The sequence below is a fragment of the Sphingobium sp. CFD-2 genome (assembly GCF_024611135.1).
In the GTDB taxonomy this organism is placed as follows: domain Bacteria; phylum Pseudomonadota; class Alphaproteobacteria; order Sphingomonadales; family Sphingomonadaceae; genus Sphingobium; species Sphingobium fuliginis.
This window is the reverse complement of sequence record NZ_CP084408.1, coordinates 55,307-111,405: the sequence shown is the minus strand read 5'-3', so window position 1 is coordinate 111,405 and position 56,099 is coordinate 55,307. Positions and strand designations below refer to the sequence as shown.

General features: G+C 64.8%; 55 protein-coding genes and 1 pseudogene (2 of these 56 running past the window's edge). 18 read left to right on the top strand and 38 right to left on the bottom strand.

Annotation, left to right across the window (positions count from 1 at the left end; genetic code table 11):
- The 5 genes from LDB29_RS27715 to LDB29_RS27695 form a co-directional block, all read right to left on the bottom strand.
- Positions 1-587: the 5' portion of a copper resistance protein B gene (locus LDB29_RS27715; RefSeq protein ID WP_257558580.1), read on the bottom strand. The gene continues 400 nt to the left of window position 1, outside the view; only the first 587 of its 987 coding nucleotides appear in the window; it begins with the start codon at positions 585-587; its stop codon lies beyond the left edge, outside the window.
- Positions 584-2,290, bottom strand: a complete 1,707-nt coding sequence (locus LDB29_RS27710) for a copper resistance system multicopper oxidase (RefSeq protein ID WP_007683343.1) — start codon at positions 2,288-2,290, stop codon at positions 584-586. The genes LDB29_RS27715 and LDB29_RS27710 overlap by 4 nt, the downstream gene beginning before the upstream one ends.
- Positions 2,291-2,315: 25 nt before the next feature.
- Positions 2,316-3,341, bottom strand: a complete 1,026-nt coding sequence (adhP, locus tag LDB29_RS27705) for an alcohol dehydrogenase AdhP (RefSeq protein WP_007683342.1) — start codon at positions 3,339-3,341, stop codon at positions 2,316-2,318.
- Between the two features lie 26 nt (positions 3,342-3,367).
- A complete protein-coding gene (locus LDB29_RS27700) occupies positions 3,368-4,888 on the bottom strand; it encodes an aldehyde dehydrogenase family protein (protein ID WP_007683341.1) in 1,521 nt (506 codons plus the stop codon).
- Between the two features lie 442 nt (positions 4,889-5,330).
- Positions 5,331-5,561: a hypothetical protein gene (locus LDB29_RS27695; RefSeq protein WP_242003391.1), complete on the bottom strand. Its 231-nt coding sequence runs from the start codon at positions 5,559-5,561 to the stop codon at positions 5,331-5,333.
- A 12-nt stretch (positions 5,562-5,573) separates the two neighbouring features.
- On the opposite strand from LDB29_RS27695, the gene LDB29_RS27690 reads away from it, so the two are divergent.
- Positions 5,574-5,714: a hypothetical protein gene (locus LDB29_RS27690; protein WP_242003392.1), complete on the top strand. Its 141-nt coding sequence runs from the start codon at positions 5,574-5,576 to the stop codon at positions 5,712-5,714.
- A gap of 351 nt (positions 5,715-6,065) precedes the next feature.
- Here LDB29_RS27690 and LDB29_RS27685 read toward each other — a convergent pair whose 3' ends face one another.
- The 10 genes from LDB29_RS27685 to LDB29_RS27640 form a co-directional block, all read right to left on the bottom strand.
- The gene (locus LDB29_RS27685) at positions 6,066-6,356 is read right to left on the bottom strand and encodes a hypothetical protein (RefSeq protein WP_013039105.1); all 291 of its coding nucleotides are present in this window, start codon (positions 6,354-6,356) and stop codon (positions 6,066-6,068) included.
- A 131-nt stretch (positions 6,357-6,487) separates the two neighbouring features.
- The gene (locus LDB29_RS27680; protein ID WP_007683338.1) at positions 6,488-6,928 is read right to left on the bottom strand and encodes a four-helix bundle copper-binding protein; all 441 of its coding nucleotides are present in this window, start codon (positions 6,926-6,928) and stop codon (positions 6,488-6,490) included.
- A 14-nt stretch (positions 6,929-6,942) separates the two neighbouring features.
- Complete coding sequence (locus LDB29_RS27675; RefSeq protein WP_007683337.1) at positions 6,943-7,386, bottom strand: DUF1622 domain-containing protein; 444 nt, start codon at positions 7,384-7,386, stop codon at positions 6,943-6,945.
- Positions 7,373-8,095, bottom strand: a complete 723-nt coding sequence (locus tag LDB29_RS27670) for a hypothetical protein (protein ID WP_007406380.1) — start codon at positions 8,093-8,095, stop codon at positions 7,373-7,375. Before LDB29_RS27670 ends, LDB29_RS27675 begins: the two co-directional genes overlap by 14 nt.
- On the bottom strand, positions 8,092-8,820 hold the full coding sequence (locus LDB29_RS27665) for a hypothetical protein (protein WP_007406424.1): 729 nt from the start codon (positions 8,818-8,820) through the stop codon (positions 8,092-8,094). Before LDB29_RS27665 ends, LDB29_RS27670 begins: the two co-directional genes overlap by 4 nt.
- Positions 8,820-10,730, bottom strand: a complete 1,911-nt coding sequence (locus LDB29_RS27660; protein ID WP_013039106.1) for a 2Fe-2S iron-sulfur cluster-binding protein — start codon at positions 10,728-10,730, stop codon at positions 8,820-8,822. The genes LDB29_RS27665 and LDB29_RS27660 overlap by 1 nt, the downstream gene beginning before the upstream one ends.
- 23 nt (positions 10,731-10,753) lie before the next feature.
- Complete coding sequence (locus LDB29_RS27655; protein ID WP_007406382.1) at positions 10,754-11,074, bottom strand: hypothetical protein; 321 nt, start codon at positions 11,072-11,074, stop codon at positions 10,754-10,756.
- Positions 11,075-11,133: 59 nt separating this feature from the next.
- A complete protein-coding gene (locus LDB29_RS27650) occupies positions 11,134-11,355 on the bottom strand; it encodes a hypothetical protein (protein ID WP_257558556.1) in 222 nt (73 codons plus the stop codon).
- Complete coding sequence (locus LDB29_RS27645) at positions 11,352-11,831, bottom strand: heavy metal-responsive transcriptional regulator (protein WP_007406417.1); 480 nt, start codon at positions 11,829-11,831, stop codon at positions 11,352-11,354. The genes LDB29_RS27650 and LDB29_RS27645 overlap by 4 nt, the downstream gene beginning before the upstream one ends.
- Positions 11,832-11,971: 140 nt before the next feature.
- Entirely contained in the window at positions 11,972-12,328 is a 357-nt protein-coding gene (locus LDB29_RS27640) for a hypothetical protein (RefSeq protein WP_257558774.1), read from the bottom strand.
- 243 nt (positions 12,329-12,571) lie between these two features.
- On the opposite strand from LDB29_RS27640, the gene LDB29_RS27635 reads away from it, so the two are divergent.
- The 7 genes from LDB29_RS27635 (at position 12,572) to LDB29_RS27605 (ending at position 21,167) form a co-directional block, all read left to right on the top strand.
- Positions 12,572-12,934 (top strand): hypothetical protein, encoded by a 363-nt coding sequence (locus LDB29_RS27635; RefSeq protein WP_007406428.1) that lies wholly within the window; start codon positions 12,572-12,574, stop codon positions 12,932-12,934.
- Positions 12,935-13,011: 77 nt separating this feature from the next.
- A complete protein-coding gene (locus LDB29_RS27630) occupies positions 13,012-13,269 on the top strand; it encodes a hypothetical protein (RefSeq protein WP_007683334.1) in 258 nt (85 codons plus the stop codon).
- Positions 13,270-13,332: 63 nt separating this feature from the next.
- Complete coding sequence (locus LDB29_RS27625; RefSeq protein WP_013039107.1) at positions 13,333-14,595, top strand: TolC family protein; 1,263 nt, start codon at positions 13,333-13,335, stop codon at positions 14,593-14,595.
- Complete coding sequence (locus tag LDB29_RS27620; protein WP_007406384.1) at positions 14,592-16,082, top strand: efflux RND transporter periplasmic adaptor subunit; 1,491 nt, start codon at positions 14,592-14,594, stop codon at positions 16,080-16,082. The genes LDB29_RS27625 and LDB29_RS27620 overlap by 4 nt, the downstream gene beginning before the upstream one ends.
- Positions 16,079-19,222, top strand: coding sequence for an efflux RND transporter permease subunit (locus LDB29_RS27615; RefSeq protein ID WP_007406408.1), 3,144 nt, complete (start codon positions 16,079-16,081; stop codon positions 19,220-19,222). The genes LDB29_RS27620 and LDB29_RS27615 overlap by 4 nt, the downstream gene beginning before the upstream one ends.
- 11 nt (positions 19,223-19,233) lie before the next feature.
- Positions 19,234-19,623, top strand: coding sequence for a copper-binding protein (locus LDB29_RS27610; protein ID WP_007683329.1), 390 nt, complete (start codon positions 19,234-19,236; stop codon positions 19,621-19,623).
- Positions 19,624-19,871: 248 nt separating this feature from the next.
- The gene (locus LDB29_RS27605) at positions 19,872-21,167 is read left to right on the top strand and encodes a hypothetical protein (RefSeq protein ID WP_013039108.1); all 1,296 of its coding nucleotides are present in this window, start codon (positions 19,872-19,874) and stop codon (positions 21,165-21,167) included.
- 66 nt (positions 21,168-21,233) lie between these two features.
- Here LDB29_RS27605 and LDB29_RS27600 read toward each other — a convergent pair whose 3' ends face one another.
- Positions 21,234-21,497: an N-acetyltransferase gene (locus LDB29_RS27600; protein ID WP_231567919.1), complete on the bottom strand. Its 264-nt coding sequence runs from the start codon at positions 21,495-21,497 to the stop codon at positions 21,234-21,236.
- 45 nt (positions 21,498-21,542) lie between these two features.
- Between LDB29_RS27600 and LDB29_RS27595 the strand changes: the two are divergent.
- Positions 21,543-23,828: pseudogene (locus tag LDB29_RS27595) on the top strand (Tn3 family transposase); the annotation flags it as partial.
- Between the two features lie 196 nt (positions 23,829-24,024).
- Here LDB29_RS27595 and LDB29_RS27590 read toward each other — a convergent pair.
- The 13 genes from LDB29_RS27590 to LDB29_RS27530 all read right to left on the bottom strand — a co-directional run bounded on the left by LDB29_RS27590 (position 24,025) and on the right by LDB29_RS27530 (position 38,669).
- The gene (locus LDB29_RS27590) at positions 24,025-24,774 is read right to left on the bottom strand and encodes an HAD-IIB family hydrolase (protein WP_004212890.1); all 750 of its coding nucleotides are present in this window, start codon (positions 24,772-24,774) and stop codon (positions 24,025-24,027) included.
- Positions 24,771-27,272 carry a heavy metal translocating P-type ATPase gene (locus LDB29_RS27585; protein ID WP_004212886.1) on the bottom strand — a complete coding sequence of 834 codons (2,502 nt, stop codon included), beginning with the start codon at positions 27,270-27,272 and terminating at the stop codon, positions 24,771-24,773. Before LDB29_RS27585 ends, LDB29_RS27590 begins: the two co-directional genes overlap by 4 nt.
- On the bottom strand, positions 27,269-27,877 hold the full coding sequence (locus LDB29_RS27580) for a cation transporter (protein ID WP_004212885.1): 609 nt from the start codon (positions 27,875-27,877) through the stop codon (positions 27,269-27,271). Before LDB29_RS27580 ends, LDB29_RS27585 begins: the two co-directional genes overlap by 4 nt.
- Positions 27,874-28,560 (bottom strand): ZIP family metal transporter, encoded by a 687-nt coding sequence (locus LDB29_RS27575; protein ID WP_004212882.1) that lies wholly within the window; start codon positions 28,558-28,560, stop codon positions 27,874-27,876. The genes LDB29_RS27580 and LDB29_RS27575 overlap by 4 nt, the downstream gene beginning before the upstream one ends.
- 3 nt (positions 28,561-28,563) lie before the next feature.
- Positions 28,564-28,977 (bottom strand): hypothetical protein, encoded by a 414-nt coding sequence (locus LDB29_RS27570; protein WP_004212881.1) that lies wholly within the window; start codon positions 28,975-28,977, stop codon positions 28,564-28,566.
- Positions 28,978-29,024: 47 nt separating this feature from the next.
- Positions 29,025-29,402: a hypothetical protein gene (locus tag LDB29_RS27565; RefSeq protein WP_009824022.1), complete on the bottom strand. Its 378-nt coding sequence runs from the start codon at positions 29,400-29,402 to the stop codon at positions 29,025-29,027.
- On the bottom strand, positions 29,399-29,887 hold the full coding sequence (locus LDB29_RS27560; RefSeq protein ID WP_013849881.1) for an SRPBCC domain-containing protein: 489 nt from the start codon (positions 29,885-29,887) through the stop codon (positions 29,399-29,401). Before LDB29_RS27560 ends, LDB29_RS27565 begins: the two co-directional genes overlap by 4 nt.
- Before the next feature lie 53 nt (positions 29,888-29,940).
- Positions 29,941-33,186 carry an efflux RND transporter permease subunit gene (locus LDB29_RS27555; protein ID WP_004212878.1) on the bottom strand — a complete coding sequence of 1,082 codons (3,246 nt, stop codon included), beginning with the start codon at positions 33,184-33,186 and terminating at the stop codon, positions 29,941-29,943.
- A gap of 3 nt (positions 33,187-33,189) precedes the next feature.
- Positions 33,190-34,368, bottom strand: coding sequence for an efflux RND transporter periplasmic adaptor subunit (locus tag LDB29_RS27550; RefSeq protein ID WP_004212877.1), 1,179 nt, complete (start codon positions 34,366-34,368; stop codon positions 33,190-33,192).
- Positions 34,368-35,645 carry a TolC family protein gene (locus LDB29_RS27545; protein ID WP_013039111.1) on the bottom strand — a complete coding sequence of 426 codons (1,278 nt, stop codon included), beginning with the start codon at positions 35,643-35,645 and terminating at the stop codon, positions 34,368-34,370. The genes LDB29_RS27550 and LDB29_RS27545 overlap by 1 nt, the downstream gene beginning before the upstream one ends.
- A gap of 60 nt (positions 35,646-35,705) precedes the next feature.
- A complete protein-coding gene (locus LDB29_RS27540; RefSeq protein ID WP_275504797.1) occupies positions 35,706-36,002 on the bottom strand; it encodes a hypothetical protein in 297 nt (98 codons plus the stop codon).
- 73 nt (positions 36,003-36,075) lie between these two features.
- Positions 36,076-38,043, bottom strand: coding sequence for a cytochrome c/FTR1 family iron permease (locus LDB29_RS27535; RefSeq protein ID WP_004212871.1), 1,968 nt, complete (start codon positions 38,041-38,043; stop codon positions 36,076-36,078).
- The gene (locus LDB29_RS27530; RefSeq protein WP_004212870.1) at positions 38,043-38,669 is read right to left on the bottom strand and encodes a cation transporter; all 627 of its coding nucleotides are present in this window, start codon (positions 38,667-38,669) and stop codon (positions 38,043-38,045) included. The genes LDB29_RS27535 and LDB29_RS27530 overlap by 1 nt, the downstream gene beginning before the upstream one ends.
- Before the next feature lie 75 nt (positions 38,670-38,744).
- Here LDB29_RS27530 and LDB29_RS27525 point away from each other — a divergent pair, with 75 nt between their 5' ends.
- Positions 38,745-39,164, top strand: coding sequence for a helix-turn-helix domain-containing protein (locus tag LDB29_RS27525; RefSeq protein WP_007406847.1), 420 nt, complete (start codon positions 38,745-38,747; stop codon positions 39,162-39,164).
- Here the strand turns inward: LDB29_RS27525 and LDB29_RS27520 are convergent.
- Together LDB29_RS27520 and LDB29_RS27515 are read right to left on the bottom strand one after the other, a co-directional pair.
- Positions 39,158-40,165 carry an aspartyl protease family protein gene (locus LDB29_RS27520; RefSeq protein WP_004212866.1) on the bottom strand — a complete coding sequence of 336 codons (1,008 nt, stop codon included), beginning with the start codon at positions 40,163-40,165 and terminating at the stop codon, positions 39,158-39,160. The genes LDB29_RS27525 and LDB29_RS27520 overlap by 7 nt on opposite strands.
- A gap of 65 nt (positions 40,166-40,230) precedes the next feature.
- Entirely contained in the window at positions 40,231-40,824 is a 594-nt protein-coding gene (locus tag LDB29_RS27515; RefSeq protein WP_013039114.1) for a recombinase family protein, read from the bottom strand.
- 139 nt (positions 40,825-40,963) lie between these two features.
- Here LDB29_RS27515 and LDB29_RS27510 point away from each other — a divergent pair, with 139 nt between their 5' ends.
- Complete coding sequence (locus LDB29_RS27510) at positions 40,964-43,921, top strand: Tn3 family transposase (protein WP_011627729.1); 2,958 nt, start codon at positions 40,964-40,966, stop codon at positions 43,919-43,921.
- Positions 43,922-44,152: 231 nt separating this feature from the next.
- On the top strand, positions 44,153-44,797 hold the full coding sequence (locus LDB29_RS27505; RefSeq protein ID WP_257558752.1) for a Hin recombinase: 645 nt from the start codon (positions 44,153-44,155) through the stop codon (positions 44,795-44,797).
- On the opposite strand, the gene LDB29_RS27500 is transcribed toward LDB29_RS27505, so the two are convergent.
- Together LDB29_RS27500 and LDB29_RS27495 are read right to left on the bottom strand one after the other, a co-directional pair.
- Positions 44,792-45,034, bottom strand: a complete 243-nt coding sequence (locus tag LDB29_RS27500) for a helix-turn-helix transcriptional regulator (protein WP_176599427.1) — start codon at positions 45,032-45,034, stop codon at positions 44,792-44,794. The two genes, LDB29_RS27505 and LDB29_RS27500, sit on opposite strands and share 6 nt — an antisense overlap.
- A gap of 80 nt (positions 45,035-45,114) precedes the next feature.
- On the bottom strand, positions 45,115-45,348 hold the full coding sequence (locus tag LDB29_RS27495) for a helix-turn-helix domain-containing protein (RefSeq protein WP_255326417.1): 234 nt from the start codon (positions 45,346-45,348) through the stop codon (positions 45,115-45,117).
- A gap of 240 nt (positions 45,349-45,588) precedes the next feature.
- On the opposite strand from LDB29_RS27495, the gene LDB29_RS27490 reads away from it, so the two are divergent.
- The 3 genes from LDB29_RS27490 (at position 45,589) to istB (ending at position 48,457) form a co-directional block, all read left to right on the top strand.
- Positions 45,589-45,939: a hypothetical protein gene (locus LDB29_RS27490; RefSeq protein WP_176593294.1), complete on the top strand. Its 351-nt coding sequence runs from the start codon at positions 45,589-45,591 to the stop codon at positions 45,937-45,939.
- 299 nt (positions 45,940-46,238) lie between these two features.
- On the top strand, positions 46,239-47,693 hold the full coding sequence (istA, locus tag LDB29_RS27485) for an IS21 family transposase (protein ID WP_218036328.1): 1,455 nt from the start codon (positions 46,239-46,241) through the stop codon (positions 47,691-47,693).
- Entirely contained in the window at positions 47,690-48,457 is a 768-nt protein-coding gene (istB, locus tag LDB29_RS27480) for an IS21-like element helper ATPase IstB (RefSeq protein WP_054944222.1), read from the top strand. Before istA ends, istB begins: the two co-directional genes overlap by 4 nt.
- A 109-nt stretch (positions 48,458-48,566) precedes the next feature.
- On the opposite strand, the gene LDB29_RS27475 is transcribed toward istB, so the two are convergent.
- Positions 48,567-49,019, bottom strand: coding sequence for a hypothetical protein (locus tag LDB29_RS27475; protein ID WP_257558742.1), 453 nt, complete (start codon positions 49,017-49,019; stop codon positions 48,567-48,569).
- A 127-nt stretch (positions 49,020-49,146) separates the two neighbouring features.
- On the opposite strand from LDB29_RS27475, the gene LDB29_RS27470 reads away from it, so the two are divergent.
- On the top strand, positions 49,147-50,061 hold the full coding sequence (locus tag LDB29_RS27470; RefSeq protein WP_070936290.1) for a hypothetical protein: 915 nt from the start codon (positions 49,147-49,149) through the stop codon (positions 50,059-50,061).
- Between the two features lie 52 nt (positions 50,062-50,113).
- A complete protein-coding gene (locus LDB29_RS27465) occupies positions 50,114-50,890 on the top strand; it encodes a hypothetical protein (RefSeq protein ID WP_066703428.1) in 777 nt (258 codons plus the stop codon).
- Positions 50,891-50,894: 4 nt separating this feature from the next.
- Here LDB29_RS27465 and LDB29_RS27460 read toward each other — a convergent pair whose 3' ends face one another.
- On the bottom strand, positions 50,895-51,512 hold the full coding sequence (locus LDB29_RS27460) for an SOS response-associated peptidase (RefSeq protein WP_066703426.1): 618 nt from the start codon (positions 51,510-51,512) through the stop codon (positions 50,895-50,897).
- A gap of 57 nt (positions 51,513-51,569) precedes the next feature.
- Between LDB29_RS27460 and LDB29_RS27455 the strand changes: the two genes are divergently transcribed.
- Entirely contained in the window at positions 51,570-52,091 is a 522-nt protein-coding gene (locus LDB29_RS27455) for an SOS response-associated peptidase family protein (protein WP_066969933.1), read from the top strand.
- Here LDB29_RS27455 and LDB29_RS27450 read toward each other — a convergent pair.
- The 3 genes from LDB29_RS27450 to LDB29_RS27440 all read right to left on the bottom strand — a co-directional run.
- Positions 52,088-53,431, bottom strand: coding sequence for a hypothetical protein (locus LDB29_RS27450; protein WP_257558737.1), 1,344 nt, complete (start codon positions 53,429-53,431; stop codon positions 52,088-52,090). The genes LDB29_RS27455 and LDB29_RS27450 overlap by 4 nt on opposite strands.
- Positions 53,432-53,723: 292 nt before the next feature.
- The gene (locus LDB29_RS27445) at positions 53,724-55,382 is read right to left on the bottom strand and encodes a hypothetical protein (protein WP_070936291.1); all 1,659 of its coding nucleotides are present in this window, start codon (positions 55,380-55,382) and stop codon (positions 53,724-53,726) included.
- Between the two features lie 177 nt (positions 55,383-55,559).
- Positions 55,560-56,099: the 3' portion of a hypothetical protein gene (locus LDB29_RS27440; protein ID WP_070936293.1), read on the bottom strand. 99 nt of this gene lie beyond the right edge of the window; 540 of the gene's 639 nt are visible here — the last part of the coding sequence; its start codon lies off the right edge, out of view — the gene reads right to left on this strand; its stop codon occupies positions 55,560-55,562.

Below are 56,099 nucleotides of genomic sequence, written 5' to 3'. Positions count from 1 at the left end.
TGCCTGACCCCGAGCAGCGTGCCCCAGAACGGGTTCTTGCTGTGCCACCACAGCGCCTCGACGCTGCTCTCCGGATCGAGACGTTGGTCGCGGGAGTTCTTGAGCCCCTGGCTGCGCAGCCAGAGCTTGTCATTGTCCTGACCCTTGGTGACGAGCACGGTCCAGCCCACGCCCTGACCCTCGTTGCCGCTGGTGAACTCGAGCTCATCCACAAGTATCTTGGGGATCGAGAGCTTGTCGGCCATCTCATAGCCCGGCAGCGTCGAGTTGCGATAGCCGTCGGCATAATCGTCCGAGTTGCGCGCGTCCGGCGGGGCCTTGCCACCCTGCATCGAGCCCATGTCCATCGTGGCGCCGTTACCGGACGCCTTCGTGTCGGTCATATCCATGCCCGGCATGTCCATGCCCGCATGCTCCTGAGAGCCTTGCGCGGAAGGTGAGTTTGGATCGGGAGTGGCCGTTTGGGCAGGGGTGGCGGCGGGCGACGGGGGCAAGGCATCCTGCGCGAGGGCGGGAGCCGTGATCGCCGGCGCCAGGAAGAGGGCAACGCCAAGAGCAATGCCGCGCGAGGGGATAATCCGGATCATGCGACCACCACCTCCCGGAACATGCCGGCCGCCATGTGATAGAGCAGATGGCAGTGGAAGGCCCATCGGCCCATGGCGTCGGCGGTGACGCGGAAGCTCACCCGCTGGGCGGGCTGGACCACGACCGTATGCTTGCGGACCTGGAAGGCGCCGTCCGGGCCTTCGACATCGCTCCACATGCCGTGCAGATGCATCGGATGCGCCATCATCGTGTCGTTGACGAAGGTGACGCGCAGCCGCTCGTTCGGCTTGAAATGCAGCGGCCGGGAATCGTTGAGCTTGATGCCGTCGAGCGACCAGATGAACCGTTCCATATTGCCCGTCAGATGCAGCTCGATGTCGCGCTCGGGCTCGCGCGGGTCGGGATCGCCGCCCGGCGTGCGCAGATCGGCCAGCGTCAGCACGCGCCAGCCGCGCCCGCGCAGCCCGGCGCCGGGATCGTCCAGATTGGTGCGGGGATAGTCGACGCGCATGTCGGTATTGGCGCCATATTCGGTGCGGGCGTGCTGTGCCCTGGCCGGCATCTCGGTCATGCCGTGCCCGGCATGCGCGTCGCCTCCCATTGCGCCCATCGTCGCCATCGCGCCCATCATGTCGACCGGCTCGAGCCAGGTCCGGGCATCGAGCGGCGGCACGGCTGCCGCCATGCCCGGAGCCGGTGCGATCGTGCCGCGGGCATAGCCGCTCCGATCGATCGCCTGCGCGAAGATGGTGCGGGCGCCGCCCTCGGGCATGGTGAACTCGACGTCATAGGTCTCGCCCGGGCCGATCCGGAATTCCTCGACCGTGACCGGCTCGACCGGCTGCCCGTCGGCCGATACGACCGTCAGCTCGACCCCCGGGATCCGCACGTCGAAGAACGTCGCCGTCCCCGCGCCGACGAAGCGCAGGCGCACGCGTTCGCCGGGCGCGGCGATACCGGTCCAGTTGCCGGCGGGCGGCGCGCCGTTCATCAGATAGGTGTAGGTCGCGGCAGAGACATCGCTGTAGTCGGTCGGGTTCATCCGCGAGCTGTTCCACATCCGCCGCCGCTCGAGCGCCTTCCCAAGGCCCATGGCGCCGACATCCTTGAGGAAGTCGCCGGCTGTCGGCTGCGCAAAATTATAGTAGCTGCTCTGCTTCTTGAGATTGAGGAAGATCTGCAGCGGCGGCTCGTCCGACCAGTCGCTGAGCACGATGCAATAGTCGCGATCGGGCGCCCGCGCCGCCGGCGCCTGTTTCGGCTCCACGATGATCGCTCCATAGAGTCCCGTCTGCTCGGCGAGCGTGTGAGCGTGATACCAGTAGGTTCCGCTCTGGCGGACCTCGAAGCGATAGGTGAAGGTCTCGCCCGGCGCGATGCCGGCAAAGCTGATGCCGGGCACGCCGTCCATCTCCGCCGGCACGATGATGCCGTGCCAATGGATGCTCGACATCTCCTTGAGGCCGTTGCGCACACGGAGCGTGACCGTGTCGCCTTCGCGCAGGCGCAGGACCGGCGCGGGCACGCTGCCGTTCACGGCGGTCGCGATACGGCGTTTGCCGGTGAAGTTGACTGGCAGCTCGGCGATCTCGAGGTCGAACTCGGTCCCGCTAAGCTCGGCGGGCGAGACTGGGGCGGATCGCGCGAGAAGCGCCGGGGCGAAGCCGGCAACCGCGCCGCCGATCGCCAGCCCCTGGACGAAACGGCGCCGTGCGATCGGCCGGATATGTAAGGGAGACATGAACTGTACTTTCGCGAAGTCGGGTTCAGGCGAGGTCGAGGACGATCCGGCCCTCGATGTCGCCATGGTGCATGCGGGAGAAGACGTCGTTGATGTTCTCCAGCTTGTCTGCATGGACCGTGGCCTTGACCTTGCCGTCGCCGGCGAACGCCAGTGCCTCGAGCAGATCGAGCCGCGTGCCGACGATCGAGCCTCGCACGGTAATGCCGTTCAGCACGGTGTCGAAGATCGACAGCGGGAAGTCGCCCGGCGGCAGACCATTGAGCGCGACCGTGCCGCCGCGCCGGACCATGCCGAGCGCCTGCTGGAACGCCTTGGGCGAAACGGCGGTGACGAGCGCTCCGTGCGCGCCGCCTATCGCCTTCTTGAGCGCTGCCGAAGGGTCCTCGCTGTGCGCGTTGACCGTCAGTGTGGCGCCAAGGCGTGTAGCGAGGTCGAGCTTGCTATCGTCGATGTCGACCGCGGCCACATTGAGACCCATGGCACGGGCATATTGCACCGCCATGTGGCCGAGCCCGCCGATCCCTGAGACGACCACCCACTCGCCGGGTCGGGCCTCGGTGGCCTTCAATCCCTTGTAGACGGTGACGCCCGCGCAGAGGATCGGCGCAATGTCGAGGAAGTCGACATTGTCGGGAAGGTGACCAACATAGTTGGGATCGGCGAGGACATATTCGGCAAAGCTGCCATTGACCGAATAGCCGGTGTTCTGCTGTTCGTGGCAAAGCGTCTCCCAGCCACCCAGGCAATGCACGCAATGCCCGCAGGCGGTGTAGAGCCAGGGCACGCCGACCCGGTCGCCTTCCTTCACATGGGTGACGCCCGCACCGACGGCGGCGACATGCCCGACGCCTTCATGGCCAGGAATGAAGGGCGGGTTGGGTTTGACCGGCCAGTCCCCTTCTGCCGCGTGCAGGTCGGTATGGCACACGCCGGTTGCCGCAATCTTGACCAGGATCTGCCCGGGGCCGACCGTCGGGATCGGCGCGTCCTCGATGACCAGGGGCTTGCCGAATTCGCGGACGACCGCCGCCTTCATGGTTTTCGCCATGTCCGTTTCTCCTTTTGAGCGAGGGGTCAGAACAGGCCGAGCGCGTGCTCGTCATAGGAGACGAGCAGGTTCTTGGTCTGCTGATAATGGTCGAGCATCATCCGGTGATTTTCACGCCCGAAGCCCGACGCCTTGTATCCGCCGAAGGCGGCATGGGCGGGGTACTGGTGATAGCAGTTGGTCCAGACCCGCCCGGCCTCGATCGCGCGGCCCAGACGGTAGGCGGTGTTGCCGCTCCGGGTCCAGACGCCCGCGCCAAGACCGTAGGCGGTGTCGTTGGCAAGTGCGATCGCCTCCTCGACCGTCTTGAAGGTGGTGACCGCCAGGACGGGACCGAAGATCTCCTCCTGGAAGATGCGCATGTGGTTCTGACCCACGAACACGGTCGGCTGTACGAAATAGCCCTGGTCGAGCGCACCGCCCGGCAGCGCCTTGGCGCCACCGACCAGACACTGCGCGCCCTCGGCCTTGCCGATATCGATATAGCCCAGGATCTTGTGGAGCTGGTCCTCCGACGCCTGCGCGCCGACCTGGACCGAGGGGTCGAGCGGATCGCCCTGGCGGATCGCGGCGACGCGCGCCACGGCGCGCTCGATGAAGCGATCGAAGATCGACTCATGGATCAGCGCGCGCGACGGGCAGGTGCAGACCTCGCCCTTGTTGAACGCGAACAGCGTGAAGCCTTCGAGCGCCTTGTCGAAGAAGGCATCGTCCTCGTCGAGCACGTCCGCCATGAAGATGTTGGGCGACTTGCCGCCAAGCTCCATCGTCTGGGGGATCAGATGGTCGGCGGCCGCATGCATGATCTGCTTGCCGGTGACGGTCTCGCCGGTGAACGAGACCTTGGCGATGCGCGGATTGGCGGCGATCGCCTGGCCGACGGTCCGTCCCGGGCCGGTGACGACATTGAGCACGCCGGGCGGCAGGATGTCGGCGGTGAGCTCGGCGAACATCAGCAAGGTGAGCGGCGTCTGGGATGCGGGCTTGATGACGGTGCAGTTGCCCGCCGCCAGCGCCGGGGCGATCTTCCACGCCGCCATCAGCAGCGGGAAGTTCCACGGGATGATCTGGCCGACGACGCCAAGCGGCTCGCGAAAATGATAGGCGATGGTGTCGGCATCGATCGTCGAGATCCCGCCTTCCTCGGCCCGGATGCAGCCGGCGAAATAGCGGAAATGGTCGATCGCGAGCGGAACGTCGGCAGCGCGCGTCTCGCGGATCGGCTTGCCGTTGTCGATCGTCTCGGCAAGCGCCAGCAACTCCATATTATCCTCGAGCCGGTCGGCGACGCGATTGAGAATCCTGGCGCGGTCGGCGGGCGAGATCCTTGCCCATTGATCCTTGGCGGCGTGCGCCGCATCGAGCGCGCGCTCGACATCTTCCGGCGTCGACAGCGCAAACTCGGCGATCTGGGCGCCATTGATCGGGCTCGTGTCCGCGAAATACTCGCCGCTCGCTGGAGCGCTCCATCGACCACCGATGAAATTATCATAGCGGTGTCGGAAGGACGCCGCAGCATTGATGGTCCCGATCGCCTTCTCGAACATCGCCTGTCTCCATCTTTACCGATTCCTGATGAAGTAGGCCTTCTGATGAGACGGCCTATAAGTAAGTTCCGCAGACAAAAATCAGGCAGAGTTTTTACGAAGCGCCAGGCTGGACACGCAAAAGAAGCCGATGATTTTCTCATCAGCTCATAGATTATCTCGTCGCCTAAGCAGGCAATGGCTCTCGCCATTCAATCGCGGCGCAGAGGTCACTGAAGTTGATCCGGCCATGCTTGGTCGGACCTCTTAATCGTAAGCGCGGACCCGCAGCTCGGTGCCAACTCCTGGAGCTTTACGCATCGCGGGCTCCTCTCTCTCGCGGTGGACGCCTGCTTCTCGTTATGAAATCCTAGAAACTTGGAACACCTCTTGAAGAACAGGCCCGCCGCGGGGGCAGCGGCGGGCCCTCAGCCCCAGGGGTCTGTTCTCGGGGCTGGAAACCTCACATGTCGCTCATCGGCTTGTCGGCCATAGGCGTGGCCGGTTTCTTCTTGGCGGCCGGCTTTGCCTTTTTCATCGGCATCTTGCAGCAACCGCTCTTGGGCTTGCCAGCCTTGCTCGAACCGCTCCCCTGCGACGAGCCACCAGACATTCCGGCCATGCCCGCAGCGCCCTGCTGGCCTTGCGGCTTCTGCATGCCGGCTTGGTGATCCTGCATCATTTGGTCGTGCATCTGCTGCCCTCCATGATCCATCCCCTGCTGATGGGCATGGGCGGTGGATGGCTTCGGCTGCGCAGGGGCGTGCTGGGGCGCGGCGGGTGCCGATTGCGCCAGACCCGCGCCAGCGAAGTTCAGGGTCGCCAGGCAGCCGATCGCGCCGACTAGAAGTTTCGTCTTTCGCATTGTGGTTCTCCGCATGATGAGTCCTTGCCCGATCGCCGTTTGCGACCGCGACCATACCGACCCCTCATGCGGGCTTGGCCCTTTGGTCTGAATACGTAAGTTACGAATCCGCACTGGATCAGGACTGGCAGGCCCGCGATCTTGCGGGCGAAACCATGGTCCAAGGGTCCAGCGGATTCATGACTGCATCGCATTAAAGCTCGTGCAGACCTTTATTCTGAAACGCAATTGGCCCGCCGGGGAAACGGCGGACCAACGTTGCGGCCCGGTCAAACGATACCAACGCCTTGTATGGTGAGGCTTTGATCAACCGACCTCTGATGGGCTTTTGGTTCAGCACCCCCCGCCCGACCGATGCGACATGTCAGAAGCCCCCTCCTGGCTCCCCGATTCCCGCATGGCCATCCGGTGGCCTCGCATCATCTCACCGTGCATCTGGTCCTTGCCGTGCCGCATGCCCTCCATATGGGCCGTGCCGGACTGAGCCGGCGCAGGCTTGGCCTTGAGCGTCTCCTCGAGATCCGGCATGTCCGACGGCATGCCATCGGCGAGAACAGGCCCGGCACCGAGGGCAAGGAGGCCGAGGGCTGCGAGCGAAGTGATAACTACCGTTTTCTTGCGCACTATCGATTCCTTCAAGTCTGGTTTCCGTTCGACCGGCTTCAGATCCGGTCGTTTCTCGCTCCTCCGGGAGCTTGCCCTTGAGATGGTATCGGTCCTGACCCGGCAGTATACGTAATATGCGAAGCGGGTGGTCAGCCGGTCATGTCCGCCATCATTCGGCAGCTCGCCGCGCATTTCTTGCAGGTGGCCGAGCAACGCGCGATCCGCTGGTCCTCGCTATGACGCCCGCATTCCTCGGCGCAGCGCTCGCAAGCATCGGCGCAGGCGCGGCACAGGATGCGGTGCAGAGCCGATTCCCGCAGCATCGAGTTGGCTGTCGCCTGGCACAGTTCCGCACAGTCGTTCAGCATGGCGATCAACGACGCGCTCGCCAGCGCGCTGCTTTGCTTCGTCAGCCAGGCGGCGGTTTCGAGGCACATGCGGTGTGAAGCCAGGCAATCGTCGATGCAGTCCGTCATCGACATCGCCATCCCTTCCATTCGATGCTGCTGCCCCGCCGCCGGCGCAGCCAGCGTTCCGGCGGCGGCAAGGCCGGCGCCCGCCATCAGCAATTCGCGTCTCTCGATCATCATGCACCCTCCATCGGCTATCCCTTGCGCGGTGTGCCGCATCCGGCGGCCTCAGCCGTCGCCGGCGACCCATCCGACGCCGCACGCGCCTTCTCCCGCGCCATCCGGGTTTCCTCCCAGGGCCAGTGACCGTTGATCTCGACCCCGAGCGAGATGCTCAGGAAGGTCCGCACCAGCACAAGCCCGGCCAGCACGATGAGATCGTCGAGCGTCGGGTTGATCACCAGCGACTTGACGATGTCGCCGGCGACCAGAAATTCCAGGCCGAGCAGGATGCTGCGGCCGAGCGCCGAGCGGAACGTGCTATAGGCCTCGGTTCGGTCGCCCGCCCTCGCCCGCCGCGCAAACAGAAAGGTTGCGAGCCCCGCGCCGACCAGGATGGTCAGCGTGCCCGCCAGTTCCAGGCCGATCACGGCGAGCCGGAAGAAGGCGCTCAGCCAGTCGGCCTCAATGGTGATCATACCAGCCTCGCTTGCGGATATTGTTGAAGCTGTCGGTGGCGTGACAGGCATAGCATTGGTCGACGCGCGCCTTCGATCCGGCTGCGCGCTGCGAGACCATGCTGAAATGCTCCATGAAGTGACTGGGCGGCGCCTTATGGCACTCGGCGCACTGCGTCGAATTGACCGATGGATGGCGGTAATTGGCGATCTTCCAGCTGTCGGTCTTGTGGCAGCTCGCGCAGTCGGTGCCGAACAGGCCCTGGTGCGGATCGCGGAACGCATGGCAGCTCGCGCAATTGAGCGCGGTCTCGGGGGTCAGGCTTCGAGTGTTTGTCGACATGCCCGCCAAAGGCTGCCGCCACTTCGCCATGTCGAGCAACGCGGCGTGATCCATGCGGATGATGCCGCGCTCTCCCTCATGTTCGACGTGGCAGGAGGTGCACTGCGTCGCTTTCGCGTGGAACTGCGTCGACTGCTTCGTCCCGAAATCGGTGCCCGCATGGCAGGTGAGACAGGTCCGGGTTTCGACGCCCTTGCCCGGCGTGTGGCAGGCCGTGCATTGGCCGGCAAAGGACTGGTGCGCGCTCGAGAGCGGGCCGGGCGAGACGAGCTGCGCCACCAGGCCGGCATCCCTCGGCGCGTCCGATCGCATCCGGATCGCGACCGCGGCGACCATCACCAGCAGGGCTGCGATGAAGACGGCGTAGGAAAGACGCTGCCAGCTCATAGCCAGCGCAGCCCGTAATAGATCGCCGCGCCGACGTGGAGCGCGAGCAGCGCGAAGATGAGACAGCCCAGCAGGATGTGCAGGAACCGCCACCGCGCGAACAGGGTGTTGGTTGCCTCTTCGGCACGGATCGCGAATTCGGTATCGGCCAGCGCTGCGGCGATCCCCGCCTTGTCCTGGGGGCGCTGGCCCGCGGACGCATCCCCGGCGACGAACAGATAGCGCTTCCAGCCCGACAGCGGCGGGGCTGCGGTATCGGCCTGCGTCGGCGCCGCCGGCTCCTCGAGGAAGGCGGCGCGAAGCGAGGCCAGTTCTGACCTGCGTCCGCGCAGCGCCCGACCAAGCTGGGCAAGCAGGTAGCGGCCGATGAAGCCGGTGATGACCGTCATCAGCAGGAGGACGGTCAGAAGCAGGCCGACCGGGCTTTCGAGCTTGTGCGCGGCGTGGACCAGACCCAGGATCGGCGCCAGCACGCCGGCATAGATGTGGATGGCGAGCAGGGTTGGCTTGCTGACGACCCGGGAGAGCGCCTTGTCGACCCAGGCGATGTGCTTGGCCGCGACATAAGGAAGCGTCAGCAGCATCAGCACGAGCGCTGCGATCCCGATGATCCCGCCGGCCAGGCTACCCGGAAAGCGGGGCGACACATGCACGAGATAGCCGAACGGGAACAGCAGCAGGAACGCGACCAGCAGGCCCACGGCAATGTCGCTGCGTTCGCGCATCAGGCTTCGACCACGAGCGGCGTGCCCGTCCCCTTCGCCTGGCACGCGAGCACATAGCCTTGCGCCTTGTCGGCGGGCGCAAGGCCGGATTCGACCTCCATCGTCACTTCGCCCTGCAGCAGCTTGACCACGCAGGCGCCGCATGTGCCCGCACGGCATGCATAGGGGATCTCGACGCCCGCGCCCTCGGCCGCCTCCAGCACGGTCTCGTCCGCGGGCAAGGCCGCCGACACCCCCGACACGGAGAAGGTCACCGTGCTCGGCGCCACCTCGGCGCTCGGGGCCGGCTTATCCGCTGGCGGGGGCGCGGGCTTGACCTCGAGATCCTCGTGGTCGGCCGGCAGCGAGGCCGGACCGAACGCCTCGGTGTGCAGCTGCGCGTCGGGGACGCCGAGTTCCGCCAGCACGCCGCGCATCGCGCCCATCATCGCCGGCGGGCCGCACATATGGATGCGCCGGCTCGCGATCTCCGGCACCGCGGCCAGGATCATCTCGCGCGTGATCGGCCCTTCGGGGCCCATCCAGACGGTGCCGGGCGCGCGCTGCATCGCGGCGACGACATGGAGGTTGGGAAAACGGCGTTCGAGCCGCTCGAGCTCGTCGCGGAACACGAATTCCTCGGTCGACCGTGCGCCGTAGAAGAAGAAGATATCACCCTTCCACGCGGTGTCGGTGAGATAGCGCAGCACCGACATCATCGGGGTGATGCCGACCCCGCCCGCGATCAGCACGATGCTCTGGGCATCCGTTCCCGTGAAGGTGAAGGCGCCGAACGGTCCGCTGACCTTCAGCAGATCGTCGGCGACGACCTTGTCGTGCAGGTATCGCGAGACCACGCCCTGCTCCTCGCGCTTGACCGTCAGTTCGACATAGGCCCGCTGGGTCGGCGAAGAGGCGATCGTGTAGGAACGGCGCGCGGTCTTGCCCGCTTCGGGCTCTACCTCGACCTGCAGGAACTGGCCCGGCAGGAAGTCGAACGGCAGCCGGTCGGCGGTCGGGTCCGCGAGCCGGAAGGTCAGCACGCTCGGCGTCTCTCGCACGATCTGGACCACGCGCAGCTGCCCCGCCCAGCTTTTGGGCTTGCGCAGCGACGCCCCAGCGGGTGCGGCCGCATTGCTCGGCGCGAGCCCGGCGCTGTCGGCAACGGGTGCAGGCGCGGGCGCAACCCTGGTAGCGGGAGGGGCAGCCTTCGGCTCCGGCTTTGCTGGAACCTTGGCGGTGGCGACACCGCCGGCGATCGCCCCGATCCGCCGCAGGCGGAAGATCTGCAGCGCGATAAGCGTGGCGCTCACCAGCCCCAGGAACAGCATGAGAAGGAGGTGCGAGGGCGAGATGCCGAACCAGTGATCGGCATGGCCGGGCGCGGCCTGGTCGATGTCGAGCTGATCGCGCAGCCAGGCAAGCCCGACCTCCCGGGGCGGCTGCAAGCCCCCGATCGCGCCCTGCGCGGCGGTGCCGGAGCGGAACAGGTCGGTTCCCTCGCGCAGGCGCCGCGCCGCATCGAGCCGGGCCGAGACCGTGGTCGCACGCGCGCCGTCGGCCGAGGCGGCGTTGATCATCGCCAGACCCGTGCTTACCCGTTCGCCGGCCTGCGCAGCGACCCGCTGCCTTGCCGCTTCGTCAAGCGCGGGAAAGGCGAGCAGCTGCGAGATGAAGCCGGTCCGGCGCGATTCGTGGCCGTGCTCATTCTCCCCTTCCCCATTGATCATGCGATCCATCATGGGGTTCATCATCTTCGCCATGTCCGACGACCCCGGCTCTGCCGGTGCGGACATGCCCCCGCCGGCCGGCATGCCTGCGCCATGATGCGCGGCATGATCCTCGCCCTCCTGCGCGCCCGCGCTCGCGGACAGGCTGAGAGCGATTGCGCAGCCGAGGCTCAAGCGTCGAAGGCTGATCCGCCTGGACATCCTCATCCCCTTAGTGTGCGAGCCTACATATCCTTCATCGGCATCGCCGCATTGCCCGGCGCGGGATCGGGTGCCGGCGCGGTCTGGTTGCCGGCCCCGGCGCGCATCGCGTCATGGTCCATCGCCTGACGGTGATGCCGCTCCATCTCGGCCTGGTTGCTCATCGCGTCCATCGGCGCCGCGTCTGCAGCGTTGCCGCTGTCGGTCAGGACCGGGGTGGCGGCGACGCTGTTCGCCGCGGGCGGCACCGTCTGGTCGGCCTGGCGGTCGCAGCCCGAAAGCGCGAGCGCCAGCAACAGGCTTCCGCCGACAAGTGGAAGGGCTTTCTTCGCATGGTCGATCATGGCTTTGCTCCTTGGCTTGAAAACTGTGTCCGGGCGCCATCCCTGGCGTCCGGACCGGCTCATTGCGCGCTGCGCAGAATCCGGCGACACCGGTCGTGCGAGAGGTTCATCGGGTTGCGCCCCTGCCCCTTCATCTCGCCATGATCATGCGGCGTCTGGAGACCCATATTGCCCTCCATCGCCCGGCAACTCTCGACCTGCGCCGAGGTCGGCCGCGTGGTCACACAGGCGCCTAGAAGCAGCGCCGGCGTGAGGACGGCGATCAAACGCATTTTCTTCATGACAAAACCCCTTTCGCTCGTGGTGATCGTTCGTCCTGCGCTGCCTGATGTTTCTTGTTATGCTGCTGGTCTTTCCGCCGCGCCGTCAGGAAGGCGAGGATCGGGCAATCGGAGACCGGCACTTCGCCCGGGCATTCGTCGGCGAGCATCCGCAGCATGTCGCGGATATCCGACAGGCGCTCGAGCCGGGCTTCGGCGTCCGCGATCTTGGCAAGCGTGATATCGAGCACGGCCTGGGCATGCGCGGTGTCCGACGCCCTGAGTGCCAGCAGCTGCCGGGCCTGTTCGAGTGTGAAACCAAGCTCCTGCGCCGAGCGGATGAAATTGACGCGCTCGAGGTCGGTCGCGTCGTAGAGCCTGTAGCCCGCTGCCGTGCGCGCGGGCTCGCGCAGCAGGCCCATCCGCTCATAATAGCGGATCGTATCCCGCCCCACGCCTGCGGCCGCGGCCAGTTCGCCGATCTTGAAATTGCCCATGTCATCCGCTCGATCATGCCGGTTGGACCATGGTCCAGGGTCAAGCGGTTTCGCTTTGACCCCGAACGGTCTCCTCGTCGCCGGCGGCCCGCTGCCCCGACGCGTCGCAGGGCAGCCCGTGCCGCCGGGCCACCGGCTTGTCAGTTCTTGCGAAGCTCGACGATGTCGTGCCTGGCAGGCGTGCCGTCGGCGACGGACACGTGCGCGAAGTGATCGTCAAAGATATGGTCGATCGTCACATGGCCGACGAGCTGGCGGTGATAGGTCGGCGCCACGCCCTTGGACGGACCCGGATGGGTCACGACGCGATAGACCTCGAGCTTCTGGCCGACCTCGGCGCCATCGGCCTTGCCGATGCAGACGACCGCGCCGTTGCTGCCCGTGTCGACGATCGAGCCGCGCATGAACAGGCTGTGCCCGATGCCCTGGGCCATAGCGGGGACGGCAGCAAGCATCGAAATGCCGGCAAGCGCGACCATGAGAGTTTTTCTGACCATATTCACCTCCTTGGATGGTAAGCCACCGCCCGGACTTTGCCGAGGGGAAGAGCGTCTCTTCAGGCTTGGGACTACGGTCCCGGGTCCAGCCTCGATATACGTAGAGGCCGCAGCCGATCTTCTTCCCCGGGCCGGATCTTTATTGACGCGGAGTTGACGGAATCAGCCGTCAGCACTTCAAAATCCGCGCGGCGCGAGACTTTGGTTGGCTGCGCCCGCGAAACCCGCTAGATATCGAGGCCCGTGAAACGCCTGCTCGCCCTCCTGCTCGTCATCGGAGCGCTGTCCGGTCTCTTCGGAGCCCAGATGGCGGCCGCGCACAGCGTGCCGCAGGCGGCAGGCGCGCCGCTGGCCAAGGGCATGGATGCGGACTGCATGGCGATGATGGCCAAGCAGCAGCCTGCGCCCAGCGAAAAGCCCTGCAAGGGCCTGACGCTCGATTGCATCGCCGCGATGGGGTGCGTGATCCCGCTGGTCGCAGCGGACCTGGCAGGCGGCGTTGCGCCTGCGCGTCTCTACGACGCGCCCAGCTTCTGGACGACCGACACGATATTGACCGGCAAGGCGGTTGCGCCCGAGCCGGATCCTCCCACCAGCCTTGCCTGATTGAACGAGCACGGGCTGCGCGCATCGATCGATGCGTGCGCGCCCGGTTTCCTTCTTTTCAGTCAAAGGTTTTCGTGATGATCAAACTGCTTCCGGCCGCCCTTGTGGCGGCCCTCAGTCTCGCCGCGCCTGCGCTTGCAACCGACGCGAGCCGCACGCCGCAAGGCCATTGGGAATGGCGGTCGGCGCCGCAATATGGTCCGCGGGCGACTGGCCCTGCGCGTGTCCGCATATGGGTGCCCGACAGCCGGGACATGGCCAGCTGCGATTGCGCGATGATGCAGGCAAGCGCCGCCGACTGCATGCGCGGCGCAGTCAGGTCGGACAAGGGCTAAACCCGCTCCGGAGCGGCGCGTCACATCTTGGCGCGCCGCCTCTGTCATGAGGGGATGATATCCATGATCATGATGCCGAGGCGCGCTGTGCGACGCCTGTTGCTCTCTATCGGTGCGACGCTTGCGAGCGCCTGGGCCGTGCCGGTGTCGGCCGGCCCGCTCACCTACGAGCAGGCAGTGAGGCTCGCTGCCGCCAACGCGCCAAGCCTCAAGGCGCGCGCGGCGGCGACAGCCGGCGCCCGCTCTTCGGCGGTCGCGGCCGATCGCCTGCCCGATCCGACGCTCGACCTGGGCCTGCAGAACTTCCCGGTGAGCGGCCCCAATGCCGGCAGCTTCACGCGCGACGATTTCACTATGGCGACGATCGGGTTCAGCCAGACCTTCCCCAATCTCGCCAAGCGCCATGCACGCGCCGCGCGCGCCGCGGCCGATATCGGTATCGCCGAGGCGGGCGAGCTGGTCGAAGGCCGCAACGTGCGGCTCGAGACCGCCCTCGCCTGGGTCGATCTCTATTATGGAGAACGCCGGCTCCGGCAGCTCGACCTGCTCGATGCCAGCCTCGACGACCTGCAGAAGACCGTGACCGCACGCCTGGCGTCGGGCAGCGCGCGCCCGAGCCAGGCGCTCGAGCCCGACCAGCTCCGCGCCGCCATCGCCGATCGCCGCGCCGAGATGGCTGCGGTGGTGGCGCAGGCGCGGGCCCGGCTCGCGCGCTATACCGGCGACCCCGACCCGCAGGCGACGGGCGACCCGCCGATGCTCGATGTCGATCCGATCCGGCTGCGGGCCGGGATCGATGCGCTTCCCGCCCTGCGCGCGCAGGACGCGCGGATCGCAGTCGCCGAAGCGGACGTGCGTCTCGCGCGCGCCGACAAGCGCCCCGACTGGAAGGTCGGCGTCACCTATGGCCGGCGCGATCCCATGTACGGCGACATGGCCTCGGTCGGCGTGTCGATCGACCTGCCGCTGTTCGCCGGCAAGCGCCAGAACCCCAGGATCGCTGCAAGCGAGAGCCTTGCGCAAGGGGGTCGGTTCGACCGCGAGGCGATCCGCCGCGAGCTGGTGGCGCAGCTCGACGCCGATCTCGCAGACCATGCCATGCATCTCTCCCGGTTGCGCAATGCCCGCGAGACGCTGGTGCCACTCGCCAGGCACCGCGCCGAGCTCGACCGCGACAGCTATGGCGCCGGCAAGCTCGACCTTGGCGCCGCGCTGCTCACGACGCTCGGGCTCGCGGAGGCCGAGGTCGAGGCGCTCAACCGCGAAGCCGACGTCGCGCGCGACGCGGTCCGCATCACTATCACCTATGGGGAGGAGCGGCCATGACGCTCGATAAATCCGCGCTGCGCTGGGGCGCATCGATCCTGGCTGTCGCGCTGCTGGCCGGCGGCACAGGCTATTGGGCTGGCCATCGCCAGGCACCGCAATCGGAGGCGACCACGCCCGCCGGGGCAGGCAAAGTCCTTTACTGGTACGATCCGATGTTCCCCAACCAGAAGTTCGACAAGCCCGGCAAGTCGCCCTTCATGGATATGCAGCTCGTGCCGCGATACGCGGACGGAGGAAGCGCCGGCGCGGCCCCCACGGTCGCCGTCGATCCCGCCGCGCGGCAGAGCCTGGGATTGCGGGTCGTCGCGGCGAAGATGGGCAGCCTTGCCTCGGCCCTCGAGGTCACCGGCACGATCGACTTCAACCAGCGCGACGTCGCCGTCATCCAGGCGCGTTCGGGCGGGTTCGTGAGCCGCGTCTATGCGCGAGCGCCCGGGGACGTGGTCCGCGCCGGCGCGCCGATCGCGGACCTGCTCCTGCCCGAATGGGGCGGCGCGCAGACCGAATATCTGAGCGTCAGGCGGCTCGGCAAGCCCGACCTCACCGCGGCCGCGCGCCAGCGACTGCGGCTGATGGGCATGTCCGACGGCCTCATCGCCAGCGTCGAGCGGAGCGGACGCCCGAACGGCGTGGTGACGATCACGACGCCGATCTCGGGCACGATCCAGACGCTCGACGCCCGTGCCGGCGTGACGCTCGCCATGGGCCAGACGCTCGCCCAGGTAAGCGGGCTCGGCACCGTCTGGCTCAATGCCGCGGTGCCCGAAGCGCGCGCGGGCGATGTCCGGGTCGGCCAGAATGCCAGCACCACGCTGGCGGGCTTCCCCGGCGAGCGCTTCGCCGGCCGGGTGATCGCGATCCTGCCGACCACGCAGGCCGACAGCCGCACGCTCACCGTGCGGATCGAGCTGCCCAACCGGGACGGCCGGTTGCGGCCGGGCATGTTCGCCAGCGTCGCGCTTGGCGGCGATGCCAAGCCGGCGCTGCTGGTGCCGAGCGAAGCGGTGATCCGCACGGGCAGGCGCACGCTCGTCATGCTGGCCGCAGGCGACGGGCGCTATCATCCCGCCGAGGTCCGCATCGGCCGCGAGGCAGGCGGCGAGACCGAGATCCTTGCCGGCCTGTCGCCCGGCGAGAACGTCGTCGTCTCGGGGCAGTTCCTGATCGATTCCGAGGCGAGCCTGTCGGGAATCGAGGCGCGGCCGATCGGCGGCGGTGCGGCATCGGCGACCATCGCCGCGCCGGCGTCGAAAGCCACGCTGTACGAGACGACGGGCAAGATCGAGCGGATCACGGCCAATTCGGTGACGCTCAGCCACGAGCCCGTTCCCGCGCTCGACTGGCCGGCGATGACGATGACCTTCGCGCTCGCCAATCCGGGCATCGCGCGCGGCTTCAAGGCGGGTGACCGGGTCCGGTTCGGGTTCGACCGGCCCCCGGCGGGACCGACGCTGCGGCATATGGCGAAGGTGGCGGGCCAGTGATCGCCCATCTCATCCGCTGGTCGGTGAGGAACCGCTTCTTCGTCGTGCTCGGCATGCTCGCGCTGGTCGGCGCGGGCCTGTGGGCGGTGCGCTCGACCCCGATCGACGCGCTGCCCGATCTTTCCGACGTGCAGGTCGTGATCCGCACTTCCTATCCGGGTCAGGCGCCGCAGATCGTCGAGAACCAGATCACCTATCCGCTCACCACCACCATGCTGTCGGTGCCCGGCGCCAAGACGGTGCGCGGCTATAGCTTCTTCGGCGACAGCTTCGTCTATGTGATCTTCGAGGACGGCACCGATCTCTACTGGGCGCGCAGCCGCGTGCTCGAATATCTCAACCAGGTCCAGGGTCGGTTGCCGGCCAGCGCCCGCAGCGCGCTCGGGCCGGACGCGACCGGGGTCGGCTGGGTCTATGAATATGCGCTGGTCGACCGCACCGGCCGGCACGATCTCTCGCAGCTTCGCGGGTTGCAGGACTGGTTCCTGCGCTACGAGCTGAAGACCGTGACCGGCGTGGCCGAAGTCGCCAGCATCGGCGGCATGGTCAAGCAGTACCAGGTGCTGCTCGATCCGGTGAAGCTCGCGGCCTACGGCGTAACCCACGCCCAGGCAGTGCAGGCGATCAGCCAAGCCAATCAGGAAGCCGGCGGCTCGGTGCTGGAAATGGCCGAGGCCGAATATATGGTCCGCGCCTCGGGCTATCTGAAAACGCTCGACGATTTCCGGGCAATCCCGCTCAAGACTGCGGCGGGCGGCGTGCCCGTCCGGCTCGGCGATGTCGCCACGATCCAGGTCGGCCCCGAGATGCGGCGCGGCATCGCCGAACTGAACGGCGAAGGCGAGGTCGCCGGCGGCGTCGTTATTCTTCGGTCAGGCAAGAACGCCCGTGAGACCATCGCGGCGGTCAAGGACAAGCTCGCCGATCTCAGGAAAAGCCTGCCGCCGGGCGTCGAGGTGGTCACGGTCTATGACCGCTCGCAGCTGATCGATCGCGCGGTCGAGAACCTCACCCGCAAGCTGGTCGAGGAGTTCATCGTCGTCGCATTGGTCTGCGCCCTGTTCCTCTGGCACGTCCGCTCGGCGCTGGTCGCGATCCTGACCTTGCCGCTCGGTGTGCTGGCCGCGTTCGTCGTAATGCGGTTCCAGGGGGTGAACGCCAACATCATGTCGCTGGGCGGCATCGCCATCGCCATCGGCGCGATGGTGGATGCGGCGGTCGTCATGATCGAGAACGCCCACAAGAGGATCGAACGCTGGGAGCAGGATCACCCGGACAGACATCTCGATGGCGAGATGCGCTGGATCGTCGTCACCGAGGCGGCGGCCGAGGTCGGGCCGGCGCTGTTCTTCAGCCTGCTGATCATCACGCTGTCGTTCATTCCGGTCTTCACCCTGGAGGCGCAGGAAGGCCGGCTGTTCGCGCCGCTCGCCTTCACCAAGACCTATGCGATGGGCGCGGCCGCGATCCTGTCGGTGACCCTGGTGCCGATCCTGATGGGCTGGCTGATCCGGGGCCGCATTCCGGCCGAGCAGGCCAATCCGGTCAATCGCTGGCTCACCAATATCTACCGGCCCGCGATCGACTGGACGATGAAGCGGCCCAAGGCAGTGCTGCTGATCGCGGCTCTGGTGTTCGCCACCACGGCCTGGCCGCTCAGCCGGCTCGGCGGCGAGTTCATGCCCAATCTCGACGAGGGCGACCTGCTCTACATGCCCTCGGCGCTGCCGGGCCTCTCGGCCGCCAAGGCGAGTGAGCTGCTCCAGCAGACCGACCGCCTGATCAAGACCGTGCCCGAAGTCGAAAGCGTGTTCGGCAAGGCCGGCCGCGCCGAGACCGCGACCGATCCCGCGCCGCTCGAAATGTTCGAGACGACGATCCAATTCAAGCCCCGCGACCAGTGGCGGTCGGGCATGACGCCCGAACGCCTTGTCGACGAGCTCGATCGCCGGGTGAAGCTTCCGGGTCTCGCCAATATCTGGGTGCCGCCGATCCGCAACCGCATCGACATGCTCGCGACGGGCATCAAGAGCCCGATCGGGGTCAAGGTGTCGGGCAGTGACCTCGCCGAGCTCGACCGCATCGCGCATGATGTCGAGACCGTGGCCAGGAGCGTGCCCGGCGTCAGCTCGGCGCTCGCCGAGCGGCTGACCGGCGGACGCTATGTCGATGTCGACATAGACCGCGCCGCCGCCGCGCGGTTCGGGCTCAACATCGCCGACGTCCAGGCCATCGTCTCCGGCGCGATCGGCGGCGAGACGATCGGCGAGACGGTCGAGGGCCTCGCCCGCTATCCGATCAGCGTGCGCTATCCGCGCGAATTGCGCGACAGCCTCGAAAGGCTGCGGGCGCTACCGATCCTGACGCCCGCGGGCCAGCAGATCACCTTGGGCACCGTGGCAAACGTCTCGATCGCCGAGGGACCGCCGATGCTCAAGACCGAGAATGCCCGGCCTTCGACCTGGGTCTACGTCGATGTGCGCGGGCGCGATCTTGCCTCGGTGGTCGGCGATCTGCAGCGTGCGGTGGCGAAACAGGTCAGGCTCTCGCCTGGGGTCAGCATCGCTTACTCTGGCCAGTTCGAATATCTCGAGCGCGCGGTCGACCGCTTGAAGCTGGTCGTGCCCGCGACGCTGCTGATCATCTTCGTGCTGCTCTACCTCATCTTCGGCCGCTTCGACGAGGCGGCGCTGATCATGGGGACGCTGCCGTTTGCGCTGACCGGCGGCATCTGGACGCTTTATCTGCTGGGGTTCAACCAGTCGATCGCCACCGGGGTCGGGTTCATCGCGCTCGCCGGCGTCTCCGCCGAGTTCGGGGTGGTGATGCTGATCTATCTCAAGAACGCGCTGGCCGAGCGCGGCGCACATCCGGACGCTGCCGAGGTCGAGGCCGCCGTGCGCGAAGGCGCGCTGCTGCGCGTCCGTCCCAAGGCGATGACGGTGGCGGTGATCCTGGCCGGCCTGCTGCCGATCCTGCTGGGATCAGGCGCGGGTTCGGAGGTCATGAGCCGGATTGCCGCGCCGATGATCGGCGGCATGCTGACCGCGCCCTTGCTCTCAATGTTCGTCCTGCCCGCCGCCTACCTGCTGTTGCGCCGGCCCAAGACCGATCCCATCCCTCAACCCGTTTCATCATGAAGGAGAAGACGATGAACCATGCACGACTGACCATTGCCCTCGGCCTCGCCGCCCTGACTGCCGCGTGCGGCAAGAAGGCGGAGGCCCCCGTTGCGACTGAGACCAACGAGGCGGCGCCCGCCGCGACCATGAGCGGCGACATGGGCAACATGTCGATGGCGCCTGACGCGAACGCCGCGATCAAGGCCAAGGGCCATGGCACCGTCACCGCGATCGACAAGGCGGCAGGCACGATCACGCTCGATCATGGTCCGATCCCGGAGGCCAAGTGGCCCGCGATGACGATGGCGTTCAAGGCCGCGCCGTCGATCACCGATGCGGTCAAGGTCGGCGACAAGGTCGATTTCGACCTCTCGCTCAAGGGCAGCGATGGCGAGGTCACCGCGATCGCAAAGCAGTGATCCGCTAAGTTCGACCGGAAAAAGCTGGTTGCGGCGCCGCTCCCGGGCGGCGACGCCCGTGCCGGCCGTCTGCCTGGCTGTGCGCCCGGTCGACGGTTGCGACCGGCAACGCCCAATGCCAGCGGCGTTTCCCTGCGCGATCACCGACAATTTGAGCACGCTTCGCGGATCGCACATTGAACGTGCAAGCCGCCCTTGCTCGCGATAGCCTGAACGGCAAGGAGCCCAGTTTAGATGACCCAGCCAGTATGACCTTGTTACCCGCGACACATCATGATCTCGTGAGCGAGCTTGTCCGTCGTTGGCGAGACGATCCCGGCGCCACCTATCGCTCCTGGTTTCTGTGGGACGAACGGCTGAAAAACTTCCGCTCCATCCGTCGCGGGCTGCAGCAGGTGGTCGCAGAAATCGAAAGTGGGCGGTTCGGCGTCGCCTATCGCGGCTCGTCACTGGAAACGGTTGTCCACTCGATCGCCGAACAGCGGCAGATCTTCAAGGGCGCCGACCATGCCTGGCTGTGGAAGCCCAAGCTGCGCATTCCAGACATCTACGAAAGCCCGGACAACCAGCGGGCGTTCGGTCGCCTGCTCGACAATTGCTCGTGCTGCGATACCGCCGAGGAGATCATCAGCCACATCCGCAGCATAGACGCGCTCAAGATCAAGGGGCTGGGGCCGGCGGCGGCCAACCTGCTCTATTTCCTTCACCCGACGCTGGTGCCGCCCTTCAATACCGCGATCGTCAAGGGCTACAATGCCGTCACCGGCGCCAAGGTGAAGCTCGGGTCATGGGATCATTTTCTCGCCATGCGCGCCGGCATCCTCGACCTCAACGACCGTTACCGCGAGTTGCTCTCCAACGATCTCGGCGCGATCGGCGGACTGTTGTTCGACATTGGCTCGGGCCGCTATCCCGCGCCACCGCTGGAGGATGACGCAACGGCGGCCGACGACTGGCTCGGCAGATTGGAACATGCCAGAGCGGAGGCAAGCCGGCTCGACAAGACAGCCGCCGCGCAGGGCGAAACCGATCGCACGCACGCCGAAATCCAGGCCTGGCTGCGCGACCTCGGCCATGCCCTCGGTTACGATGTGTGGATCGCCGCCAATGACCGCGGTCGACTTCACGCTGGCTGCCCGCTTGGACAGGGATGCCTCGAGCGCCTTCCAGACGCCATTGCGACCTCTCCCGGAGCGGACTCGATCCGCCTCATCGACGTGTTGTGGCTGGCGAAGGGTGGCGACGGCGTCGCCGCCGCGTTCGAGGTTGAACATTCGACCTCGATCTACTCGGGGATCGTGCGCATGCTCGATCTGGCGCTGTCGGGGAGCGATCTGCACGCTGCCGCCGGGCTATTCCTGGTCGCACCGAATGCGCGCGAGCAGGACGTTCGCGCGCAACTCCGTCGCCCGGCTTTCAGCCGTATTGCCGATCTCGACTTCGCCTATCTGCCCTATGGCGAGCTGGAGAGAAACAGGGACGCGATCGCTCGTTTTGGAACGGGATTGAAGGCCATCAAGGCGATCTCAAGCCCCCTTCCCTGAAAGGGGGCGTTTGCGGGAGGGGGCGGAATCCTACGCCAAGCTCGCCCAGATAGCCGGCGCGAGATCTTACTTGTTGCTGCCTTCTACGGTCGCGCCAGAAAGGCGACGGCTCAGTTCTATCCGGCGATGGCTACGCATTTTGAAGGTGTCTGGCCCAACGCGCCGATACTCAATGAAGCCGAGAGAACGCCAAAATCGCTCTGCCGCTTCATTCGCTTCCAGCACGGCCAACCGAATCTCTGTGGCACCTCTCGCAGCGGCCCAGCTTTCGACCGTCGAGTAAATTGAGCGTCCGACTCCACGACCACGCTGTGCGGCATCTACGATCATGAAGCCGAGATACCATGTGCCATCACGCGGATAATCGCGGAGGATGGTCGCGTCACGCGCTTCGTATGGCTGCGACAGTTCGAGGTTGGCGCAAATTCAGCAGCCGCTAACCGGCTGATGGATCGACTGGAATATCTTCAAAGGTTCGATCTTCCGGCGGATTTGCTGGACGGCGTGCCGGCGCATCGTGTGACCCGGCTTCGCCGGCAGGGCGAGCGCTATTACGCCGACGGCATGCGTGATCTGCCCGAAGACAGGCGGCTTGCGATCCTCGCTGTCTGCACCCTGGAATGGCGGTCATCGCTGGCCGATGTCATCGTGGAGACCCACGATCGCATCGTAGGCCGTCTCTATCGGGCCTCCGAACGCCTTTGCAACACCAGGATCGCCGACGAAAAGGCGGCCGTTCGGGACACGCTGAAGTCCTTTGCCGAAATCGGTGGTGCTTTGCTTGGAGCGCAGGACGATGGCACGGCCCTGGACGGGATAATCGCCACCGGGCCTGGCTGGGAACGGTTCAGAACCCTTGTCGCCACGGCCTCCGCGCTGACCAACGTGCTCGCGGCCGACCCGCTCAGCCGTGTGCTGGACGGCTATCACCGTTTCCGCCTCTACGCGCCCAGGATGCTGCGCCTGCTCGACATGCAGGCGGCGCCGATCGCCACGCCTCTTCTGGCGGCCGTTGCGATGCTGCGTAACGGGATCAAGGTCGATCCGCCGGTGGATTTTCTACGTCCCAACTCGAAATGGCATCGTCATCTTTGCGCTGAGCCCAGCGGCGACCACCGGCTTTGGGAAATCGCGGTGCTGTTCCACATCCGCGACGCCTTCCGGTCCGGTGACATATGGTTGGCGGGATCGCGCCGCTATGGCGACCTCAAGCAGCTTCTGGTCCCGCCACAGGCGATAGAGCAGACCGCGCGGCTCGCCGTGCCGCTGCGACCCGGCGAATGGCTGGCCGAGCGCAGGGCTCGACTGGATACACGGCTGAAGGAGTTTGGCCGCGCGGCGCGAACCGGCACGATCCCAGGCGGCATCATCGAGAACGGCAAGCTGCACATCGACAAGCTGAGGGCCGACACGCCCGAAGGGGCCGAGGATCTCGTGCTCGATCTCTATCAACAGCTCCCGCCCGCGAGGATCACCGATCTGTTGCTGGAAGTCGATGAGCGAACCGGATTTTCCGAGGCGTTCACGCATCTGCGCACCGGCGCGCCCTGCAGCGACCGGATCGGCCTGATGAACGTGTTGCTGGCGGAAGGCGTCAATCTCGGTTTGCGCAAGATGGCGGCGGCGACCAACACGCACAGCTTCTGGGAATTGCTGCGGATCGCGCGCTGGCATGTCGAAGGCAGCGCCTATGATCGGGCGCTCGCCATGATCGTGGAGGCCCACGCCGCCCTGCCCATGGCCGCCTTCTGGGGACAAGGGCAATCGGCATCCAGCGACGGGCAGTTCTTCCTTGCTACCGAGCAGGGCGAGGCGATGAATCTGATCAACGCGAAATATGGCAACGTCCCGGGCCTCAAGGGATACAGCCATGTGTCCGATCAATATGCGCCGTTCGCAACCCAGGTGATCCCGGCAACGGTCAGCGAGGCTCCCTATATCCTGGACGGGCTGCTCATGAATGACGCGGGCCGCCGCGTTCGCCAGCATTTTGCCGACACGGGCGGCTTCACCGATCATGTGTTCGCCGCCTGCGCCTTGCTCGGCTACAGGTTCGCCCCCCGTATCCGCGATCTCCCTCAGAAAAGACTCTATGCCTTCACGCCCAACGCGACGCCGGCCAATGTGCGAGCGCTGGTCGGAGGTAAGATCAATGAACCGCTCATCGAGCGCAACTGGCCCGACATCCTGCGCATCATGGCGACGATCGCAGCGGGGATCGTCGCCCCCAGCCAGATTCTTCGCAAGCTCGCCTCTTACCCGCGCCAGAATGAGCTGGCCCTCGCATTGCGAGAGGTGGGCCGCATCGAGCGAACCCTGTTCATGATCGACTGGATTCTTGATGCCGGCCTCCAGCGCCAGGCTCAGATCGGCCTCAACAAGGGTGAGGCCCACCACGCCCTAAAGCGCGCCATCAGCTTCCACCGCCGAGGTGAAATCCGGGATCGATCCGGCGAAGGCCAGCACTATCGCATCGCCGGAATGAACCTGCTCGCCGCCATCATCATATTCTGGAACACCATGAAGCTCGGCGAGGTCGTCAATACCCGGGCCGCCAGCGGTACCCATATCGCGCCTGATCTACTCGCCCACGTCTCGCCGTTGGGATGGGAACACATCAATCTAACCGGGGAATATCGCTGGCCCAAATCCTTAGCGTAGGATTCCGCCCCCTCCCGCAAACGCCCCCTACGATTGAGAAGCGCGGCGGAATCTCTTAGATTGATCGCTGGAGGCTTTGTTCGCGGAGACGCGCACATTGCCTTCTTTTCGTTTTAGGAAGCGCTGCCCTAAGCGACAGAAGCCAGAGCTTTGACAATGCGGCATTCCGCGATGGAGCCGACCATGTATCTTGATCCTATCGGTGCAGACACGCGATGATGGCGGTCACGACGGCGGTGGTTTCCGCGACGTCGCGCACCCTCACTGTGTCGAGGCCGATTTCAGCAGCGGGATAGTCATTCCCACCGGGGAATATCGCATCCCCAATGAACAGCATCCCGTCGAGCGGGACACCGCTCTCGGCACTCAGGCGCTTCAGGCCATAGCCCTTGTCGATCCCTGCTCTGGTCACGTCGATCGATGTCGTGCCACCGAGATTGATCGAGAGCTCCGGCAGCTTCGCGCGCAACGTGGCCTGCAACGCGGTCCTCTTCTTTCGGTCAGGATCCCACGCTTCCTTTTCCTTCAGCGGCGCTGCCTGCCCCAGGCCCGAAAAGGTGATCTGGCTGCCCCGGTCCTCGATCCGTTCGCCCCAGATACGTTCGTCGGCGAGACCGGCATCGGTCAGCGCCTGATCGAAGGCCGTGCGGATCTTCGCCTTCTCCGCGTCGTCGAACAGTTCGGCATAGACCGCGCGCCAAGCGCCATTGATGAACCGATAGAGTTTCGTGCCTGTGGTCGGCATCAACCAGAGACGGTCGAGCGCGACGCCGGCAGGAAGGCGCGAGGCGATCTGCTTTTCGAACTGCGGCCAGTCCCCGCCCGAGATCACCGCCACATCCGTGATGGCGAGCAATCGGGCGAGGATTGCGGCCATATCCTCCGATAACGGCCGCTTGCTCTCGGCAAGCGTGCCGTCGAGGTCGAAGGCGATCAGCCACTTCATGCCGCCTTCCCTGCCGGATCGCGGTAGGCGAGCAGCCTGAGCGCATTGATGACGACGAGCAGCGTCGATCCCTCATGAACCGCCACCGCTGGCCCAATGCCGAGGCCGAGGATGGTAGCAGGCACCAGGAAGGCGACGACACCCAGGCTGACGAAGACGTTCTGCCGGATGATTCCACGGGTATGGCGGCTAAGACCGACTGCGAATGGCAGGTGCGCCAGATCGTCGGCCATCAGCGCCACGTCGGCTGTCTCCAGCGCAACGTCCGACCCCGCCGCGCCCATCGCGATGCCGACCGTGGCGCTTGCCATCGCCGGCGCATCGTTCACGCCGTCGCCCACCATCGCGACCTTGTCTTCGCCGGCGAGCTTCTTGATCGCGGCAACCTTGTCTTCGGGCATGAGGTCGCCCCACGCTTCGTCGATCCCGACTTCGTCGGCGATCGCTTCGGCGACTTTCTGGTGATCGCCGGAGATCATTATCATCCGCGACACGCCCATCTCGTGCAGCCGACGCAACGCGGTCTTGGCAGCTTCGCGAGGCGTGTCCATCAGGCCGATCGCGCCCAGGTCGCGGTCCCCCTTGCGGACCACCATTGTCGTGCGGCCGTTCTCGCGCAGCTTCGCGATTGCGTCCTGCGCGCCCTGCCCCAGCGCCGGAATGCCCTCACTTCCGAACATCTCGGCCTTGCCGATCCACACCGTCTCGCCATCCACGCTCGCGGTGACGCCCCGACCGGTCAGGCTCTTGAGGTCGCCGGCAGTCGGCACGGCACGATCGTTCAGACGTTCGCGGCCGTCCTTGACGATCGCTTGGGCCAGGGGATGGTCGCTCAACGCTTCGACGGCGACAGCCAGCGCCAGCAACTCGCCTTCATCGGCGCCATCGACGGGCACGACATCAGTGATGCGCGGACGACCTTCGGTCAGCGTGCCCGTCTTGTCGAAAGCGATCGCTTTGAGCGACCCGAGGTTTTCGAGCGGTGCACCGCCCTTCACGAGCACGCCGCCCCGCGCTGCACGGGCAACGCCCGACAGGACCGCGCTCGGCGTTGCGATCGCGAGCGCGCACGGGCTTGCCGCCACCAGCACCGCCATCGCGCGATAGAAGCTGTCGCGGAACGGCTCGTCGACGACCACCCATGCGAACAGCAGGAGCACTGACAGGACCAGGACGGCGGGCACGAAGATCCGTTCGAACCGGTCGGTGAAGCGCTGCGTCGGCGACTTCTGCGTCTCCGCTTCGCTCACCATCTTCACGACCTTGGCAAGCGCGCTTTCATTGGAACGGCGTGTCACCTCGATCTCGATCGCGCCGCCGCCGTTGATCGTACCAGCAAAAACCCGGCTTTCCGCGTCGACTGCATCGGGCTTGGCGCGTGCCGCTGCGGCATCTGCGACCGGCACCTTGTCGACCGGGATGCTTTCACCCGTGACCGGGGCCTGGTTGATCGCGCTGGTGCCCTTGATGACGAAGCCGTCGGCAGGCAGGCGCTCGTTCGGGCGGACGATGGCAATGTCCCCGACGACCATCTGCTCGACCGGGATTTCGCTGGTCTGCCCGCCGCGTCGCACGGTCGCGGTTTCGGGCGCGAGCTTCGCCAGCGCCTCGATCGCCTTCTTGGCGCGGCCCATTGCATAATGCTCAAGCGCATGGCCGAGGCTGAACAGGAACAGCAGCAGCGCACCTTCGGCCCATGCGCCCAGCGCAGCGGCGCCGGCCGCAGCGACCAACATCAGCGTGTCGATCTCGAACTTCTTCATCCGGAGGTTGTCGATCGCCTCGCGCAGCGTGAAGAATCCGCCGAAGAAATAGGCTGCGATATAGCAGGCGGTCGGCAGCCATTCGGGCGCGCCAGCGACCAGCCTCTCGATCGCGTAGCCGATCCCCAGCAGCGCGCCACAGGCGAGCGCGAAGATCAGCTCGGTATTGGGGCCGAGAAATTCGGCGTGGCTATGGTCGTGGCCATCGCCGGGGCCGTGCTTCTCTTCGCCCGCGCCGTGGCCCCCGGGGCCGTGGTCGTGGCCGGCATGTTCATCGGCAGCGACCCGCTTGCCCACCCTCACCTTCAGCTTGCGAAGCGCAGCGCGCACCTCCTCTTCGGTGGTTTCGCGGCGATCATATTCGACCCGGACAGACCCGCTGGTGCTGGCGCTTGCCTGGACCACGCCGGGCAAGGCGCACAGCGCATCGCTGACCGTGCGCGCCCGACGTTCGTGGTTGATCCCCGTCACCTGCCAGATCGCATGGCCGTAGCGCTCGGTGATTTCGGCACCTGCGGCGCGCACCATTTCGCGCAACCGTGGCAGCGGCAGCTTGGCGGCATCGAAATGGATGCACAGCGCCGCTGGCGTGTTGCCGTCGAGACAGATCACATGCGCCCGCTCGACACCTTCGCGCTTTGACAGGGTTGATACGAGACGGTCCAGGCAGGCATCGGCCGCGTCAGGAAGGTCCGGCAACAACACTGGAATGTCGAGTTCGAGCTTGTCGTTCATGACGACCTCCTTTCGCTTTTCTTGGTTTCGGCGCGCGCGTCGCGCAGGATTTCGACACCGCCCTTGATGGCGATGATGGCGGTGGCGAAGCCGACCAGCAGGTCCGGCCAATTGGTACCCAACCACAGCACCAGCACGCCGGCGATCAGGATGCCGCCGTTGGAAATGAAGTCGTTGAAGCTGAAGGTGGTTGCGGCCCGGAGATTGACGTCCGGATCCTTGAGGCGCTGGAGCAGCCGCAGGCAGAGGTAATTCACGACGCCGGCGATCGCGGACATGACCATCATGGTAGGTCCGATGGGCTCGCTGCCCTGCACGTAGCGCCGTCCGACATCGATCAAGATGCCGCCCGCGAAGATCAGCAGCATGACGCCCGAAGCGACCGCGGCGCGTGTCTTCCATGTCTGGCCCCGGGTGAGCGCCACAAGGCTCAGCGCATACACAGCCGTATCGGACAGGTTGTCGACGCCGTTGGCGATCAGCGCGCTCGAGTCCGCGAAGAAGCCGGAAACGAAGAAGCCCGCAGCGATCGCCGCGTTCAGCAGCAGGACGATCCACAGTGTGCGGCGCTCCTGCCCGCCATTGTTGTCGTTGCCCGGGATCATCCCATCATCTCCTCAAGTGTCAGCAGGGCCAGGAAGCCGACGAAAAACATCGAGCTGATGAGCGGGGTGTCGGGTTTCTCGTGCGCCTCGACCAGCAACTCCTCCGTGACGAGGTAGAGCAGCGCCATCAGCCCGAAGCTGAGGAAGCCGGCGATCATCACCGGCGACAGCGCGGCGACCGGCACGGCAGCGAGCGCGCCGATCGGCAGCAGCAGGGCCAATGCCGAGACGATCACGATGATGCGCAAGCGCGAGCGATAGGTTTCCGCCAGCTCGTCGGTCAGCGTCAGTCCCAGAAATAACACTTCCAGAGTGAGCGCGATCGTCAGCAGGAGACCTGCCTTCTCGCCCGCCACGAAAGCGAGGCCGAGCACCAGGCCGTCGACCAGAATGTCGATGCCGATCGCGGCGAGTAGCGCCATCGGCCCCTTGAAGCGGGCCTCAAGAGCCTTGAGCCCCAGCATGGTCGCGACGCCCGCCGCCCCGCCGATCAACGTCGCGCTGGGCGATGCCTCATGCTTGACCTGCGGCAGGATTTCGGTCGCTGCCGCCGCGAACACGACGCCGGCAGCGAGATGCTGTAGGCCCGCCACGAGGCCAGGTTTCAACTTGGTGCGGCTCGCGACAATCGCGCCGAGCACGACCGCCAGCACAGGCGCAAGCGTATAGAGCAGTGCCTGCATTTCCTAGGACTCCTCCGGGGTTCGGTGGCAGACGCGGATCTTCCCGCGTCGCGTGAACGCGATCGATCCGCCCGCCACGACAGCCCGCGAATGGTCGCCGCGAAACTCGTCACCGGTTCGCTGCGCGCGCAGGATCTCGGTCCTGCCCTTCGGCAGCCAGGTGACGGCCATTTTCAAGCCGTCATCGATGAAGTCGACATCGGCGCGTGTGCCGTCGTCGCAGTACATGATGCGCTGCGCGATTAGTTTCGACGTCAGATGCTTTTCATGCGCCGGCTCGGTAGGCTGGGTCGGCGCTGGATTACACGCCCCTATAACCGCCCCGGAGACGAGAACGACGCCGAGGCGCGCGATCGCCAGACCGGCCCGATTCAGGCCGCACAAGGTTGTCACATTTGAAATCGACGTGTCAGACATCGGTCTCTTCCGACGAAGCGCCCTGTGGCGTTCGAAGGCAGGGCAGTTCATCGCGTGCCTTCCTGCTCGCAGATCCGGGTACGGCCATCGCCTTCCACGATGGTGAGCTGCGACCCCTTGAAGGTCGCGGTGGCTGTTTCGCCGACATATTGCAGGCCCTGCGCTGGCGCGGTCAGCATCATCGGCGGTCCCCCGTTGGAGCGCCGCAAATCGATCTGCAGGCCGTTGTCCTTGTAATCGACGAACAGCGGTTCCCCGTCGGAACAGCGATATCTATGCCGCCCCATTTCCCCGGTCGCCACGGCGCTGTCGGACGAATGGATCTGCTGCTCCGTTGGCGGGGCTGGCGGCTTTCTTTCCGAGCACGCCGCGAGCCCGACAACGAGGATGACGGCGGGCAGCACCCGCTTACAGTGCATCATCATCGCGCCTTCCTCCTGCAGCGGAAGGGGACGCGCTGACGATTGATAGCCCGGGCAGGCTGACCTACCCGCCAGCGGAGATAGGTTGCGAGGCGATCGTCAGATTCGACCATCAGGGATCGCAGGCGGCGCAACATCATCGCCGCGAACGGCAGGGAGAGCGCCCCGCGCAGCGTGCAGCTATGCGTTAGCCTGGTGCCGCCATCGTCCCCCGCCAGCTCGTACCGCTCTTCGAGCGTGAACAGATAGGGGATGCCGCAGGACCAAGCGAAGGCGTGCGGTTTATCGAATCGATCAATCCGTGCTGGCGTCCGAATTGGCCGGGTGATGCCCTGGATCGCAAAGGTGCATTCTGTGTCGCCGAGCCGGGACGGATCATCGAGAAATACGAGCGGACTCCACGCCCGGCGATGATCCGGATCGGTGAGTGCCGACCAGATGCGCAGTGGCCCGCCGTGAAGCATCGAGCTGGTTATGGTGCGAGGCATATCCCCATCTCCCAGAGATGGGCGGGGCGATCGCGGATCGCCCCGCCCATCCATCAGGCCAAGTTGTTCACGAAGGTCTGACCGTGGTCGTCCCCTTCATGCTCCTCATTGTAGTGCTCGGGTTTCTCGATCACTTTCTGCCCGAACCGGGCATAGAGTGTCGGCAGCACGAACAGCGTAAGAAGCGTCGCCGAGATCAGACCGCCGATGACGACCGTCGCCAAAGGCTTTTGAACCTCTGCGCCGGCGCCTTCGCCCAGCGCCATCGGCACGAAGCCGAGGCTGGCGACTAGCGCGGTCATGATGACGGGTCGCAGACGCTGCATCGCGCCAACATGCGCGGCTTCCTCGCGGCTCATCCCTGATCGGATCAGATCTTGGATCGAGCTGACCATGACGAGGCCGTTGAGGACCGCGATGCCCGAGAGGGCGATGAAGCCCACTGCCGCCGAGATCGAGAAGTCCATGCCCCGCAGGAACAGCAACAGGACGCCGCCCACCAGCGCGAAAGGCACGCCGGTGAACACGATCGCGGCGTCGCGGACCGATCCCAACGCCCCGTAGAGGAGCAGCAGGATCAAAATGAAGCAAGCCGGAATGACCAGCTTCAGCCGTTCGCTTGCCGATTGGAGGTTCTCGAACTGGCCGCCCCATTCGAGATAGGTGCCGGCAGGCAGCCGGAGTTGGCTGCCGATCGCCGCCTGCGCATCCGCCACGACGGATCCGACGTCGCGGCCACGCACGTTGGCTTGCACCACCACGCGCCGCTTGCCGTTCTCGCGGCTGATCTGGTTCGGACCATCGACCACCTTGATCTCGGCGACGCTGGACAGCGGTACATAGCCGCCGCCTGCCACCGGCACCTGCACCTGTTGGAGCAGGCCGATGTCGGCACGCTGCGCCTCCGACAGGCGGATCACCACGGGGAAGCGACGGTCGCCCTCGAAGATCTGGCCCGATGTTCGCCCGCCGATCGTCGCAGTCACGGTGTCCTGCACATCCTGAGCCGTAACGCCCAACCGCGCCATCGCGTCGCGGTTGACGCGAATGTCGAGCATGGGAAGACCGGTCGTCTGCTCCACCTTCACGTCCGCTGCGCCTTGCGTTCTGCGCAGCACCGCCGCGATTTGCTCGGCCGTCCGGTTCATCTGGTTGAAGTCGTCCCCGAACACCTTCACCGCGATGTCGCCGCGCACGCCGGCGATCAGCTCGTTGAAGCGCATCTGGATGGGCTGGGTGATCTCGTAGGCATTTCCCGGAATCTTCGCGAGATTACCCTCGATCCGGCTGACCAGCTCCTCCTTGGGAAGCTCAGGATCCGGCCAATCCTTGCGCGGCTTCAGGATGACGAACATGTCGGTCGCGTTCGGCGGCATCGGGTCGGCCGCCAGCTCGGCGGTGCCCGTCTTGGAATAGACGAATTGCACCTCCGGCTGCTTCGACATCATCCGCTCGATCGGCACCTGCATCGCCTGGCTCTGCTGGACCGACGTTGCCGGAATGCGGAGCGACTGGATCAGCAAATCGCCTTCGTCGAGCTGCGGCAGGAACACCGAGCCGAGCGTAGTGAAAGCAAGCGCCGCCACCACAAGGCTTCCCACACCCGCACCGATCGTCAGCGTCGGGCGCTTCATGGCCCGGTCGAGACCGGGTTCGTAGCGCTTCTTCAGCCACGTGATGATGCGGCCGTCCTTCTCCTCGACCTTCTTCGACAGCCAGATCGCAATCATCGCCGGCACGAAGGTGAGAGAGAGGATGAAGGCGAAGGCGAGCGCGATGATGACGGTCAGCGCCATCGGTCCGAACGTTTTACCCTCCACGCCGGTCAGCGTGAGCAGCGGTACGTAGACGAGGATGATGATTGCCTGCCCGTACACAGAGGGACGGATCATCTCACGCGCAGCGGCTGCCACGGTCGCGAGCCGTTCCTTGACGCTGAGCAATCGGCCTTCATGATGCTGTTGCTCGGCAAGCCGGCGCAGCGCGTTTTCGACAATGATGACGGCGCCGTCGACGATCAGACCGAAGTCCAAAGCCCCAAGGCTCATCAGATTGGCCGAGACCCCAGCGCGCAGCATACCAAAGCCTGTCAGCATCATGGTGATCGGGATGACCAACGCCGCGATCAGGGCCGCACGGAAGTTGCCGAGCAGCAGGAAGAGCACGACGATGACCAGCACCGCGCCTTCGGACAGGTTTTTCGCGACCGTCTTGATCGTCGAATTGACCAGCTCGGTGCGGTTCAGCACCGGCTGAATTACGACGTCAGGAGGCAGCGAAGCGTTGATCGTCTTCAGTTTCTCAGCGACCGCGGTCGACACGATGCGGCTGTTCTCGCCGATCCGCATGATCGCCGTGCCGACGACGACTTCGGTACCGTTCTCCGATGCCGAACCCATGCGGATCGCCTGACCCGTCTTCACAGTCGCAACTTGTTCGACCGTGATCGGCACGCCGTTACGTGTCGCGATCACGGTCCTGGCCAACTCGCTGGCATTGCGAACGAGCGCATCCGAGCGAACAGCCAGACCTTCGCCATTGCGATTGACGAAGCCACCGCCGACGCTGGTGTTATTGCGCTCCAGCGCATTTCCCAGGTCCGTCAGCGTGATGCCGAGCGAGGCCAGCTTCTGCACGTCGGGCACGACGAGGAACTGCTTGGCGTAACCGCCAATCGAGTCGACACCGGCGAGGCCCGGTGTGGTCTTCAGAAGCGGCGTCACGATCCAGTCCTGCGCGGTGCGCAGGTAGGTCGCCTTGTCCTCTTCGGTCGTCAGTCGCTCGCCCTCTGGCGTGATGTAGCTGCCATCGGGCTGTTGGCCCGGTTCACCGGGCTTGTGCTTGTCGTCCTCGCGATGATCGAGACGAACGGTGTACATGTACACCTCGCCCAGGCCTGTCGCGATCGGACCCATTTCAGGGTTCACGCCGTCGGGCAGATTCTCTTGCACGCCCCGCAGACGCTCGCCCACCTGCTGGCGGGCGAAATAGATGTCCGTCGCGTCCGAAAAGACCGCCGTGATCTGCGCGAAGCCGTTGCGGCTCAACGAGCGCGTATATTCCAGGCCGGGGGTGCCGGCGAGCGCGGTTTCGATTGGAAACGACACCTGCTTCTCGACCAGCTCGGGCGAGAGGGCAGGCGCGCGGACGTTGATCTGGACCTGATTGTTGGTGATGTCCGGCACCGCGTCGATCGGTAGCCGGTAGAGGGAAAAGGCGCCGATGGCGGCGACGATGACGGTGAGGAGCAGGACTAGCCAGCGCTTCTCGACCGCCCAGGTTACGATACGGGCGATCATGGCTTAATCCTCGTGGCTCGCTTCGCCCTTGCCGATCTCGGCCTTGAGCGTGAAACTTCCGGTGGTGGCGATCTGTTCGTTGCCGGTCAGGCCCGACCGGACGATCACCGTGTCGCCCGACGCATCGCCGAGCTGGACCGGGGTCGCCTTGAAGCCGGTGGGCGTGCGCACGAACACGACCGACTTGCCCTCGAAACTCTGGACCGCCGTCGTCGGCACGCGGACCGCCCCGCTCCCGCCGCTGCCCGTGAGCTGCACGGCTGCCGTCACAGGCTCGCCGACCCGCCATTCGCCACCGCGATTGTCGAGGGTGGCGAGCGCAGGCACGAGCCGCGTCTGCGGATCAAGCGCCGGCGACACGAAGGTCACGCGGGCGGTCGCCTGACGGCCTGCCGCCTTCACCAGCACCGTATTGCCGGGACGCACCCGGCCCGCATCCTCGGGCTTGAGATTAAGCGCGATCGACACCTGGCTCAGGTTGGCGATGCGATAGAGTTCGGCATCCGCCGCGACCGTTTGTCCCAGCGTCACGGGGCGCGCAATGATCTGGCCCGAGATCGGCGCGGCAATGCCGAGCCGGTTGAGCCCGCCGCCGCCGACACCCGCCGCCGAAACCATGCTCTGCGCCTGCGTCAGGGCGATCCGCGCCTCCGTCGCCGCTGTGCGGGCGGCGATCAGATCCTGTTCAGGGGAGACTCTCTGCGCGAACAGCCGCTGTTCGCGCGCGAGGTTCGAATTAGCGAGCTGAAGCCGCGCCCGCGCCGCCTCGACCTCGCCCTTGATCTGCGCCGCCTCGCGGCTTTCGATGACCGCAATGGTCTGGCCGCGTCCGACCGATTGGCCGAGGTTACGGGTGAGCGCGACCACGCGTCCCGCAATTGCGGCCGAGACGACCTGCGTTCCCTGTGGGTCGCCCTCGATGATCGCGGGCAGCTCGATCGTCCCGGCCCCGCCGATGATCGGCCGTCCGACCTGGACGCCCGCTGTGGCGATCTGGTCGGCACCCAATGTGACGACGCCTTCACCGGCATGACCGCCTTCAGCACCGCCCTTTTCCGTGCCCGCTGCCGTCTCATTGGCAGCTGCGCCTTCGGCAGTTGCCTCGTTTCCGCCATCCTTGCCGCCGCAGGCAGCCAAGAGCAGGGCGAGCGACGCCGCGCCCGCGAGATAAAAGCTCTTCATCACTGATTCCCCCCATTGGGCGCACGAGCGGTCAGTCGCTCCACTTGCGCGCGGGCATTCTGGTAATTGGCAAGCGCGTCGATCGCGGCGACCCGCGTTTCGGCGAGCGTGCGTTCAGCATCGAGCAATTCGAGCTGGCCGAACTTGCCCTCGCGATAGCCGATCCGCGCGATGCGGGCGGCCTCCTGTGCAGCCGCCAGCGCCGGCCCCGACGCCGCACGAGCCGTCGTTGCGGCATTGGCCGCCTGCGCCTGCGCGTCCGTGATCGCCTGTTCGATGTCGAGCGCGGTCACGCGGCGCTGCGCATCCGCCTGGGTCCGCTGCGCGGTCGCCTGCGCAATCGCGGCGCGACCATTGTTGAACACCGGGATCGGGATCGACACGCTGAACACCGCCGCCATGTCGTTGGTCGCTTCCAGGCGGCGGATCGACGGCCCGACGTTCAGGTCAGGCACGCGATTGGCGCGCGCGAGCCGCACGCCGGCTTCGGCAATGGAGAAATCCGCGTTGGCTGCCGCCAGCGCGAGTGTGCCGGTCGTGTTGACCGGTGCCAACGGCCCATAGACGTTCACATCGGGAAGGCGATCGAGCAGCGTGTCATCGAGCAGGCCGTCGATCGGCCGTCCGATCCGACGCGCCAGATTGGCGCGGGCCGCCTCGGCCAAGCGAAGCTGCCGCTCCACATTGGCGTCGGCATTGATACGCGCGACATCCGCGCGCTGTTGCTCGAGTGGCGATGCCCGCCCTGCCTGCACGCGAACGCTCGCGGCCCGCAGCGCATCGCTGGCGATCCGGGCCTGATCGCGGGCTGTCATTACCCGGCGATCGGCCGCGACCGCTTCGACATAGAGCTGCGTTACCTGAAGCCGGACATCCGCCGCGATGATCGCGGCCTGGATCTCGGCCCGGGACAATTGCGCATTGGCGACCGCGACGCGGGCGCCGCGCTTGCCGCCTAGCTCGATCGGGATCGCAAAGCCGACCGTGGTTTCCGCGCTGCGGACCCCCCGATACGGCCCGGAGCCGATGACATTCTCGACTTGGCCTTGAACCACCGGATTGGGCCGCAAGCCGGCGACTGTGCGACCTGCACGGGCCGCGTCGATTCCAGCTGTCGCCGCTTCCGCAGCAGGGGCCGAACCGCCCGCTGCACTGACCGCTTGGTCAAGCGTGTAGACCGGCGCATCCTGCGCAACAGGCGCGGACGGTCCGACCTGCGCCTGCGCCATCGTGGCGCAAGACGCTGCGGCCAGCATGGCCGCGAGGATACGATTCATGAAAATAGGACTCCTGACGATGATCGACAGGGGCGCGCCAACGCACGCCCAAATCGGACGTCAGGCTTGGGGGGGCCTCAAATCGACCATGCCGGTGCGGCCGTCGAGCGACGCAGAGGCGGAGATTGTCGGCTTGGGCACTGTGAGGACGGGGGTATATTCCATCGTCGTGCGCGCAGGCGCGCCGACGTCGTGTCCGTGACAATAATTGTGATGATGCGGGACATTCTTGTCCGAGTCCGATGGCACCTGATCGATGTCACCGGCGGTATGGACCGTGAACTCAACGCCCGCGATGCTTCCCCCCGCCAGATCGGCGGCATGGGCCATGCCGGAGAAGCTGGTCAGGACCAGCATCAGGCATGTCAGGAAAGGCAAAAAGGCTCGCACTAGCTTGCCTCTATCACGGAAGGGTTTTCATGTCATTGCACTAATTCGAACCAAGGGTCACTGAGCCGGAACCCGAGCGGGATCGGTCGCGCCCGTTCCAGGCGAACCCGACCGCAATGGCGACCGCCATCAGGAGTTGCGCCAGCACCGATTGCCAAGTGGGAAACACGCCGAGCATCGACAGCCGTGGCACGTCCGCGAGCGGTGCGATGTTGATAAGGCCGGCTTCCTGGAGCGCGGCGACGCCTTTACCCGCCAGCACGACGGTCAGGACCGCCATGAGCCAGGAGCTATAGCGGAAGAACTGCGCGATCGGCAGCTTGCGACTGTAGCGAAGCATGGCCCAAGCGATCAGGCTGAGCAGTCCAATCGCCGACCCGGCCCCCGCGAGAAGCATCCCGTTGTCACCTTGCGCCGAAAGCGCGGCATAGAACAGGATCGTCTCGAAGACCTCGCGATAAACTACGACGAACGCCAGCCCGAACAGGAACCAGCCCGACCCGCCCGAGAGCGCCCGCGACATCTTCTCGCGAATATAGCGCTGCCACTGATCGGCCTGCGCCTTGCCGTGCATCCAAATCCCGACCGAGAGCAGCACGACCGCGGCGAACAGCGAGCCAAACCCTTCCGTCAGCTCCCGGCTCGCACCGCTGATCCCGATCGCATAGGTGGCGACCGCCCAGGTGATCCCGCCCGCGATGATCGCGCTGACCCAGCCGCCATGCACGTACCGCAGCGCCTCGCCGCGCTCGGCTTTACGCAGGAACGCGATCATGGCGACAACGATGAGCAGGGCTTCGAGCCCTTCACGCAGCAGGATCGTGAACGCGCCCAGGAACGTGGACGCTTCGGTGGCGGCATCAGGCGCGAGCGCCGCTTCCGCATCGTCGAAAAGGCCGCCCAGTACTGCGACCTTCTCCGCGAGATCATCGGGCGACGCGCCCCGGTCGATCGAGGCGCGGAACTCCCCCATCGCGCCCTCGATTCGACCCATCAGCGTCGCGTCGCGCGCGGTGAGTGTTGGCTCGATCGGCTCGAACCCATCGAGATAGGCCGACAGCGCCAGCTCTTTCGCCATGCGCGCATCGCCGCGCCGCGCAGCCGCCACGCTTTCGGCGAGTTTGGCGCGGGCGACCGCGAGCGAGCCGGGAGCCTGTTGTATCACCTGTTCGGGATGACGACGCAGGAACGCGAGCACTGGGTCAGCCTTGGCGTCGCCGATCGCCGCGCCGAGCGCGGCCGGGGTGAGCGCGACCAGGGTTTTCAGGTCCGGAATGCGCCGGCGAAGGGTCGGGTCGGATTTCCAAAGCCGCTCGCCTTCGCGCGCCTGCGCATCCGTGAAGGCGAAGCTCCCGGCTCGGAATGCTAACGCCCAGCGCTGATCGTTGGGCAGATCGGCGAAGCTCTGCATCGCGGTCCCGTCGATGCCTTGCGTCACCACCTGATAGAGCGCGAACACGCTGCGCTGGCGCGCGCGCTCGGCATCGGTGAAAGCAATCGGGGGCGTAGCGAGCTTGGCGGCGTCAGGGCCACGGCCGTTGCCCGTCATCCCGTGGCAGGACGCGCAGGATTGTCGGAACAGTGCATCGCTGGAGACGAGGTTCGGAGCCTTATCGGGCGCGAGCGGCACCGGGTAGGCGCGCAACAGATCGGCCGCGAGCCCGTGCGCCAATGTTGCCACCTGTTCAGTCGGTCCCTTTTCCGCGATCACCGCCTGGAGGTTGGCAGCCCGCTGGATGAGGGCTTGACGCTCCGGCTTCGCCGGCAGGCCCTGAAGCCGTGTCGAGACCGACGCGGCGAACTCCGTCATCTCGGCATATTCCGACGTGCTCTTGATCCGACCGTTGGCGACCGCGCCGCCATAATCGACGGCCATATAGTCGAGCAGCCGCCATGCGGTTTGCACGTCGCCGGGTTCGGCGATTGCCGCAGCAGGGATCAGCAGCGCCGCGAGCGCGGAGAGCAGCCGCAACGAGAGCATTGCCCGGATCAACGCGAGCAGACGCACTACCGCTCTCCCAATTCGCGCCGAGCGCCAGTGACGATTTCATAAGCGGAGTGGAGGAACAGGAGGGCGATGAGGCCGGCGACGGCGAGGTCCGGCCAGGCGCTTCCTGTCCACGCCACCAGACCGGCCGCGGCGATCACCGCCACGTTGGCGAGCGCGTCGTTGCGGCTGAACAGCCAGATCGCGCGAACATTGGCGTCCCCTTCCCGGAAACGCGCAAGCACCAAGGCGGACACGACATTGATCGCGAGCGCGACAACGCCGATTGTGCCCATCAGTTCGGCATCGGGCGCGGTTGCGTTCAGGGCGCGCCAAATCGCGAAACCGATTACGCCCACGCCAAGCGCACCGAGAAACAACCCCTGCGTCAGCGCGACCTTTGCCCTCGCCCGTGCGGACCAGGCAAGCGCGAGAAGACCGATAAGGCTGATCGACCCGTCCCCGAGAAAATCGAGGGAATCCGCTTTCAGCGCTTGGCTATCGGCGATGAACCCGCCGAACAGCTCGGCGACTCCGAAGCCGAGGTTGAGCACCACGACGGTCAGCAGCGCACGGCGATAGGCCGGATCGGTTTGCGCGCGCGCGGGCTCCCCGTGGCACCCGCAGCTTTCGGTAGAAGCATTCATGCGGCCTTCCTTACCACCTCCAGTCGCTGTAGAAGCAAGCGAAATGTGCGACACGTTCGCATAAGCAAGGATGGCATGATGAAGCCGGTGATGATTGGGCAGCTCGCCAGCGAGACCTCGACGAAGGTGACGACGATCCGCTTTTATGAGTCGATCGGGTTGCTCCGATCCGCCCCTCGCACGGCGTCGGGTCGCAGAACCTACGATGCCAGTGACATTGAGCGTTTGCACTTCATCCGCAACGGTCGCCGGCTTGGCTTCTCCGTCGACGAGATCCGTTCGTTGATGGGGCTGGCGCAGAACCCGGACCAGGATTGTGGTGCCGCCTCAGCTATCGCTGCTCAGCACCTCAAGGATGTGGAGGAGAGACTGGCGCAACTCGCGGTGTTGCGGGATGAGTTGGCAATGCTCAGCCAGAGCTGCACCAAGGCGCGCATGGCCGATTGTCGGATCATGAAGGCGATCGGCAAAGGCCACCCTCAAGCCGATCAATAATAATCGGCCAGCCTGAGCTCGCGCACATCACCCGAGGCCATCGTCAGCTTTACGAGGGTGCCAGCAGGCCGGGAGCGCACTTGCCAGAGCTCCCCACGCGTATAGTTCGCATCGATCGAATGGCCGTTCACCGCCACGATCCGGTCGCCGACCGCCCAGCCAGCCTTTTCCGCGGGACTGTTCGCCGCCACATGAACAACGGTGAGCGCCGTTGGTGAGGCTGCGAGGCCAAGGCCGCTACGGTCCTTCAGCATCGGCAGGCGACGACGAGGACCGAGTGGCCGGAGCCACACGAATCCGGCGGTCACGTCGAACACCACGTCGAATTGAGCGATCAGCGGTAGGCCGACATTGCCAACCGTGCTGGTGGAGAGCCAAGCTCTCATCCCGAGTGTGGGGACGTTCGAGACGCCAAGCCCTTCGATGTTGATGTTCTGGATCGTGAAAGCATCGTTGATACGCACACCATCGACGCCGCCGATCGCCGCGGTCGAGACGAGCTTCCCGTTCAACAGCCCTTGATCGCGGGCATAGGCCGACGAGAGCATCAGCGCGGCCGAGCTGCCAAGATCGATCATCAAGGGCACGGGAGGCAAACCCGAGACGGAAGCTCGAATGAACAGCTCCTGCTTGGCACCGCGCCCGAGCGCGACAGCGCGCCAGTCGGGACCGGCGAGAAACGTGCCTGACTTGACGACCGCCATACGCCTTTTCGCGAAATCGAGCGCGATGCAGCTACCCGTGAACATATCGGCACCGAGGAGGATATCGATCGGTCGTCCGAAGGCCGCCGACACTGAACTCAGATCACCAACGACGGCAAAGGGTAAGCGACGGGTTTCGCGGGCGAGCTGTACGTCGATGTCGCGGACCAGCAGCACCGGGGCCTTGGCGCTCAGCCCGCTAATCATGCGCCGCTCACCATCGTTCAAGCCGAGCTTCGCCGCGAGCGCCGTGCTCATGATCGACGCGCCGCTGCCACTGTCGAGCACCGCCCGCACCGGCACTCCGCGCACTTGTGCCGAAACAAGGAGGGGTGACTGCACGAAAGTGACTTATCTGCACGCTAAGAGCGAACGGACCGGGAACGCTGGGACTTTGTGTTCTTCTCCGTGGCTTCGAGGGCTTTGTAGAGGGCGGTTTTGCCGATCTTGAGGCGCGCGGCGGCCTCGCGAACTGTGAGGCCGGAAGCGATATGTTCGCGCGCCTTGCGGAGCTTGTCAGGTGTGACCACTGGCCGCCGCCCACCGGGGCGACCTCGCTCGCGAGCGGCCTTGAGGCCTGCATGGGTGCGCTCCCGGATCAGATCGCGCTCAAACTGGGCAAGCGAGCCGAAGATGTTGAACACCAGCATCCCGCCCGAAGTGGTGGTGTCGATGTTCTCGGTGAGCGAGCGGAACCCGATACCTCGCGTCGCTAGCTCGCCGACCTTCTCAATCAGATGGCTCATCGAGCGCCCAAGACGGTCGAGTTTCCAAACCACCAGCGTGTCGCCGCTGCGCAGATAGGCGAGCGCCTCGGCCAGGCCGGGCCGATCGGCTTTTGCACCAGATGCGTGATCGTCGAATATCCGGTCGCACCCGGCCGCGTTCAGCGCGTCGAGCTGGAGTGAGAGCTTCTGGTCTGCCGTCGAGACGCGCGCATAGCCGATCAACGCCACATGCAGCCCAATCCTGTCCGTTTTCCCATCATTATCTGATCTTGTCCGAATCGCCGTTATAGGTCCAGAGTTAACGGACATATTCCTGCTGGCCGCCAGAGGACCGTCTGACGGACAAGGACGCGGAAGGAGATAGTGCTTGGCGAGACGGCGACTGGTGAGCGCGGAAATCTGGGCAGGGCATTATGGCGCGCCGCTCGATGAGCGCGAGATTGCGCGGCACTATACGCTGACCGGTGACGACCTGGAAATTGTCGGCCGCCGTCGCGGCGATGCCACCCGGCTCGGCTACGCGATGCTCCTACTCTATATGAGATGGCCTGGCCGTGCGCTGGAAGCGGGTGAAGTCCCGCCCGCTCCTGTGCTCGCCTATGTGGCGCAGCAACTCGGCGTCGCGCCCGAAGCCTTCGCGGACTATGCCCATCGGGACCAGACCCGTCGCGAACATCTCGTTGAAATCCGACGATCGCACGGGTTCAGGATTTTCGACCGCAAGGCTTTCCACGAAGTTGTCGCATTCTCGATCCCGATCGCACAGACCATCGTCCACCCCGGCCAGATGGCGGGGGTCATCGTTGACGAACTTCGGCGCCGGCAGATCCTCCTGCCTTCTTCATCGGTTCTCGAAGCGGTACTCCGGCGTGCTCGCCAGCAGGCCGAACAGCTTACCTATGAAGTGCTCACGAACGGCCTGCGGCCCGATACGCTGCAGGGGCTGGACGATCTGCTGGCCCGACGAACAGGGCAAGCCGCGACATGGCTATCCTGGCTGCGCAATGCACCACAGTCGCCGGCAGCGCGCAACATCCTACGCCTGATCGAACGGCTCACTCATATCCGCGCGCTGGATCTCGATCGCGCCCGTGCCGACATGATCCCGGCTTTGACTTTTGACAGGCTGGCGGACGAAGGCAGCCGGATCACACCCCAGCACCTTGGCGAACTCAATGCCCTGCGCCGCCATGCGACGCTGGCGGCGCAGGGCATCCGTCTTGAGGAAAGCCTGACCGATGCCACCCTGACGATGTTCGACAAGCTGTTGGGCAGCATGTCGCGTCGCGCCGAGAACCGGACCCGTGACAAAGCCCTCAAGACGGTGCGCGAGTTGCAAGGCCATCTCCGGACGCTCACAGGGTCTTGCCGCATTCTCATCGAAGCGCGCACCAACGGTGTGGACTCTCTGGCGCAGATCGAGGCGCTGGATTGGCAGCGCTTCGCCGTGGCGGTCGCGCGGGCCGAAGTACTCGGGCGACCGGAAACCGTCGATCGCACCGCTGAATTGATCGAGCGGCATCGCACGGTGAAGCTCTTTGCCGGTGCCTTTCTCAACACCTTCGAATTTCGCGGCGCCGGTGCGGTGCAGGGACTCCTGTCGGCGCTTACCATCATCGCGGAGCTATACCGGACCGGCAAACGGCGCTTGCCTGATCGCGTGCCGCTGCGCTTTGTGCCCTCCGCATGGCGGCCGTTCGTCCTGCGGGACGGCATCGTCGATCGCGCCGCCTATGAACTATGCGCCTTGTCCCAGCTACGGGAGCGGTTGCGAGCGGGAGACATATGGGTCTCGGGAAGCCGCCAGTTCCGCGATTTCGATAGCTACCTCATCCCGCCGGCCACCTTCGACGCGCTTCGCGAGAAGGGGCCGTTGCCGCTCGCCATCGAAACGGACTTCGATCGTCATATCGAGGAAAGGCGCGCCAGGCTCGACACGGCGATCGAACAGGTGACGGTCCTCGCCCGACAGGGCGAGCTGCCCCAGGTCAGGCTTGACGAAAGCGGCCTTATCATCTCGCCGCTGAAAGCGGCAACGCCACCCGCCACCGAGATTGCCCGTCGCGCTGCCTATGACCGACTGCCGCGCGTGAAGATCACCGATCTCCTGCTTGAGGTCGATGCCTGGACCGGGTTCAGCGAATGCTTCATCCATCGGCGTTCGGGCCGGGAGGCCGACGACCGCAATGCGCTGCTCACCGTCATCCTTGCCGATGGCATCAATCTCGGCCTCACACGCATGGCGGAAACCTGCCGAGGCGCAAGCCTGCGCCAGCTCGCCCATCTCCACGACTGGCACATCAGCGAGGCCGCCTATGGTGAAGCGCTGGGAAGGCTGATCGACGCCCATCGCGCCATGCCGCTCGCCGCGCTGTGGGGAGACGGCACCACCTCGTCGAGCGACGGACAGCAATTCCATGCCGGGGGCCGTGGCGCCGCAATCGGCGACATCAACGCGCGCAGCGGCAACGAACCGGGCGTTGCCTTCTACACCCATGTCTCGGATCGATATGACCCCTTCGCGACCCGGGTAATCGCGGCGACCGCCGGCGAAGCTCCCTATGTGCTGGATGGCTTGCTGTATCAGCAGACCGGCCTGACAATCGAGGAGCACTACACCGATACAGGCGGTGCATCGGACCATGTGTTCGGCCTTATGCCCTTCTTCGGCTACCGCTTCGCGCCGCGCCTGCGCGACATCAAGCAGCGTCGTTTGCACCTCCTTCCCGGCCAGGAAGCCGGCCCCTTGCTTGCCGGCATGACGGCCGAACCGATCGCATTGGGTCATGTCGCGGCGCATTGGGATGAACTGCTGCGGTTCGCCACATCGATACGCACCGGCACCGCCACCGCTTCGGCGATGCTTCGCCGCCTGTCCGCCTATCCGCGACAGAACGGACTGGCCCTCGCGATGCGCGAGCTGGGCCGCCTCGAACGCTCGATCTTCATGCTCGACTGGCTGCGCGACATTGATCTGCGCCGGCGTACCCAGGCGGGCCTCAACAAGGGCGAGGCCCGCAACGCGCTCGCACGCGCGCTCTTCTTCAACCAGCTCGGCGAATTGCGTGATCGGCGGTTCGAGAACCAGACCTATCGCGCCTCCGGCCTCAACCTGCTCGTCGCCGCCATCATCCTGTGGAACACCCGCTATCTCGAAGTGGCGCTGGCTGATATCGGCACGCCCGACGAAATCGCACGTCACGTCGCGCCATTGGGCTGGGAACATATCTCGCTCACCGGCGACTATAGCTGGAATGTTGAAGATCGGCCCGATCCGGATGTCCTGCGGCCACTGCGCGCCATCAGTTCGTTGCTCGCCGCGTAACGTTCACCATACGTTCGCGCTTAGCGTGCGGATGCGTCACTTTCGTGTAGTCACCCCTTGCAGCAACGCCGCCAGAACCGGCCCCTCTAGCCCCATTGCAAGCCCTTCTCCCGTGAGTCTGATAATAGGATATATTACAAAGCCGAATTTGCGGCAATACGCATTTGATCGGGGGGCTGGCGGCGCACCGCGTTCAGCCGGAAATCCGGTGGCGTCGCTGCTGGCCACTTGATGCAGCAAGGGCGATTGCCTAGTCTTTCGGTCTCGCGTCCGGACCGGCGTTCGGCATCATTCCACGACAAGCAGAGCGGACCCTTGGCCAATACTTTCCTGTTTCTCGCAGAAACGAACCTGTCGCCGTCGATAGCCGAGCAACGGAAAGCGTGCGAAGCCGCCGGCGACGTGATCGTGGAAGCCGGCAGGATCAGCTTTCTCGATTTGCCCAAGAAGCTGGAACAGAGCGGTTTCGAGCTGGGGCACGGCGACAGGATCAAGATCTACGATTTCACCTGTCTGCCGGTGAACACGGCCACGCTCGTCCGCATGTTGGTGAAGTTGCTAGGCAAGGGCGTCGCGATCGAGTTCAGCGCCGCCCTCATCGTTCTGGACCCCGACGGCGATAATGATGAGGCGTTGCGCCTGCTGGTCGCCCTCGACAGCCATTGGCGGCGCGTTCACGGCATGAAAACGCATCCGCCGCACATCAAGACCGGACGCAAGCCCAGGCTGAAGGCCGATCAGCTCCCGAAGATACAGGCGATGCTCGCGGCCGAGGGTGCCACCTACAACAGCGTGGCTTCCGAGCTTGGCCTGGCGCGATCGACGGTGTTCGAGTTCGTGAAGCGGCACAAGCCCGTCGCGGCCGAGGCGTCATAGCGGCGAAAGCAGGTCCGTTATCGGTATTTCGAGCGCCATCGAGAGCGCCGCCAGCTCGCGCAGCGTGATCTCCCGCGCCCGCCCGTGGAAAATGGCCTGCAATCGTTCTTCGGGTAAAGTGCTCGCGGCGGCCAGGTCACCAATTGTGAGATTCTTCTTATCCGCTTCTGCTTTCGCGCGAATATGAAGACTTGCGTAAACGTCGTTTACGCGCTCCTCCCTCTTATGACCTGTCATGGCCTTGTTACCCGAACCTTATCTTGGCACTTGCCAGACCAATTGGCGCGATGGCCCTGTCTAGCGAAGATTGCACAATTCTAGGGGTTTGTATGAGCGGCCAACAGAGCAACGACAGTGGTTTGCAACCCTTTGGCCATATCCTCCAGAACCTCCAGAGTCGGGTTGGCCTTGGCTTGTTCGATAAGCGAGATATGCGAGGCTGCGATGCCGGTCCGCTCCGCAAGTTCGGCCTGTGAGATGGCCAGATCGGCACGGCGACGCTTGCAATTTTCTGCCAACAGTTTCGCTAGCTCTGACGCTGCCTCATCCAACCTCAAATATCGCGCCATAGGGTTGTCCCGTCCGTCGTTCGCTAAGCATCCGCCCAATCCGGCGGCGGAAATTATAGCGACCTGCACGGCCTATGCGATATTATCTAATTAACTACCTTTTTTTGCATAACTTTGACAACAAAATCCAAACGCCATATCGTGACGAGAATGGCACGTCGCAGTCGATCAAACCTAAGCCCGATCACTCCCGCTACCTGTATGCAGCGCAAGCGGCAAGTAATGGCTGCCGCAGGCTTTGTGCAATGTAAGCTACAGATACCAATCAGCTTCGGTCAGCGTCTAAATCATCTCAAATTCCTCCATAATATGCGTGGCCTCGACAGTGTGGTTTCCGCGATGATCCGCAAGGCAATGGCAAATTACTCCGCCGATGAACTGGTGGCGCCACCTCCGCCATGCGATCATGACAGGTTAAAACAAGTCGCGCTTCACATACCTCGAGAGCATTACGCTTTCCTTGTAGCGGTAGCGGAACGCAACCGGGGCATCAATCTCGGCATCGCTCTTGAAACCGTTGGAAGCTATGTCACCAATCTGACAATGACGCCTTTGCAACTTTCCCTGTTCTAACATTCGGAACGGGAACCGTATGATTGCACCAACTTCCTATCTAGTCACCTGTTCCTGCGACAAATAGGATTATTTGAAAGACAAAATCTGAAGTATCGAGAGTGTCGCCATGATGACTTGTGTTTTTCATCAGCATAGTGAGAACGGCGGTGCAAAATTAGACCACGGTGGCGGCGGCGAAGTGCTGCTGCGGGCGGCGTAAAAGTCGTCCACTTTGCCTTCTTTGCGCGAGCAGGGAGGGCGTGGAGATATATACCGTGGATCTTTACCTGAAGGTGCGTCTTGCTTGCGCGGGCGGCATGAGCCAGCGTGAGGCGGCGAAGCATTTCAACGTATCGCGCGACACGGTCCGCAAGATGCTGTCGTATTCGGAGCCCCCCGGTTACCGCCGGACGGCGGCGGTGCGGCGGCCCAAGCTGGAAGCGTTCGTTCCGATCATCGATGCATGGCTTGATGGTGACCGTCAGGTTCCGCGCAAGCAGCGTCATACGGCGAAGCGGGTATTTGACCGCCTTCGCGAAGAGCACGGTTTCACCGGCGGCTACACGATCATCAAGGATTACATCCGACAGCGCGAGCAGCGCAGCCGGGAGATGTTCGTGCCGCTGGCGCATGCGCCCGGCCATGCCCAGGCAGATTTTGGTGAGGCCATGGTCGAGATCGGCGGTGTTGTGCAGAAGGCGCATTTCTTCGTGCTCGATCTACCGCACAGCGACGCCTGCTACGTGCGCGCCTATCCCGCTGCCGTTGCCGAGGCATGGATGGACGGCCACGTGCACGCCTTCGCGTTTTTCGGCGCGGTGCCGCTGTCGATCGTCTACGATAACGACCGCTGCCTGGTCTCGAAGATCCTGCCCGACGGCACGAGGCAGCGCGCCCGGCTGTTCAGCGGCTTCCTGTCGCATTACCTGATCCGCGATCGTTACGGCCGTCCCGGCAGGGGGAACGACAAAGGCAGTGTTGAAGGGCTGGTCGGTTATGCTCGCCGCAACTTCATGGTGCCGATCCCCCGGTTCGCGACGTGGGAGGCGTTCAACCTGTGGCTCGAGGAGCAATGCCGCAAGCGTCAGAACGACCGGCTGCGGGGCGAGAGCGAGACGATCGGCGAGAGGCTGAAGCGCGATCTGGCGGCGATGCAGGAACTGCCGGCTGCCCCGTTCGAGGCTTGTGACCAGACCAGCGGCCAGGTCTCGTCGCAGGCGCTGGTGCGTTACCGGACCAATGATTACTCGGTGCCGGTGCGCTTCGGCCATCAGGAGGTATGGATCCGGGGCTATGTCGGCGAGGTGGTGATCGGCTGCCGGGGCGAGGTCATTGCCCGTCATGTGCGCAGCTACGAGCGCGAGGACGTGATCTTCGATCCCATCCATTACCTTCCCCTGATCGAACAGAAGATCAATGCGCTCGATCAGGCAGCGCCCCTGCAAGGCTGGCACCTGCCCGAAGCGTTTGCAACGCTGCGCCGCCTCATGGAAGCTCGTATGGGCAAGCATGGTCGGCGCGAGTATGTGCAGGTGCTGCGTCTGCTGGAGAGCTTCACGCTTGCCGATCTGCATGCGGCCGTAAAGCAGGCTCTCGATATCGGGGCGATCGGCTTTGATGCCGTGAAGCATCTCCTGCTGTGCCGGGTGGAGCGCCGACCACCCCGATTGGACATGGCGATCTATCCCTATCTGCCCAGAGCCAGGGTGGAGACGACATCGGCGCGCTCCTACATGCAGTTGCTCTCGGGCGATGCGAAGGATGCGGCATGAGCAGTCCGTCCCCCGAGCTGTTACTGGCCAGCCACCTCAAGACGCTCAAGCTACCAACCTTCCTGCGCGAGCATGACAAGCTGGCCCGGCGATGCGCGGCCGAGGGCGCAGATCACGTCCGCTACCTTGCCCGGCTTGTCGAACTGGAGCTGATCGACCGGGAACGCCGGATGGTCGAGCGCCGGATCAAGGCTGCGAAGTTCCCGGCCGCCAAGAGCCTCGACAGCTTCGACTTTGCCGCGATCCCCAAGCTCAACAAGATGCAGGTGCTGGAACTGGCACGCTGCGACTGGATCAACCGCCGCGAGAACGTCATAGCCCTTGGTCCCTCGGGAACCGGCAAGACCCATGTGGCGATCGGCCTCGGCCTTGCCGCCTGCCAGAAGGGCCTGACGGTCGGCTTCACCACCGCGTCCGCGCTGGTCAGCGCGATGATGGAGGCACGCGACGAACGCCGCCTTCTGCGCCTCCACAAGCAAATGGCCGGATACAAGCTCCTCATCATCGATGAACTGGGGTTCGTGCCGCTCTCGAAAACCGGCGCGGAACTGCTGTTCGAGCTGATCTCGCAGCGTTACGAGCGCGGCTCGACGCTGATCACCAGCAACTTGCCGTTCGACGAGTGGACCGAAACGTTCGGCTCCGAGCGCCTGACAGGCGCGCTCCTCGACCGGCTTACCCACCACGTCTCCATACTCGAGATGAACGGAGAGAGCTATCGTCTGGCCCAAAGCCAGGCGCGCAAGGCACGCTCCAACCCCTGACAGAAAAGACCATCCGTGTGTTGGCGACCCCCACTCGGGCTACGCCCTCGCGGCGCTCGCCAGCACACGGATCACCCGGCCTGATTTTGCGCCGCCCAATGGCCGACTTTTACTCCGCCGTTGACACCTTCGCCTCGGCGATCACGGCTTCAGCCTCCTCGGGATTGCTGAAGGCTCCTTGGTGCACCACGGCATTGCGCACCGTGTTGATCTTCTCGGCCGACGCTTTGAGCGCCTTTCCGATCGGACTCTTGTCCGGCGTCTCGAAATAGATCGGAACGAACAGCCGAGTGACCTTTAGCGGAAGGCCATTGGCCCAACGCAGGAACATGTCGACGATGGTGTCATCGAATTCGGTCTTGCGGGCCCATTCCGTCCGAATGGCATAGTTGGCCGCGATCTCCGCTGCCGTGGCGCAACGGACGATCGCCGCAGATGGCTCTTCTCGAAGGTGCAGGCCGGATAATTTGGTCCATTGTGACTGCAATTTTTCGAGATCGGTGCGTTCGTTATAGGGCTTTGACGATTTCTCGCGATGTGCGTTGCTGTTTGCCTTAGCCATTTGCCCCCCAATTTTGCTGCCCGCCGCCCGATCAGGGCAAGCTCTTCAATATCTTTTCTACGATGAAGGTATAGCTTGCGATGCGGGCGGGCTGATCGGAATTGCCCTGCTTATAACGGGGGATTCCATGACCGCAGTTACGGCGTCGAACGTCTTTTACATCAAGCTGGGCCGGGGCGGTGACTGGGAGACGGAGAGCATCCGCGACGGCGTGCTGCGCTTTGGCTACCGCGAAGTGCCGCACGACCTTTGCGTGGCAGGCGACTGGCCCGGCGTTTGGGACGCGATGAAGGATCGTCGAGGGGACGCCGGCGCTGCAACTCGCGATGTGAAGCAAATCCGGGCATTTTACGAGAGCGACGAGGATACCATCTTCATCACCTTCGTCGGCGGCTTGCTCTATTGGTGTCGGCCGGTCGGCGAGATCGAGATCCTGCCCGACAACAGCCATCGCCGCGCGACCCTGGATGGCTGGCACAGCACGTCGGTCGGCGGCAGTCTGTTGACGGCTGACCGGCTGTCCGGGCGACTGCTCAAGGTCCAGATGTTCCGCGGGACGATCTGCGACGTGCGCGCGGCCGACTATCTGCTGCGCCGGTTGAGCGATGAGCTGTCACCGGAGGTCGCAGCGGCGGAAGAGGCGGAACGCGCCCTCACAGCGGCGATCATTCCCCTGATGCGACTGCTGACCTGGCAGGATTTCGAACTGCTGGTTGATCTGGTCTTCTCGAGCAGCGGATGGCGCCGGCTCAGCCAGGTCGGCCGGACCCAGAAAACGATCGACCTCGAACTCGTGCTTCCGAGCACTGCCGAACGCGCCTTCGTGCAAGTGAAATCTCAAGCCACTCGGGCAGCTCTCGACGACTATGTCGGCCGGCTGGCCGAAGCGGAGGCCTATGATCGCATGTTCTTCGTATGGCACACCGGCAACATCCCAGAGAATGAAGGCCCGGACGGGGTAATCCTACTCGGGCCGCAGCGCCTCGCGCGAATGGTCCTCGACGCAGGGCTGTCGTCCTGGCTCCGGGAGAAGGTCTCGTGAGCACTATCACCCCCGGACCGGCGCGATCACGGCCGGCGCGAAAGGACTGACCGTGGACTACGAACCCTATCCCGACGAGGTGGATGACGAGCCTCGATATCGTCCGGTGGCTGAGATCGGACAGGCCGAACTCTACGAAGCCCTGATGACCCTGGCAGGGTTCGGCGAGAATCCATTTTTGAGGATGCAGGCGAGCCAGCTGTGCCTGGTCGACAACATGCTCAATCACATCGAGCAGGAGATCCTTGAGCATCAGCTCGACGACGAACCGCCGCGCGGCCGGATGGCGCAGCTGTCGGCCCTGACACCCATGTGGATCTATGCGGCCTACGAACTGCTCCGCACCTGGCGCCAACGGTGCGAGGAGGTCATCAAGCTCGCGGAGAATGGCGGGATCAATCTCAAGGCCACCAACCTCGAACGCGATCTCGGCTACCGGCATTACGATAGGGAGCTGCGGGCCCAACAGCTTCGCGATGCTCAGGAGCGACCCGAACTCGTCGATCAGATGCGGATCGATCTACGCCGGACGGAAATGGGCTTCACCAGGCTGGAATTCCTGCGCGTTGCGCTCGCCAAGCATGAGGTGAGCAAAAAGGGAAACAAGAAGCCCATCGCCTTCGCGCCCGGGCTCGCCACCGTCGATCGCCATTGCGGATCGATGCAATATGAGCTCTCCAACGGTGGCTCGATCATCGACTATGTTACGCGGCGCGATATGGCTGAGACGATCCGCTATATCCCCGAGATGGAGAATCCGAGCGACGAGGATCTTGCTGGATTCAGGGTCTATATGAACCCGCCGGATGTCGAGCCCCCGGCGGCCTGAGACCTCAAAGCAGCGACGCTTGCGCCGCGGCCGGTGGATAGACCTGCAGCGGCAGGAGGCTGCCCTTCGGCAGGAGGCCAAGCACCTCCTCTGCTGGTACTGAGGGATCAAGCCAGTCGGCCCACCGGTCGCGCGGTAGCGGGATGATCTGACGGGAATGATAGGGCGCGACATCCTCGCCGGGCTCCATCGTCAGCATGGTGAACGCCTCGCCGATTTCCGGATGCGATCGCCAGATGCCGGCGATGCAGAACCAGGGATGGTCCTTCATCGTGAACAGCCATTTTGTCTTGCGCTTCTGGCCCGGTTCGAGCGGCGCCGTGAACTCATAGAAACCGTCGGCCGGAATGAGGCAGCGGTGCGAAGTGAACTCGCGGCCCTCGGAGCGGAAATTATAGACCGGCCGCCCATTCTGGCCAGGCCAGCTCCATCGCCGATTGACGAGCTCGCCCGATCCCCTGCCCTCGCCGCTGCGCACGATAGGCGCGACGTCGCTGATGTTGATGTCTGCGCGGGCCGCGACATTGGGCGTCCCTTCGGGCATTTTGATCTTGATCTTGAGGTCGTCGAAATCCTCAACGATCGAGGCGATATCGACCTCCAGGCGATAATCATTGCACATCGGTCATCCGTTCCACTGGTCCTTGCGACTCATCGTCGTTCTATATATGTTCTTGTCATGGCGACGCCAACACCGTTCGACTCCGAGGCCCCCCTCGAAAAGCTCTTGCCCATCATCCGGCGAAATCCGGACGATATGCAAGAAATGGAAATGGTCGAGGCCCGGTGGGGCTCCAATCCACGCTTCAGCGGCGGGGCCTCCTTCCGCTTCGTGCGCTCGGAGGGCCAGATCTTCCCCAGCCAGCGCTGTCTGGTGCCCGCCTCGGAATTCCACATGACCGTTAGCGGCGGCAAGCAGTATCGGGTGCGGCTCGAAGACGGCAATTTCTTCTATCTCGCGGCGATCTGGGAGCCGGCCATGGCAGAGTGGCCCCTGTCCTTCCGGGTCATCACCGTCGCGGCCAATCCTGAAGTCAGCCACTATCAGGATCGACACGATGCCATCATCCTGCGCCGGCAACGCATGCAATGGCTCGACCACCTGCTCCCAGAGATCGACCTTCTCGAAACACCGCCGGCCCGCACCTTCATCGTCGAGGAAATAAACGGCGGCCCGAGGCAGAAGAGGCTTGCCGTCTAGTCCGGGATCTGGATTTCCATCGCCGCCATCTGAGCGATCAGCTCTGCCCTGGTGATCCGAACATCAAAGCGCCATTCAAGGAGCCGCACACCGTGGCGAGCCAGCAGCGCGCGCTTTTTCTCGTCGCGGAATTGCGTGAGCTTGAACCCCTCTTCGCCGCCGAAGAGCGTCACGGGCGCGTAGTGCTGCTGCCCCTGATACTCGATGGCGAGGCCCAGCTCCGGCACATGGATATCGACGGACTGCATGCCGAGGAACGCCGGGCGCCATTGATGGACCGCGGAGGGCCATAGGGTTCGAACCAGATCGAGCAGCGCCACCTCGGACACCCAGCCCCGTCCGATCTCGGGAATCGACCTCTCGCGGCGGAACGCCTCTTCGGCAGCGACCATGGCGGTCGCAAAGAACGCGGATGCCCCGGTGTCGGCGGCCCCGATGTTGATGGAGAAAATCCGGCCGCGCCGCGCACCGTGGTTCGTGAACTGCGCCATATGACGCCGATAGGCGGCCCAATCCGAAGCGGGCGGCATGGGCGGTATCATGGTCGACCCGAAATCCGGCCGAAGCCTGATCATTTCCTCCAGGACAGGCGGCTCCAGCGTGAATTGCGCATCGAGATGGCCCAGGAATGCCTCGAATTCCTCCAGCAGACGCCCCGCAATGAGCGATGATTCCGCATGTTTGCGCGCCAGTACGCGAATATCCTGCGCGCGCAGCGGCGATCCTGTCAGGAATCTGAGATAGATGACCTCGTCGAACAGAGGCTCACGATCGCGGCCGGGCACCGCCTCGACCAGCGTAAGTGCCTCGTCGAGCCGATCAGCCTGTGTGAGTTCAAGAACGCGCTGCCAATGCGGATCGGGATCCCAAGGTTCGCCATCGACATCCGGAAGATCACCTGGGAGGCCGGTGCCGTCAGCGCCACGCCATTGGTCGCCAAGCAGGCGTGCCTGCAATCCGTAACTCCGGGCCCGTTGATTGTCTTCCCATACGCGGGCAGTCGGCAAGGCTGGATCGAGGGGATTGGGCGTCCAGGACTGACCTTGGGCGATTCCATCGGGCCGCATCACATAGCCGATGTCGAATCCCGCGGCGGCGTAATCAGCCATGGCGAGATCGCCGATAGCTTCAACGATGCGCTCGAACAGCCGGACCTGATCCTGACGGACCCCGATCGAGAGCAGGACGCGGCCACGCGCCGAGATCTGCCGGAAGATGCCCGGCGCATGGACGGAAAGCTTAACGGCGCGTTGCCGCCGGATCCCCGGCCCTTCGAGGAAGTGAATGCGATGGGTAATGTCGTCGGGGAAGTCGGGATAGCTCAACGGCACCGGCTCCACCGCCTTGGGCACCCGCTTCTTGGGCGGCGCCTCCGGTCCATATTCTGTCAGCAGCTCACCGCAGAGCGCCGATAGTCGAGTGAAATGAACGGCCGTTGCCGAGCCTGCCGCGCGTTTCCCTGCGAGCGTCGCGTAGAGTTTCTGCCACTTTGCCAGGTCCTTTCGATAGAATTCGCGGGACATCCGGCTGCGCAACGTATCCTCATGGAGCTTGGCTGCCTCACGGAACGCCTGAAGACCGGCATCTCCCTCTTCCGGTGACGGGGGCTTGAGCTCCACAGCGCGCACCCGGTCAGTCGAACGACGGCGAGCCGTCGGCCCAGCCCGACGCCTGCCAGAGGATATTGAATTGCTCCTGCAGCTGCGGCTGCATCGGCGCGGCAAGATCGGTCACCTGAAGCTCAGGCAGGAACAGCTCGGGCTTTCGGATCTTGCGACCGCCACCGCGGGCGCGCGTCAACTCGACGTCTTCCACTCCCCGGAATGCGATGGAAACGAGGCCGGAACCGGCCAGGCCCACGTCGGCGAGCACGGCGGCAAGACGCTCGAGATGGGCGGCGATCGATGCTTCCAGCTCGCGACCATTCACCAGGATCTCGGGATCATCGTCGATCCGGGCGCCGATCATCGCCTCGAATTCAATCAGGCCGGGTCGAACAAGGCGCGTGCGCCACCGGGTCTCCGGGTTATTTTCGGTCTGAATGAGCGGCAGGCCATAGCTCCACCATTGGCGCTCATCCGAATCTGACTGAACCCGGACCTGGCTGTCAGGCGGAAAGCGGAGCGCCGCAGCGAGGACGGTCTTTGGATCGAGAGCCGGCCGATCCATCGCAGCGAGCGGCACAATGCGCAGCGTCATGCTGGGCATGGCGACGATCTCGGGAAGCCCTCCTCGCATCCGGTCCGCCGCCAGCTCTGAAATCGCGGTCCGCGCGGCCTCCCAGCGGGGATCCACCTGCGGCGCCGTTGGCGCCGGCGGCGCGACACGAATTCGGGAGCGCCCAACCTTCTCGAACGCATCTATCGCGCCGATCAGCGTTCCGGCGCGCGCATTGAGTTCCCGGATCGCATCCAGGGTGACCTGCTGCGTGCCGTGCCGCACGTCATAGTCGGTCTTCGGCCAGACCATGTTGGGGTTCCGGTCCATCACATGGATGCGCTCATAGACCAGCTCCATGAGAGAGGTGTTCGCCGCGCGAAGCGCCATGGCGGCCTCCTGTAGCGCGGTGTCCTCGAAATCGAAGGCAGCGCCCGCCCAGGTAGCAGCCATATCATCGAGGGGATCGAGTGCCTTGCGCGGATAGGGCGTCCCGAAATTATGCTCGCGCAGGAACTGGCGCAGCAGCTCCGGGATTTGCTGGCGATACCGCTGCAACAGCTCAACATCATGAGGGTGAGGTTCGGCCGGCGGCGCAGCCGCCATAAGAACCTCGTCGTCGAGAATCAGGCGAAGAGCGCTCTCCAGATCCTTCTGAAGCCCTGCCCGCGCCGCCTGGCGCTCCTCGTCGGTCGCGTCGGCCGGACAGTGGAAGAGGATCGGCCGTTTGAAATGGGTGAGGTCGAACGGAAGAGGATGCTCGTCGGGATGGCCCATCGCTGTGTTCATGACGCCGATCATCCTGCCCCACCCGCGCGATTTTAGCGCCCAGCCATGCTCGAGCAGGACATTGGGGTTGGGCGAGAGCTGGCCCTTGGCGCGCGTGGCAACGTGCGTGAGGTCGGACAGGAAGGCGACCGCCCGGTCGATCTTTCCGAAGATGGTGTCCGCGAGCGGCGGCATGCCCGGCACATTCACAGTGTCGCGATCGGCGCGAAGCTCACGATCGGCGGGATCAACGTCGGCGTCCGCATTGACGGTTCGAATGGCGCGGTCCAGCGCCCACTGAATCAAGCCGCGACCGATCCGGTTCTCCGTGTCGCTTTGCCAGGAATAGAAGATATGGTGCGGCATTCAGGTAGCGATTCTCGTCGTTATGGTGGTCGCCCTCGCTAACATGCCTGCCTGGCCCAAGCATCATGGACGCACTTTCCCTCGTCGAATGATTGTCATCAATGACACTCTACCAGGCGTTTCGGGGTAAAGTGTCATTGATGGCATCTTAGGTTCTGGTGGGGCGGGCCGCCCCGGTCAAAGCGGCGCTGGTCGAGAGCCCATCATCCGCGTCTCCAGATTGCCGCCGGGCCGACGATGCAGGTCGATGACGTGACCCATCGTCGGCGTGAACTCTATCAGACTGGCCACCGTCTCGTAGGATGTGTTCGGCCCGAAATAGCGCTTCGCGCCGTGCCACTTCCGCCCCTCGATCAGGCGGACCCGGTACGTACCCGCAGGCACCGGCAGGGACACCCGGTCATTGGCGGCAACATAGATCGACAGTGCATGGGCGTTCGTATCCGGGTCCACCAATTGCACCACCGTGTTGGAATCGGCTGCCTCGATCGTGAGATTGCTGCGTTTGATCAGACCGATAACATTGGCCCCAACCGTAACCGACCCGCTCTCCGGAAACGGCTGCGCCGGCTCGAGATCAGGAATCCAGCCATGACGTTGCGCGTCCCCATAGAATGGGATCAGGATCAGCAGCAGGCTCAGCACCGGCAGGGCGAAACGGACAGCGATCGCCGCCGCAGACGGTTGTCGGCGATATCGCTGGTGGCGCGGATCAAG

Excerpts from the sequence above, each read along its gene's own strand:
- LDB29_RS27710 (WP_007683343.1), bottom strand. The coding sequence starts at position 2,290 with ATGTCTCCCTTACATATCCGGCCGATCGCACGGCGCCGTTTCGTCCAG.
- adhP (WP_007683342.1), bottom strand. The coding sequence starts at position 3,341 with ATGGCGAAAACCATGAAGGCGGCGGTCGTCCGCGAATTCGGCAAGCCC.
- LDB29_RS27700 (WP_007683341.1), bottom strand. The coding sequence starts at position 4,888 with ATGTTCGAGAAGGCGATCGGGACCATCAATGCTGCGGCGTCCTTCCGA.
- LDB29_RS27695 (WP_242003391.1), bottom strand. The coding sequence starts at position 5,561 with ATGCACGACCAAATGATGCAGGATCACCAAGCCGGCATGCAGAAGCCG.
- LDB29_RS27690 (WP_242003392.1), top strand. The coding sequence starts at position 5,574 with ATGATCCATCCCCTGCTGATGGGCATGGGCGGTGGATGGCTTCGGCTG.
- LDB29_RS27680 (WP_007683338.1), bottom strand. The coding sequence starts at position 6,928 with ATGATGATCGAGAGACGCGAATTGCTGATGGCGGGCGCCGGCCTTGCC.
- LDB29_RS27675 (WP_007683337.1), bottom strand. The coding sequence starts at position 7,386 with ATGATCACCATTGAGGCCGACTGGCTGAGCGCCTTCTTCCGGCTCGCC.
- LDB29_RS27670 (WP_007406380.1), bottom strand. The coding sequence starts at position 8,095 with ATGAGCTGGCAGCGTCTTTCCTACGCCGTCTTCATCGCAGCCCTGCTG.
- LDB29_RS27665 (WP_007406424.1), bottom strand. The coding sequence starts at position 8,820 with ATGCGCGAACGCAGCGACATTGCCGTGGGCCTGCTGGTCGCGTTCCTG.
- LDB29_RS27660 (WP_013039106.1), bottom strand. The coding sequence starts at position 10,730 with ATGTCCAGGCGGATCAGCCTTCGACGCTTGAGCCTCGGCTGCGCAATC.
- LDB29_RS27655 (WP_007406382.1), bottom strand. The coding sequence starts at position 11,074 with ATGATCGACCATGCGAAGAAAGCCCTTCCACTTGTCGGCGGAAGCCTG.
- LDB29_RS27650 (WP_257558556.1), bottom strand. The coding sequence starts at position 11,355 with ATGAAGAAAATGCGTTTGATCGCCGTCCTCACGCCGGCGCTGCTTCTA.
- LDB29_RS27645 (WP_007406417.1), bottom strand. The coding sequence starts at position 11,831 with ATGGGCAATTTCAAGATCGGCGAACTGGCCGCGGCCGCAGGCGTGGGG.
- LDB29_RS27640 (WP_257558774.1), bottom strand. The coding sequence starts at position 12,328 with ATGGTCAGAAAAACTCTCATGGTCGCGCTTGCCGGCATTTCGATGCTT.
- LDB29_RS27630 (WP_007683334.1), top strand. The coding sequence starts at position 13,012 with ATGATCAAACTGCTTCCGGCCGCCCTTGTGGCGGCCCTCAGTCTCGCC.
- LDB29_RS27625 (WP_013039107.1), top strand. The coding sequence starts at position 13,333 with ATGATCATGATGCCGAGGCGCGCTGTGCGACGCCTGTTGCTCTCTATC.
- LDB29_RS27620 (WP_007406384.1), top strand. The coding sequence starts at position 14,592 with ATGACGCTCGATAAATCCGCGCTGCGCTGGGGCGCATCGATCCTGGCT.
- LDB29_RS27610 (WP_007683329.1), top strand. The coding sequence starts at position 19,234 with ATGAACCATGCACGACTGACCATTGCCCTCGGCCTCGCCGCCCTGACT.
- LDB29_RS27605 (WP_013039108.1), top strand. The coding sequence starts at position 19,872 with ATGACCTTGTTACCCGCGACACATCATGATCTCGTGAGCGAGCTTGTC.
- LDB29_RS27600 (WP_231567919.1), bottom strand. The coding sequence starts at position 21,497 with ATGATCGTAGATGCCGCACAGCGTGGTCGTGGAGTCGGACGCTCAATT.
- LDB29_RS27590 (WP_004212890.1), bottom strand. The coding sequence starts at position 24,774 with ATGAAGTGGCTGATCGCCTTCGACCTCGACGGCACGCTTGCCGAGAGC.
- LDB29_RS27585 (WP_004212886.1), bottom strand. The coding sequence starts at position 27,272 with ATGAACGACAAGCTCGAACTCGACATTCCAGTGTTGTTGCCGGACCTT.
- LDB29_RS27580 (WP_004212885.1), bottom strand. The coding sequence starts at position 27,877 with ATGATCCCGGGCAACGACAACAATGGCGGGCAGGAGCGCCGCACACTG.
- LDB29_RS27575 (WP_004212882.1), bottom strand. The coding sequence starts at position 28,560 with ATGCAGGCACTGCTCTATACGCTTGCGCCTGTGCTGGCGGTCGTGCTC.
- LDB29_RS27570 (WP_004212881.1), bottom strand. The coding sequence starts at position 28,977 with ATGTCTGACACGTCGATTTCAAATGTGACAACCTTGTGCGGCCTGAAT.
- LDB29_RS27565 (WP_009824022.1), bottom strand. The coding sequence starts at position 29,402 with ATGATGATGCACTGTAAGCGGGTGCTGCCCGCCGTCATCCTCGTTGTC.
- LDB29_RS27560 (WP_013849881.1), bottom strand. The coding sequence starts at position 29,887 with ATGCCTCGCACCATAACCAGCTCGATGCTTCACGGCGGGCCACTGCGC.
- LDB29_RS27555 (WP_004212878.1), bottom strand. The coding sequence starts at position 33,186 with ATGATCGCCCGTATCGTAACCTGGGCGGTCGAGAAGCGCTGGCTAGTC.
- LDB29_RS27550 (WP_004212877.1), bottom strand. The coding sequence starts at position 34,368 with ATGAAGAGCTTTTATCTCGCGGGCGCGGCGTCGCTCGCCCTGCTCTTG.
- LDB29_RS27545 (WP_013039111.1), bottom strand. The coding sequence starts at position 35,645 with ATGAATCGTATCCTCGCGGCCATGCTGGCCGCAGCGTCTTGCGCCACG.
- LDB29_RS27540 (WP_275504797.1), bottom strand. The coding sequence starts at position 36,002 with ATGCTGGTCCTGACCAGCTTCTCCGGCATGGCCCATGCCGCCGATCTG.
- LDB29_RS27530 (WP_004212870.1), bottom strand. The coding sequence starts at position 38,669 with ATGAATGCTTCTACCGAAAGCTGCGGGTGCCACGGGGAGCCCGCGCGC.
- LDB29_RS27525 (WP_007406847.1), top strand. The coding sequence starts at position 38,745 with ATGATGAAGCCGGTGATGATTGGGCAGCTCGCCAGCGAGACCTCGACG.
- LDB29_RS27505 (WP_257558752.1), top strand. The coding sequence starts at position 44,153 with ATGCAGCAAGGGCGATTGCCTAGTCTTTCGGTCTCGCGTCCGGACCGG.
- LDB29_RS27500 (WP_176599427.1), bottom strand. The coding sequence starts at position 45,034 with ATGACAGGTCATAAGAGGGAGGAGCGCGTAAACGACGTTTACGCAAGT.
- LDB29_RS27490 (WP_176593294.1), top strand. The coding sequence starts at position 45,589 with ATGGCTGCCGCAGGCTTTGTGCAATGTAAGCTACAGATACCAATCAGC.
- istA (WP_218036328.1), top strand. The coding sequence starts at position 46,239 with ATGAGCCAGCGTGAGGCGGCGAAGCATTTCAACGTATCGCGCGACACG.
- istB (WP_054944222.1), top strand. The coding sequence starts at position 47,690 with ATGAGCAGTCCGTCCCCCGAGCTGTTACTGGCCAGCCACCTCAAGACG.
- LDB29_RS27475 (WP_257558742.1), bottom strand. The coding sequence starts at position 49,019 with ATGGCTAAGGCAAACAGCAACGCACATCGCGAGAAATCGTCAAAGCCC.
- LDB29_RS27470 (WP_070936290.1), top strand. The coding sequence starts at position 49,147 with ATGACCGCAGTTACGGCGTCGAACGTCTTTTACATCAAGCTGGGCCGG.
- LDB29_RS27460 (WP_066703426.1), bottom strand. The coding sequence starts at position 51,512 with ATGTGCAATGATTATCGCCTGGAGGTCGATATCGCCTCGATCGTTGAG.
- LDB29_RS27455 (WP_066969933.1), top strand. The coding sequence starts at position 51,570 with ATGGCGACGCCAACACCGTTCGACTCCGAGGCCCCCCTCGAAAAGCTC.
- LDB29_RS27445 (WP_070936291.1), bottom strand. The coding sequence starts at position 55,382 with ATGCCGCACCATATCTTCTATTCCTGGCAAAGCGACACGGAGAACCGG.